Here is a 55,631-nt window from a genome sequence, read left to right as displayed (position 1 = left end):
CACGCTGATGGAGCGCGTCCAGCGCGGCACGCCGTCGTGCCGGCGCAGCCGGATGTCGATCTCCAGCCGAGCCCGCGCCGCATAAGCCCTGGACTGCTCTTCCAGGTAGCGCTGGCGGTCCTGCGGGTGGACGAACTCCAGCCAGCCGCTGCCCAGCAGCATCTCCAGCGAGGCGCCGGTGAATTCCGTGCAGGCACGGTTGACGAACTGCGCCAGCCCGTGGCGGTCCTCCACCCGCAACAGGGCCGGGATGTCGTCGGCCAGGCGGCGGAAGCGCACTTCGCTCTCGATGCGCCGCCGCTCGGTGATGTCGCGTTCGGTGGACAGCAGTGCCGAAGCGATGCCCTGTTCATTGCGCAGCGCCGACATGACCACCGACACATTGATGCGCTGGCCGCTACGGGTGCAGCGCAGAACATCCGCCGGCCCGGCTGCGCCTGCCTCCAGGCCCTGCTTCATCAATCGCCGCGTGCCGTCCTGGCTTTCTGTCGGCACGAGGTCGAAGATGGTCAGCTGCCGCGCCTGCGCTGCCGTGTATCCGTAGATCCGCTCCGCCCCCTGGTTCCAGTTGAGGATGAGCCCCTGCGGGTCCAGCGTGAGCACTGCATCGTTGGAGTGATCCAGCACCGAGGCCAACTGCCGCACCTGCTGCGCGGCGTTGCGAATCACCGTGATGTCGATGTAGGTGACCACCACGCCATCGACTTCCGCAGCCTGCGTCAGGAAGGGCTGCAGACGGCGCAGGTACAACCGCCCGTCCAGACTGCCGACTTCGGCATCCGAGCTCTGGCGCAGGTCGAAGGTCCGGCGCGCCTCCTCGGCGAACTGAGGGTCCTGGACCCGGCTTGCGATGTCGCTGAGCAGCCGGCCCTCGTCGCCAGCCCGCAGACTGAACAGCAGCATGGCTGCCGGGGTGAAGCGCCGGATGCGCATGTCGCGGTCCAGGAGGATGGCCGCCAGGGCGGTGCTCTCCAGCAAGTTGGCCAGGTCGTCGGCATGACGCGCGATCTCGACCATGCGCTCCTCGAGCTGCGCATTGACGGTAGCCAATTCCTCGTTGAGCGACTGCAGCTCTTCCTTGGAACTCTCCAGCTCCTCGGTCGACGACTGGAGCTCCTCGTTGAGCGACGACGCCTCCTCGCTGGCCAGGCGCAGCTCCTCGTTGCTGCGCTCCGCATCTTCCAAGGCCTGCGCCAGCTCGCGCCGACTCTCTTCCAGCTCGCTCATCCCCTCGGCCGATGGCGGGGGCGTCGCGGCGGCGGCAGGCGTCCGGCCCGTGGCGGCGAACGTCACCACGAAGGCCCCGCGGCCAGCCTTGCCCTGCACAGGTTCCGCCTGGATGAGCACCTGCTTCGTGAGCAGGCCGTCCTGCAGGGCGATGTGGCGTGAGGTGGCGGCCCCCTCGGAGAAGGCCTGGCGGATCAACAGGCGCATCGCGGGCCTGAGCTCCGACTGCACGGTGCGCAGCAGCTCCTGCGTGGCATCGCCCTGTGGCGCCAGGAAGCTGCCCGTGTCGCCCTGGTAGTGCAGGGCACGGCCCTCGCGGTCGATGAGGACCGCCGCGCTGACCTCGCGGCCCGCCAGGTGCAGGCGCAGCACATCGCCTGCAGCCAGGGACCGGTCCGCAGCCCGGTACGCCGAGTCCACAGCGGGGCTCAGCGGCGCGACGAAGCCCCGCGGCAGGTGGGAACGGCCGCCCAGACGCCTGTACAGGCGCACCGGGCGGGAGACCGCTTCAAACAGGCTGCCGTGCCCCGTCAGGGATTCGGCCTTGCCCAGCCACAGCAGCCCGCCGGGCTTGAGCGCGAAATGGAACAGCTGCACGATGCGGTCCTGCAGGCGCTGTTCCAGGTACATCAGCACATTGCGGCACAGCAGCAGGTCCAGGCGCGAGAACGGCGTGTCGCGCGCGAGGTTCTGCGGGGCGAACATGACGCTGTCCCGCAGCGGCTTGCACACGACGAAGTCGTCACCCCGACGGTCGAAAAAGCGCGCCAGCCGCTGGGGCGGCATCGAGGCGTCGATCGAGGCGGGATAGACGCCGCGCCGGGCCACGGCCAGCGCTTCCAGGTCGATGTCGGTCCCGAAGACCTGCACCGCAGGCGGCAGCCCGCGCTGCTCCAGGGCCTCGATCAGCAGCATGGCGATGGAATAGCTCTCCTCGCCCGACGAGCAGCCGGGCGTCCAGACGCGCAGCGGCGGCGCATCGGCCCGGCGCTCGGCCAGCAGGCCGGGCAGGATGTCGTCGGCCAACTCGTCCCAGGCCTCGGAATCACGGAAGAACTCCGTCACGCCGATAAGGAACTCGGCGGCCAGGGCAGCGCTTTCTTCGGCGGAGTTGCGCAGCAGCTGAAGATACTCGCCCAGATGTTGGCACCGGCTTCGCACCATGCGTCGGCGCAGACGCCGCCGCAGCATGCCCGGCCGATAAAGCTGGAAGTCGTGGCCCGTGCGCTCCAGCACCACGGCCAGAGCCTCATGGAGGAGGTCCTCGCTTTCGGCGCTGACGGGCTCGTCGCCTGCCGCGTCGTTGGGCAGTGCAGGTGGCTGACGCTTCAGATAGTCCAGCAGGGCCAGGGCCATGGCGCGCGGCGCCATCACCTCGTCGGCCGCGCCGGAGGCGATCGCGCTTTGCGGCATGCCCGGGAACTCGGCCGTCGCGGGAGTCTGGGCAAAGGTCCAGCCGCCCGCGGCCTTGATGGCCTTGAGCCCTGCGGTGCCGTCGTGGTCGGTGCCGCTGAGCACGATGCCGATCGCGCGGGTGCCGGCGTCCTCCGCCAGGCTGGCCATGAAGTGGTCGATGGGGCGAAGGCCGGCGGCCTTGTCGGCGGGCTTTTCCTCGAAGGACAGCACATCGCCCTGCACGGTCATCCAGCGTCCGGGCGGCATGACGAGGACCCGCCCGCCGCGGATCAGGTCTCCGGCCTGCACCTCATGGGCGGGCAGTTGCCCGGCACGCTGCAGCAACTCGGCCAGATAGCTGATGTGGTGGGGCGGCAGGTGGGTCAGGACCACAAAAGCCAGCCGCTCGTCAGGCACCATGGCGCCGAAGAACTCGCGCATGGCCTCCAGCCCGCCCGCCGAGGCACCGACAGCCACGATGGTCGGGCGGCCCGGCCCCAGAGGGGGGGAGGAATCAGACGGAGGGGCGAGGGGATCGTTCACGGGGTTCCCAGGTGAGGGTTGCACCGCGCGTGTGACGCCGATCGCCGAGCTGGCCACCCCGGCTGGGCGGCGCTCGCACTGTGCCTGTGCGCAGGCAGTCTACTCCCTTCACAGGCCCTGATGGCATGCATCACTTCGCAGCGGGGCCGGGCTCTCTTCTCCGCCGCGGACCAGAAGTACAGCTACGAGGTGAAAGCGCCCATCGGCCAGTGCGGGTCGCCGTACCGGCCTTGCGGGTCCGAGTCGTATCAGATCGCGAAGGCGCTGAGGCAGTTCAACGCACAGGGCGTCGAGCGCCAGCAGGCCCTGCGAACCGACCCCTCATGCCTGGCCCGCTGGCTCCAGGCTCGCGCGCTGTGAATACCAGGGTCGCGACGGGGCGCGCAAGCACTTGCTCCGCAAGTTGAGCACACCGGCCGCATCGACGGCGATCAGCCGGGCTGCGCCCGCCTCACTTCCTGGCGGCAACAGCGCCCGACTCCGGCAGCCCCAGCGAGGGCGTGCCGATGCGGTAGTTGAGCAGCACGCCGGAATAGGTCTTGCCATCCATAACGCCTTCGCTGCGCACGCTGGCGATCTCCAGCCAGTTGTCCGTGCCACCGAATGCGCCGAGCTGGAACTCGGCACCGTAGGCGGTGTGGCGCAGGCTTCGCGTGCGGATATCGCCCAGGCGCACGCGGTTGCGGCCATATTCCAGGAATCCGTGCCAGCTCGTCCTGCCGACGCGCACACGCAGCACGGTGTCGGTGGAATCCTGGCGCAGCAGTTGGCTCGCGTCCTTGGGATCGGGCGCGCGATCGTTCAGGCGGCGGCCGATGTAGAGCTGGCCCAGCACACGCAAGTCGCTCGCCTCGCCCTGCTTGTCCTCGGCAGGCGCCCAGCCAAGGGAGCCGGAGAGCCAGAGTTGCCTGACGTCAGGCGCGCGGTCAGTGAGCGCGCCGGTCTTGGAGTACCAGGACTGGCCGTAACCCGCATACAGCGAAGGCTTGGCCCAGAGGTTGTCAGCCGCATCCTTGGTGGGATCGCACTTGCTGTAGTCCACCTCGATGGGCTCTGCGGGCTTTCCTGGCTTCGTAGGTCCCGGTGGAATGACACCCTCGATCTGGCTCACGCAGTTGACCACCTTGGACCAGTACAGCCCCGGGTCGCCGGAGTCGTAGAGGCCCACGCGGAGGCCCAGGGCGCTGCGCGCCGCGCCCGTGGCATCGGGGTTGGTCGTGCCGAAGGACAGCGTGGTGCGCGCCAGCATGCGGCGCACGCGTTGCTGCCAGCCGCCATCGCTGTCGCTCGTGGCGTTGGCGGGCGCATAGACGTCGCCGGCCCCGATGAACTTGGGGAAGAAGACGAAGGCAGGTGCGAGGTCCAGGGCTACGGCGGACTGGATCTTGCCGTCGGGGCCGATGCCGCGCACCAGAGAGGCCGTGAGCTCGCGGACGGAGCCGGGGCGCTGCACCTTGTCGGCGCTTATGCCCAGCAGGGCTGCGGCCGGGCTGGCGGGGATGGAGAGGTCGGCCTGGAGCAGGTTGCCAATGGCCTCGTCTGCTGTCTTGGCCACCACGGCCTTGCCGACCGCATCAGCCGGCGACACAAGCTTGGGTGGGGTGGACGCCGTGGCGGCACTGGCTGCCGCAGCGGCTGGCGACACCGCAGCGACCTTGGCGCCTGGTGCAGTGCCGGCAGCAGCCACAGGAGCCTCGGCCACCAGCTTGTGCTGACAGGTGAAATTGCCCTGGGCATCTGCGGGGCCGCAGCTGACGGTGTAGGACTTGCCAGGCTGGAAGCCGCCGGGGGCCTCCGCGGCTCCCGCAAGACCCACGATCAGGAGGGCGGCCATGCCGGCGATGAGCGAGGACTTCATGGCGGCCTTCCTCAGGCGTTGATAAAGACACCGTCCGGCTGGGCGGGATCATTGAAGCTCTTGAGCTCGCCCCTGAACCAGCTGGTGGCCACCACCTCGCCGCTGGTGTTGATCACGGTCACCTGGGCCTTGTAGGCACTGGCATTGGCCACCGGCGCGAAGGCAACGACCGCCCATGCCAATGAATGAGCGCCTTCCGGTACCGTGAAGGGCCAGCTCACATGGCGGCCGGACGAGGTGATCAGCGCGTGCTGGCTCTTGTCAACACCACCGGTCACCAGGACCTTGCCGTCCTTGTCCCGGATGGCCGTCGTGAGCCGGCCCATCACGCCGCCTTCGATCATGTCCAGCGCCACACTGCAGACGCCGGACAGGTTGAGGTTCTTCGTGAAGTTGATGAGCCCCGCAGGGTCGGTGATGGGCATGGTAGACCTCCCAGGAGGTGTGTGGACAGTGGATGCGCCGAGCTCCCGCCAAGGGGCGCTCAGGGCGCGGGCGGAAGGGTGGCAGGCGGCAGCACCTGCTGCAGGGTCTGCGGGAAGCTCGCCAGCGGACCGGCAGGCACCGTGGCAGCAGGCAGTTCGGCCGGCGCTGCCGGCTGGGTCTGCGGCGGTGCGAATCCTGCCGGAGGCCCGGCAGGCACCGTGGCCTGAGGCAGGGGCTCCGTCTGCACGACGGTCTCGGCCGGACCTTCCACCGCCTGCTTACCGACAAGCTGCGCCGCATTGCTGAGCCCCAGCATGGCCAGCCAGGTCGGGTCCCAGATCGGGTAGCCCAGGTGCTTGCTGACGTACCACCCCGTGGACACCAGCAGCAGCAGGTTGACCGCCAGCGCCTGGAAGCGGTGGGCCTGGGCGGTGGCATCCGTGCTGCCGCTCAGCAGGTCCTGCCACAGATTGGTGGCCTTCACCGGCACGGAGGGCTTGCTGGCGTCCATGAAGAAGGAGGTGGTCGCGGCCAGGGTGCTCACACCCATCAGCGACAGCATCTGCTCCGACAAGGGCATGAACACCCCGTACACCGCCCACAGGAAGACGGCCGATGCCAGGGCGAAGGTCGTCCAAACGCCCCACTGGACACGCGCGAAGCTGTAGGCCTGGCGCTCGCCGGTATCGAGCTGGGCACCGATACGAAAGACGTCCGACTTCAACAACGCCGCAACATAGCCACCGATGATCAGCAGCCCCAGCAGCGTGGCAGCGATCAAGCGCGTGCGGCTGGTGATGAACAGGCCGTCCGGTATGCCGTCGCTGGTGTCAGGCTGGAAGTAGTTGGGGTTGTCCGGCCAGCCCAGGGTGACGTACAGCGGTGTCAGCTGGCTGAAGCCCACGCGCTGGAAGGTCGTAGACCAGAAGACCCGGGCGTCTGCCGTATCCACCTGGGTGACGCTAAAGCCGAGCCTGACGGAATCACCGCTCTGGGACACGCTCGTCAGCCTCGCACTGCCGGCCATGCTCACGCCATTCACGGACAGCTGGGGCGGCTTGTTGTCCATGGCCTTGCGAGCGGCCAGGTACAGGGGCGCCTTCAGCACCACGACGATGTCACCGTTCTCGGGCGTCAGCGCCCGGCCCTCGCGCTCCTTGGCGGGGCACAGGCCCTCGAAGGCCAGGGCTTCACCCTTGGGATGAGCATAGACGCACTGATATTTCGCGCTGTCGCCCCTGAGAATGGCGGCCTTGAGCGCCTCCAAGTTCGCCTGCTGGGGTGCGCTGGCGGCGCTTTCCGGCGCCTGCGCCTGCGCCTGGGCCTGGATCACAGGCAAGAGCGTGAGCAGCAGCGCCGCCAGCATGCGCCGGCAGCGGCCGAACATTCTGCGGTCCCGGTAGGACATATTCCTCTCCCTTGGCCAGTCACCATGGTCTGGAGGGTCTCCCATGCCATTGCCGGACCCGCCTCACGTTCGAGGTGCGAATCTACCGTTCCCATCGCCGGGCGCATCAGCAAGACTAATGAGGCTCTCTGCGGCCCGGCTGGCGCCGCACCGGCATCAACGGGTCAACAACCGGGGCAAAACCTGGCTCCGGGGCCCACCCTCCTTCTGCGTCATGTCGACTCCATTCAATACCTCCGTCCCCCGGAACTGCGAAACTGATGTGGCCATCATCGTCACAGTCCACCATGCCTCCCATCGTTCTCAAGCATGTCCAGAAGACCTACCGCATGGATGCCGTCAGCGTGCCTGCGTTGCGCGACGTCAGCCTTGAACTCTCGCCCGGGCGCTTCAGCGTGATTGCCGGGGCCTCGGGCAGCGGCAAGACCACCCTGCTCAACATCATCGGCTGTCTGGACCAGGCCGATGCGGGCGAGGTGCAGGTGCTGGGCGAGTCCGTGCAGCAGCTCAGCGACAACCAGTTGGCCGACCTGCGGGCGCGGCGCATGGGCTTCGTGTTCCAGAACTTCAACCTGCTGCCTGTGCTGGACGCCTACGAGAACGTCGAGTACCCCACACTGCGTCTGGGCCTCTCGGCGGCGCAGCGCCGAGAGCAGGTGGGCAGCCTGCTGGAGGCCGTGGGCCTGACAGATTTCGCCCGGCACCGCCCGGGGCAGCTGTCCGGCGGGCAGCGCCAGCGGGTGGCCATCGCCCGCGCCCTGGCCAACGAGCCCGAGCTGGTGCTGGCCGACGAGCCCACGGCCAACCTGGACAGCAGCACCGGCGCCACCATCATCGCCCTGATGCGCCGCCTGCAGCGCGAGCGCGGCGTGAGCTTCGTGTTCTCCTCGCATGACCAGCAATTGCTGGCCGAGGCCGACGAGATCTTCCACATCCGGGATGGCGTCATCGACCGCCATGAGGATCGCCACCAGCACCGCGCCACCGGCCCGGAGGTGCGTGCATGAACGCCACGACCTTCAAGCTGGCCCTGCGCAACCTGCTGCGCAACCGCCGCCGCTCCCTGACCACCCTGCTGGCCATGGTGGTGGGCCTGGGCGCCATCCTCATCTTCGGCGGCTACAGCCGCAATGCCATCCTGGGCATGGAAACGGGATTCATCCAGCTCCACGGCCATCTGCAGGTGCAGCGCCAGGGCTATTTCCTCTACGGCAGCGGCAATCCGGCGAGCTACGGCATCAAGGACTACCAGGCCCTGATGCAGCGCATCCGCCAGGACGCCGTCCTGGGGCCCATGGTCAGCGTGGTGACGTCCAAGCTGGAGCTGGGCGGCCTGGCCGGGCACTTCGCGGCCAACCAGTCCACGCCGGTGGCCGCCGCCGGCATTGAGCCCGAGGGCCAGGCTGCGCTGCGCCGCTGGGACGAATACGGCGCTGCCATGTACTCCGCCCCGCGCGACCTGCGGGGCAGCCCGCCCCATGCGGCCATCATCGGCCTGGGCGTGGCCCGCAAGCTGCAGCTCTGCGCGGAGCTGCAGGTGGCGGACTGTCCGCCGCCGCCCGAGGCCGAGGCCGAAGGAGCGCAGGAAGGCGTCCCTGCGGACATCGCCGCTCTCAGCAGCGAGCAGGCGCAGGCCCGCCCGGCCGGCGCGCAAGGCCCGGTCCAGATCGAGATGCTGGCGTCCAGCCTGCGCGGAGCACCCAATGTGGTCGCCCTGCAAGTGCTGCGGGCCGAGAACTTCGGCCTCAAGGAGTTCGACGACCGCGCCACCGTCATGCATCTGGCGCAGGCGCAGAAGCTGGTCTACGGCGGGCAGCCGCCGCAGGTGACGGCCCTGCAGATCCAGCTGCACCACACGGCCCAGTTGCCGGCCGCGCAGGCGCGGCTCAACACCCTGCTCAAGGAGCCGGGCGCCAGCACGCAGGCCCTGGAGGTGCTGGACTTCATGACCCTGGCGCCCATGTACCGCCAGAGCCTGGAGTTCTTCGACTCCATGTTCGGCTTCATCGCCGTGCTGATCGGCGTCATCGTGCTCTTCACCGTGGGCAATACCATGAGCACCGCAGTGATGGAACGCACCGTCGAGATCGGCACCCTGCGTGCCATCGGCGACCGCCGCAGCGGCATCCGCAGCCTCTTCCTCACCGAGGGCCTGCTGCTGGGGCTGATCGGCGTGGTGCTGGGCGTGCTGGTGGCGCTGGTGGTGGCAGCCCTGATCAACCGGGCTGGCCTGAGCTGGACGCCGCCGGGCTATGTCTATGCCTACCCCATCCGCGTGCGCCTGCTGGGCGACTGGGGCCTGCTGCTGGGCAGCGCCGCCGGCCTGCTGAGCGTGGCCCTGCTCTCGGCCTGGTGGCCGGCACAGCGGGCTGCGCGGCTGCAGATCGTCGAGGCACTGCGCCATGTCTGAGGAGAAGCCTGTGCCACGCCCTTCACAACGCCGCTGCTGCTTGCTTGCCATGTCCTTGCTTGCCCTGCTACCCATCCTGGGCGTCGGCCTCCCCGCAAGGGCCGCCACCGACCCCCAGGCCCTGCTGGCCGCCAGCGACGCCGTGCGCAACCCCGACCACGGCTTCGGCCTGACCAACACCCTGCTGGAATACCGCCAGGGCAAGCAGACGGACAGCAGCGTGCTGGCCGTCTACTCCAAGGCCGATGCCAGTGGGCAGTTCCGCAGCCTGGTGCGCTTCATGGCGCCGGCCCGGGACAGCGGCAAGCTGATGCTCTACAGCGGCAAGGACCTCTGGTTCTACGACCCGGCCAACCGCGCCAGCATCCGCCTCTCGCCCCAGCAGCGCCTGCTGGGCCAGGCCTCCAACGGCGACGTGGTCACCGTCAACCTGGCGCGGGACTACCAGGCCACCGAGGCCATCGAGGAAGAGGTCAGCGACGGCGACCGCCAGAAGCGGCGCAGCTACCGCCTGAGCCTCGCCGCGCGCAATGCCGACGCCAGCTACCACCGCATCCTGCTGTGGATCAGCGTGGAGGGCCTGCGGCCGCTGAAGGCGCAGTTCATGGCAGAGAGCGGCGCGCTGCTCAAGACCGCCTTCTACCGCCGCTACCAGCCGCAGCTGGGCGCCGAGCGACCCACCGAAACCGTCATCATCGACGGCCTGGACCCGAGCTGGGTCACCGTCATGCGCCTGAGCGACTGGACGCGCCGCGACGTGCCCGAGGCCTGGCTGCAGCGCGACTACCTGCCGCGCTTCAAGCCGGAATGAGGCCTGTGCAGCGCGCCCGGCTCGCCGCGCTGGTGCTGGCCCTGCTGTGCGGGGCGGCAGGCGCCCAGGGCACAGCCCCACAGGACGAGGACCAGGCCCTGCGCCTGGCCGACCTGGCCCCCGAGCTGCCCATGCCATCCACTGGCAAGACCTGGCACGGCCACGCCGAGCTGGCCTGGGGTCGCAGCCTCCAGCGCAGCCTCCTGGGCCCCGAAACCTGGATGGCGCAGCAGCGCCAGTCGGTGGTGCTGCAGGGCGAGGTCGCCTCCAGCGCGGACCTGCGCTGGCTGGGCAGTGCCCGCCTGGACCACAGCGATCCTGCGCAAGCGCCCTACCCGCAAGCCCTGCTGAGTCTGCAGGAGGCCTACGTTTCCTGGCGCGTCCATGAGCAGTTGCTGCTGGACGCTGGCCGCATCAACGCCCGCCAGGGCCTGGGCACGGGCTACAACCCCAGCGACTTCCTGCGGGCCGGGGCCCTGCGCTCGCAAATCTCGGCGGATCCGGCCAGCCTCAAGACCAACCGCCTGGGCACGGTGATGCTGCGCGCCCAGCGCCTGTGGGAAGACGGCGCGCTCACGGCCCTCCTGGCCCCCAAGCTGGCCGAGGCGCCCAGCCAGGCCGGGCTCAGCGCCGACCTGGGCGCCACCAATGACCGCAGCCGCTGGCTGTTGGGCTGGAGCCAGCGCTGGAGTGAGAACCTGCAGCCGCAGTGGACGCTCTACGGCGCCGACGGCCAGGCGCCCCAGCTGGGCTTCAACCTCAGCAGCCTCGTGGGGCAGGCCACCGTCGTCTATCTCGAATGGGCCGGCGGGCGCACGCCGAACGCCATCGCCCAGGCCCTGGCCCTGCCGGACGCCCCGCGCCCCTGGCAGCAACGCCTGGCCACGGGCCTGCGCTACACGGCGGCCAACAAACTCTCGCTGACCCTGGAATGGGCCCATGACAGCGCCGCACCGGACCGTGAGGCCTGGCAGCAGCTGCAGGCCCAGCCCGCGGCCTACCTGGCCTACCGCCGCTGGGCGCATGCGGCCCAGGCGCTCAACACCCGCGGGCAATGGGGCCTCTACGCCAACTGGCCGGACCTGCTGGGCTGGCAGCGCCTGGACCTCAATGCCCTGCTGCGCCTCAACCCCGAGGACCACAGCCGCATGCAGTGGCTGGAGCTGCGCTACCGCTGGCCGGGGCTGGACCTGGCCCTGCAGTGGCAGGCCCAGACCGGCCGGCGTGGCAGCGAGTACGGCAGCCTGCCCCAGGCCCGGGCCTGGCAGCTGAGCGTGCGCGGCTATTTCTGAAGGGCTCAGTAGCCCAGGGTGAAGCGCTGGCGCACGAACTGCGGCTGCTCGGCCTCGGCCACCAGTGCAGCCGCCAGATCGGCCACGGTGACGCGGGAGTGGCCCTCGGCATCGAAGACCGGCTCCTCGCGGCCCAGGCGGTAGACGCCCGTGCGCTCGCCCGGCTCCAGGTGCATGGCGGGGGACAGGAAGGTCCAGTCCAGGCCCGCGCCCTCCTCGCCCTTCAGCCGGTTCAGGGCCTCGCGGGCCGCCAGGGCGCCCGCCTTCCATTCGGCAGGGAATTCCGGCGTGTCCACCAGCTGCACGCCCGGCGCGATGTAGAGGCTGCCGGCGCCGCCGACCACCAGCAGGCGCCTGACGCCCGCCGCCTTGACGCCGGCATTGATGGCAGCCGAGCCGCGCAGGAACTCGTCGTGCAGGTCGGCATGGCCCCAGCCGGGGTTGTAGGCGCTCATCACGGCGTCCACGCCGCGCACGGCATCGGCCACGGCGGTGGCGTCGGTGACGTCCGCCTTCACGGCCTGCAGGCCGGGCTGGGCGGCCAGCTTGGCGGGGTCACGCACCAGGGCGCGCACCTCATGGCCGCGGGCCAGCAGTTCCTTCAGCAGGGCGCTGCCCACAAAGCCGGTGGCGCCAATCAGAGCGATCTTCATGCGATGTCCTTTCAGTGGGCGACCGCCTTCTGGGACTTCGGCGGTCGCGGTGTTGCGATGGGATGAACTTTAAAAACTTCACAGTCCCGCGATAAGCCGGCAGAATTCACCAGCACTGTTTAGAAAAACTTCATGCCCGACCCGTTGAAACGCATGGGAAGACGCCATGCTTGATCAGTTGAAGCGCATGGCCGTGCTGGCCACCGTCATCGAGCAGGGCAGCTTTGCCGGCGCCGCCCGGCAGCTGCGCACCAGCACCTCGGCCGTCAGCCAGCAGGTGCGGGCCTTGGAGCGGGACATGGGCGTGACCCTGCTGCACCGCTCCACCCGCAAGCTGAGCCTCACCCCCGCCGGCAGCCGCTTCCACGAGGGCTGCGCCGCCATGCTGGCCGCCGCGCGCGAGGCCCAGACCCAACTCCACCAGCTGCGCGACGCCCCCGAGGGCGAGCTGCGCGTGGCCGCGCCGGTAGGCTTTGCCCGCCAGCTGGGGCCGGCCCTGGCGCCGCTGCTGGCCGCCCACCCGGGCCTGCGCCTGCACCTGGAGGTGGATGACGGCTTCACCGACCTCGTCGAGAAGCGCATCGACCTCGCCATCCGCTTCGGCCGCCTGCCCGACAGCGCCTGGGTGGGCACGCGCATCGGCGAGAAGGGCATCTCGCTCTACGCCGCGCCGGCCTACCTCGCCCGCCATGGCGTGCCCACGCTGGAGACCCTGCCCGACCACGACTGGCTGCTGCTGCGCGCCGAGGCCAGCGGCCGCCACCGCCTGCCCCTGCCCGGGCCGGGCAGCCGGGTGCTGGAAGTCCAGGCTCGCGCAACCAGCAACAACCAGCTGAGCCTGCAGCAGCTCTGCGAGGCCGGCCTGGGCCTGGCCCTGCTGAGCCCGGGCGACGTGGGCGAGGCCGCGCAGTCGGGCCGCCTGCTGGCCCTGTTGCCCGAGCTGTCCTGGCCCGCCCTGCCCATCCACGCCCTCAGCCCGCAGCGCGACGCCCAGCCCGCCAAGGTGCGGCATGCCATCGCGGCGCTGCGCCAGTTCTTCCAGACCGCCGGCAGGCCTGCCGACCCGCCCCCCGCTCCCCACCCGGAAAGCCCATGAACACCGACGCCCCCCTGCACGACGGTCCTCTGTCCGGACTCAAGGTCCTGGAACTGGGCCAGCTCATCGCCGGCCCCTTCGCCGGCAAGACCCTGGCCGACTTCGGGGCCACGGTGATCAAGGTGGAGCCTCCGGGCAGTGGCGACCCCTTGCGCCAGTGGCGCCTGCTGCACGAGGGCGAGAGCGTCTGGTGGCAGGTGCAGAGCCGCAACAAGCAGAGCATCACCCTGGACCTGCGCGAGCCCGCGGACCGTGCCCTCGCCCGCCGCCTGGCGGCCGGCTGCGACGTGCTGATCGAGAACTTCCGGCCCGGTCTCATGGAGGAATGGGACATGGGCTACGAGCAGCTGGCGGCCGACAACCCCGGCCTGATCATGCTGCGCATCAGCGGCTTCGGGCAGACCGGCCCCTACCGCGACCTGCCCGGCTTCGCCGTGGTGGCCGAGGCCATGGGCGGCCTGCGCCACCTGATGGGCGAGCCGGGGCGGCCGCCGGTGCGCGCGGGCGTGAGCCTGGGCGACACCCTGGCGGCGCTGCACGGCGTGATCGGCGTGCTGCTGGCCCTGCAGGCACGCCAGCGCACGGGGCGCGGGCAGGTAGTGGACGTGGCGCTGTACGAGTCCGTCTTCAACTGCATGGAGTCGCTGCTGCCCGAGTACAGCGCCTTCGGAGCCGTGCGCGAGCCCGCCGGCTCCGCCCTGCCCGGCATCGCGCCCAGCAATGCCTACCGCTGTGCCGACGGGCAGGTGGTGATAGGCGGCAACGGCGATTCCATCTTCAAGCGCCTGATGAGCGCCATCGGCCGCGAGGACCTGGGCCAGGACCCCGGCCTGGCCGGCAATGCGGGCCGCGCGGCGCGCGCGGACGAGCTGGACGCCGCCATCACCGCCTGGACGGTGCAGCGCCCGGTGGACGAGGTGCTGCGCCTGCTGCAGGCCGTGCGCGTGCCGGTGGGCCGCATCTACACCGCGCGGGACATCGCCGAGGACCCGCACTACCGCGCCCGCGGCATGATCGAGACCATCACCACCGCCAAGGGGCTGGCGCTGGAGGTGCCGGGCGTCGTCCCCAAGCTCAGCGACACGCCGGGCCGCCTGCGCAGCCTCGCCCCCGGGCTGGGTGAGCACAATGCCGCCGTGCTGGGCGCCTTGACCCGGCCGTCCGCCGATTCAAGCAAGACCTGACCCTCTCGGTGCCTTCATGAACCTCAGCCCCGCGGCCTGGGCCCGCATCCTGCCCTTCCTGCTCTTCCTGGGCCTGCTGGCCCTGCGCGGCCTCATCGCCGACCTGGGCTGGCTGGACGCCCGCTGGATCTACGCCCTGAACCTGCTGCTGGTGGGCGGCCTGCTGGCCTGGAGCTGGCGCAGCTTCGGCGAGCTTCACCGGCAGAACCGGCCCCAGGGCCGCGAGTGGCTGTGGAGCGTGGGACTGGGCCTGGCGGTCTTCCTGGCCTGGATCCACCTGGATGCACCCTGGATGCAGATCGGCGAGCCCACCGCCCCCTTCGTGCCCACCCAGCCCGACGGGCGCCTGGACTGGCCACTGATCATCGTGCGCTGGCTGGGTGCCACGGCCCTGGTGCCGGTGATGGAGGAGCTGTTCTGGCGCAGCTTCGTGATGCGCTGGCTGGAGCATCCGCAGTTCGAGTCCGTGCCGCCGCAACGGGTGACGATCAAGCCCGTGCTGATGGCCACTTTCGCCTTCATGCTGGTGCACCCGCTGTGGCTGGCCGCCATCGTGGCCGGCCTGGCCTATGCCTGGCTCTACGTCCGCACCGGCCGGCTGTGGAACGCGGTGATCGCCCACGCCGTCACCAACGGCGCCCTGGGCCTGTGGGTGGTGGCAACGGGGAACTGGCAGTTCTGGTGAGCGCCGGGCGGCGGCGCGTGCCACTCAGTGGGCGGCATCGTGCGGCCCCTGGAGGGCGCGCTCGATGCGCCGGTCTGGCACCAGCCACACGACGGCCACGCCCACGAAGACGGCCTGGGCCAGCGCCGGCATCACAAAGGCCAGCGGCAGGGCCAGGGCATAGGCCACGGCGGACCAGGTCCCCTTGCGGTCACGCCCCAGGGCACGGGCCACCACAGAGTCCGGCCCCTCGACGGACAGGATGCAGTGCGCGAGCAGCCAGTAGGCAATGGCCGCCATCAGCAGCACGAAGCCATAGACGGCCGTGGGCAGGGCGCCGAAATGGTTCTCGCCCATCCAGCCGGTGACGAAGGGCATCAGGGACAGCCAGAACAGCAGGTGCAGATTGGCCCACAGCACGCCGCCGCTGACCTTGCGCACCGCATGCAGCAGGTGGTGGTGGTTGTTCCAGTAGATGCCCACGTAGACGAAGCTCAGCACATAGCTCAGCAGCACGGGCAGCAGGGGCCACAGGGCCGCCAGGGTGTCGCCATGCGGCACCTTCAGCTCCAGGACCATGATGGTGATGATGATGGCGATGACGCCGTCGCTGAAGGCTTCGAGCCGGGACTTGTGCATGAGGTGCATCCTCTCAGGTCTGGATGTTCGGGCGGCGTTGCAGATGGCGGAAGCGCTCGAAGAGCCAGCCGCGCATGCCCATCAGCAGGGTGTACTGGCGCTTCTCGGCGTCCGGCAGCCGCTGGTCCAGCAGGTGCTGGCGGGCGAAGTCCTCGGCCACGCGCTGCAGGCGCTCGTTGAGCTCGCGGGCCTTGGCAGGCGCCAGCTGGCCATGCACCAGCATCAGCAGCTCGCCTTCGCCGTCGAAGCCGCCGGCGTAGAAGTCCTGCATCACCTCCTCGCGGAAGTACTGCATCACCGGGCCCTGCGGCCGCCAGCGGAAGGTCTTGGCCACCTGCAGCTTGTAACGGTTGAGCGGGCGCAGCTCGATGATGCCCAGACGGTCCAGCTGGACCAGGTAGCGCGTGACATCGGCCTCGTCCAGGCGGTAGTGGGCGCTGATCTGCTCGGGCGTCCACTGGCTGAGGCAGCAGATGGCCATCAGCAGCAGCTTGTCGTCCGCCACCACGGCGCGCTCCTGGGCCAGGCTCAGCTCGCTGCGCAGCGGCCGAGCCTCGACCAGCTTGCGCGAGAGCTCGGCGAAGTCGCAGTGCAGCACGCGGCAGATCTCGTCCACGCGTGACAGCGGCATCTCGCCGCCGGCTGCGAACATGCGCTTGACGCTGGACTCCGAGAGCCCCAGCGCCTGCGCCAGCTGGCCGTAGCTGATGGACCGGGCCTTGAGTTCGGCCTTGATGAGGGTGAGCAGGGCGTGGGTGCTGGACATGGCGCAACGGTAGCAGCAGAAGCTACCGCCGGTGCCTCGGGATGGCCCGCCCCAGCAATTGCGAGGGCGCCCGCCGCCCGGTCAGACCAGCATGCCGGCATGAGAACGCCTTCCCATGCCGCCCACCGCCAGGCCCCTCCCGGCCGGGCCCTGAACCCAGGGGTTTTCGCCAGCGCCCGCCACGTCGAGGGCCGCGTGCCATAAGGCGATACTTCGCCGGCCGGCCAGCCGTACTTGCCAACATCAAGGAGGCCCGGGCCCTGCGGCCGGCAGATCATGGGCCCAGCGACCTCCGGGAGGATCACATGCAACACACCCCGTCCATCGTCCGTCGCGACACGTCCGCCTGGCGCCTGCAGGTCTGGATCTCCTTCGGCCTGAGCGTCAGCCTCTGCGCCATCGGCCTGGCCTGGCTGCCGGGCGAGGACCTGGACCGCGCCTTCATGGTGATGGGCTACATCTTCTGCCTCTCCACCGCCTTCGTGCTGGCCAAGTTCATCCGCGACAACCAGGACAAATCCGTCGACACGCCCATGTGGAAGGTGGTGGTCTGGAGCGCCTTCTTCCTGGCCATGGGCCTGACGGGCTGGGGCCTGTGGCGCATGGAGATACAGCCGGTCTGGAAGGCCTACCTGCTGGTCTGCTGGTTCTACCTGATCTCCAACGTCTTCACCCTGGCCAAGATGCTGCGCGACGCTCATGACGCCGACATCGCCGAGGCCCGCTACCACGGCCGGCGCCAGGCAATGCACGAGGACACCACGCCCGCGGCCTGATCTGCGGCCGGACCGCGACCGCCCCTTTCCTGAAAGGACACGCCATGACGCCCCTGCGCCACCGACTGACTGCCTGTGCCCTGATCGCCGCCCTGTGCGCGCCGCTGCCCGGCCAGGCCCATGACCCCTCGGCCGACCTCAGCCTGGTCTCCATGCTGCCCGTGGCCGTCTCGGTGGCGGCGCCCGTGGCGCTGCTGTCGGCCGGCGCAGTGCTGACGGTGGTGGCCGTCGAGGCCAGCGCCCAGGGCACGGTCTGGATTCTGGAGCGGGCCTCGGACGGCGCACGGATCAGCATCCGTTTCACCGGCAAGGTGCTCAAGGGCGCGGCGCTGTCGGCCGGCACGGCGGTGACGGTCTCGGTGATTGCCACCGGCACGGTTCTGTCCATCGCAGGCGAGGCCATCTGCTTCATCCCCAACGAGATAGGCGCCTCCCTGCTCTACAACGAGAAGGTCAGCAAGTGAGGACCGCTGCCACCGCCCTGCTGCTGGCTGCGGTGGTGAGCCCGGCCCAGGCAGGCCGCCCCTGCGAGGAGAAGCCGCTCACCCGGGCGCAGATCGAGCAAGGCATGGCCCTGGCGCAGCGCACGGCCCAGCAGCTGGACGCCAGCGGCGCGCAGGTGCTGGTGCTGGCCCGTGCGGGGCAGGACCTCTCCAAGTACGGCCTGCAGTGGTCCCATCTGGGCCTGGCCTACAAGACCGAGCAGGCCGGCAAGCCCGTGTGGCGCGTGCTGCACAAGCTCAACCACTGCGGCGCGGCCGACGCGGCCCTCTATCGCCAGGGCCTGGGCGAGTTCTTCCTGGACCGGCCGCACCGCTACGAGGCGGCCTATGCCGTGCTCAAGCCCGCGCTGCAGCAGGCCCTGCTCCCGCTGCTGCACCAGCCCCAGCGCCTGCTGACGGTGCACGAGCATCGCTACTCCATGGTCGCCTACCCCTGGGCGACCCGCTACCAGCAGAGCAACCAGTGGGTGCTCGAGTCCATCGCCCTGGCCGCCCAGCCCGGCCTGCAGGGCCGCGCCCAGGCCCAGGCCTGGCTGAAGGACCAGGGCTACCAGCCCAGCGAACTGCACATCTCCACCCTCTCGCGCCTCGGGGCGCGCGTCGGCATGGCCAATGTGGCCTTTGACGACCACCCCAACGCCAAGCGCTTTGCCGGTCATATCGAGACCGTCACCGTCGATTCCATGTTCGCCTGGCTGCCCCGCGCGGGCCTGGGCGAAGCCGCCGTCCCCATCAAGCCCTGAAGAAGACCTCCATGTCAGACGCTCACGCCACGGACCACGCCCACGGCAACCAGTTCAGCCTGCTCGCCCAGCGCCGCTTCGCGCCCTTCTTCTGGACGCAGTTCCTGGGCGCGGGCAATGACAATCTCTTCAAGTTCGCCTTCACGGTCCTGATCACCTACCAGCTGCAGCTCTCCTGGCTGCCGCCGGCGCAGGCCGGGCTGGCCATCGGGGCGCTGTTCATCCTGCCCTTCGTGCTCTTCTCGGCCACCAGCGGGCAGCTGGCCGACAAGCTCGAGAAGGCCGGCCTGATGCGCCGCATCAAGGAGCTGGAGATCGCCATCATGGCCCTGGCAGCCTGGGGCTTCTGGACGGCCAACGTGCCCGTGCTGCTGGCCTGCGTGCTGCTGATGGGCCTGCACTCCACGCTCTTCGGGCCGGTCAAGTTCGCCTACATGCCCCAGCACCTGGACGAGCGCGAGATCACCGGCGGCAACGGCATGGTGGAGATGGGCACCTTCGTGGCCATCCTGTTGGGCAATGTGGCGGGCGGCCTGCTGATCGCCACGCCCGAGGTGGGCCGCCATCACGTGGCCATCGCCGCCCTGGGCCTGGCCGTGCTGGGCCGGCTCACGGCGCAGATGATTCCCCACAGCCCGTCCACGGACCCGGGCCTGAAGATCAACTGGAACCCCTTCACCGAGACCTGGCGCAACCTGACGCTGGCGCGCGAGCAGCTGGCGGTGTTCCGCTCGCTGCTGGGCATCTCGTGGATGTGGTTCTTCGGCGCCGTCTTCCTGGCCAACTTCCCGGCCTTCGCCAAGGAGGTGCTGCACGGCAACGAGCAGGTGGCCTCGCTGCTGCTGGTGGTGTTCTCCATCGGCATCGGCACGGGCTCGCTGCTGTGCGAGATGCTCTCGCGCCGCCATGTGGAGATCGGCCTGGTGCCGCTGGGCGCCATCGGCATGAGCGTCTTCGCGCTGGACCTGAGCGCGGCCTCGCAGGGCCTGCCGGCGGTCGCGCAAGCCCTGACCCTCTCGGAGTTCCTGGGCCAGCATGCGCACTGGCGCATCCTCATCGACCTGTGCCTGCTGGCGCTCTTCGCCGGCCTGTACAGCGTGCCCATGTACGCCCTGATCCAGATGCGCTCGCAGCCCAGCCATCGCGCGCGCATCATCGCGGCCAACAACATCCTCAACGCGCTCTTCATGATCGCCAGCTCCCTGATCTGCGGCGTGCTGCTGGGCGCGGGCCTGAGCCTGCCGCAGCTCTTCGGCCTGCTGGGCCTGGCGAATGCGGTGGTAGCGCTGTACATCTTCCTCGTGGTGCCGGAATACCTGCTGCGCTTCTTCGCCTTCTGCCTCTCGCGCCTGATCTACCGCTTCAAGCTCAAGGGTGACGAGCACATCCCGCTCAAGGGCGCGGCCGTGCTGGTGTGCAACCACGTCAGCTTCATCGACGCCGTGCTGGTGATGGCCGCCAGCCCCCGCCCCATCCGCTTCCTGATGGACCACCGCATCTTCCGCATGCCGGTGCTGGGCTGGCTGTTCCGACTGGCCAAGTGCATCCCCATCGCCCCGCAGAAGGAGCATCCGGCCATCTACGAAGCCGCCTTCAAGGAGGCGCAGGCCGTGCTGGCCGATGGCGAGCTGCTGGGCATCTTCCCCGAGGGCGGCATCACCCGCGACGGCCAGTTGCAGCCCTTCAAGGGCGGCATCATGAAGATCCTCGAAACCCACCCCGTGCCCGTGGTGCCCCTGGCGCTGCAGAACCTCTGGGGCTCCTACTTCTCGCGCATCGAGCAGGGGCAGGCCATGGTGCGCCCCTTCCGCCGCGGAATCTTCAGCCGGGTCGGCCTGGTAGCCGGACCGGCGCTGGCGCCGCAGGACGTGACGCCGGAAGGGCTGCAGGCGCAGGTGGGGCAGCTGCTGATCACCTGAGCCGCCTGGCCCGTGAACCGGCTGCGCGCTGTTGCCCTGGCCTCACAGGCCACCCATGTCCGCGCAAGCCGCCCCCCGCCCCGGTCAGAAAAGTCGCGCTTTTGAGGGGCCATGCCCCTGCGGCCGCGCCGCTTTGACGCATCATGGCCCTCTCAAGAGCCGCCACCGAGGTGATGCATGCCCCGCGCCACGCTTCCTGATGCCGCCCGCCGCACCGTGCTGCGCCAGCTGGGATCCACCCTGGGCCTCGCCGCCCTGGGCACGCCCGCCCTGGCCCAGGACAAGGTCTACAACTTCTCCCCCGTCAACCAGGCCGGCATCCCGCTGATGGCCACCTACTGGAACCCCATCATTGCCTACGTGTCGGAGAAGAGCGGGGTGAAGTTGGCGCTGAAGCTGGGCCGCACCTCGGCGGACACCACCAGCTATGTGCTGGCCCAGGAGGTGGACTTCGTCTTCAGCAACCACCTCTTCAGCCCGGAGCGCGAGCAGCTGGGCTGGCGGGTCTTCGGCCGGCGCATGACGCCGCCCATCCACGCCCAGATCGTCGTGCCGGCCGATTCGCCCATCAAGGATCTCGCCCAGCTGGAGGGCAAGGACGTCAGCTTCCCCGGCCCCGAGGCGCTGGTGGCCTATAAGTTCAACTATGCGCAGCTGCTCAACCGCAAGATCAATGTGCGCGTGGTCTTCGGCGGCAACATGGACGGCGCGCTGACCCAGCTCTACAGCGGCAAGGTGGCCGCATGCGGCGCCAATTCCCAGCTGGCGGAGAGCCACGCCCGGCGTGAAGGCAAGGCCTATCGCGTGCTGTGGAGCTCCGATGCCCTGCATGACCTGGCCCTGATGGCATCGGCCCGGGTGCCCGACAAGGACATGCAGGCCGTGGCCCGCGCCTTCGTGAACATGCACAAGGACCCGCGCGGCCTGGCCATCCTGGAGCAGGGCTCGCAGGCCCTGGGCCTGACGGGCGAGGCGCATTTCATTGCCTCCGATGGCAGCGAGTACGCCGCCTACCGCCGCTTCTACCAGACCGCCCCGGCCCAACTGCGCTGAGCCATGGCGTTTCGCCTCGGCGCCCTGCTGCCCCAGAGCCTGGTGGCTCGGGTCTTCCTGCTGCACTCGGCCGCCATGTTGCTGTTCGTGGGGCTGGGCTTTGGCGGCTTCGTCTGGTACACCGCGCGCAGCAGCATGGACCAGGCCATCATCGAAGTCGACGCCCTGGCCGCCGTGATCAGCCCGGCCGTCGGCGAGTCCGCGGTGATCGGGGACTACGACACCATCAAGCGCCAGCTGGAGCGCGCCATCGACCACCCGGCCCTGGACCGGGCCAAGTTCATCGACATGAAGGGCGCCCTCATCGACGTGCGTCGCCAGGAACACCCGGGGCTGGGCGCCCCGGCCTGGCTGATGCGGCGGGTGAACGAGGAGCTGGTGGATGCCAACCTGCCCATCAACGTGGGCGGGCGGGACTACGGCGTGCTGCGCCTGAGCTTCCACACCCAGCACGTGGCCGGCGAGATCTGGCGTCAGGGCCTGCTCGCCCTGGCCCTGGCCCTCAGCGCCCTGGCCAGCGGCGTGGTGCTGGTGTGGTTTCCGCTCAAGCGCTGGCTGGGAAACCTGGGCCGCATCCAGGCCTTTGGCCAGCAGCTGCAGACCCAGGGCGGCGCGCTCGCCAGCATGGCGGACGACGCCGCCGCGCCCCTGGAGTTCCGCCAGACCTTCGAGATCCTCAACAAGGCCGCCGCCTCCCTGCAGGCCGAGCGCGCGCAGGCGGCGGTGACGCTGTCTGCCATTGCCGACGGCATCGCCACCACCAATGCGCAAGGCGAGCTGGTGCTCGTGAACCCGGTGCTGGCGGACTGGCTGGGCAGCAGCCCGCAGGCACTGCTGGGCCGCAGCCTGCGTAGCCTCATGCCTCACCTGCACGTCGAAAGTGACGAAGGAGACGAAGCCGGTGGCCTGATGGTCCTGCAGCGGCCGCGGGGCGAGCCGCTCATCGTGTCGGTCAGCCGCTCCTCGGTGCGGGCGGGCGACGGGCAGGTGGCCGGCTGGGTCTATGCCCTGCGCGACGTCAGCGCGGAGCAGCGTCTGGCCGCACAGCTGCAGGAGGAACTGTCGGCCCGCGCAGCGGCCATGCGCTCGATGCGGGAGCTGCTGGAGCAGCACCGCAGCCGCGGCAACCTCTCCCACCTGCTGCAGCTGCATGACGAGGCGCCGTCCGAGATCGAGCACCTCTCACGCCTGGTGGCCGACCTGGTCCAGCAGCTCAGCAGCCAGTCCGCCCAGCTGGAGGCCATCTTCGCGCTGAGCCCGGATGCCTTCGTGGCCTTCGACACGGACGGCACGGTGCACTACGCCAGCCCCGCCTTCGAGACGCTCACCGGCTGCGAGATCGCCGACATCCTCGGCCTGGACAAGGCCGGGCTGTCCCGCACGCTGCAGGCGCGCTGCGTGGACTCGCAAAGCGCGCTGGCCATAGACCAGCTCGCCGACCGCCGCCAGTCCATCGAACTGGCCCAGCCGCGCGACCGGGTGCTGGAGCTGGCCCTTCATCGCGGCAGCAGCAGCACCATACGCCAGGTGCTGCACATCCGCGACCTCAGCCATCAGGTCGCGCTGGACCGCCTCAAGAGCGAGTTCGTGACCACGGCTGCACATGAACTGCGCACCCCCATGACCAGCATCTACGGCTTCTCCGAGCTGCTGATGATGCGCACCCCCTCGCCGGAGCGCCTGAAGGACGTGCTGGGCCGCATCCACCGCCAGAGCGAGGCGATGATGCACATCCTCAACGAGCTGCTGGACCTCTCCCGCATGGAGGCACGCCGCGGCAAGGACTTCCAGTACGAGCAACTGGCCCTGGCGCCGGTGCTGACCGAGCTGGTGCAGGACTTCCAGCCCGCCGACGGCCGCGAGCCGCCGCGGCTGGAGCTCGCTCCGGACGTCGGCGGCGCGCAGGTCCGCATCGACCGCGCCAAGCTGCTGCAAGCCCTGCGCAATGTGCTGTCCAACGCCTACAAGTACTCGCCGGCGGGCGGCGAGGTGCGGGTGACGGTCTCGCGCGCCCGGCGCGAGGGCGGCGGGGCCCAGCTGGAAGTCGCTGTCCAGGACCGGGGCATCGGCATGACGGCCGAGGAACTGGCCCACGTCAGCGAGCGCTTCTACCGCGCCGACAAGTCCGGTGCCATCCCCGGTACCGGCCTGGGCATGGCCATCGTCAAGGAGATCATCGAGCTGATGGAAGGCCGTCTCACGCTGAGCAGTGAGCCGGGCGTAGGCACCTGCGTCACGCTGGCCCTGCCGGAGCGCTCGCTCATCGCATGAGCCAGGCGGGCGGACCGGGAGGGCGAGCACCGGGCTGCTACCAGCCCTCCCCGGCGCCCCTCAGGACGAGGCTCCGCCGTGCATCAGGGCCCGCCACTGCTGGCGCCAGCGCTTGAAGCGCTGCTTCAGCTGGCGCTTGATCGCCCGCGCCTGCCGCCACAGCAGGGTGGCGTGCAGCCAGTCCAGCACGCCCTGCTTCCAGGCGGTCCAGCGCCCGTAGAGTCGGGCGAACCAGGGCAGAGCCATCAGCGTGGGCTGGGTCAGGAGGAAGAGGCGGGCCAGCAGGGCCGTGCCACCGAACTTGACCGTCAGAATAAGGAGCAGGCCCAGCAGCGCGCGGCCCGAGGCCATGAGCCAGACCGCCAGCAGCTTGACGGGGATGGCCAGCAGGAAAGGCAGCACCAGCACCGCCAGCGCCGGCCCGGGCGGCAGGGCCCGGATGCGGTCCTCCAGCCCTTTCAGCGGCGGCCACTGGGCCAGCCAGGCCATCAGCCGCTGCAGGGGCACCCAGCCCCATTCCTCGAAGAGGATGAACAGGGCCATCAGCAGGCGGCCCAGCCAGCGCAGCGGGGCGATCAGCAGCTTGAGCATGAACCCATGATGCGCCGCAGGGCGCACTCTGCCAAAAGCCATGCGCGCGTCGGGTGCATGGCGGCGCGGGCGCTCATGGCGGCAGGCCTGGCGAACTCAGACGCCGCGTGCGCGGTCCGCCGCGAAGCGGGCGCGGAAGCCTTCGAAGTCGCCGGCGTCCAGGGCGTCGCGCACTTCCTGCATGAGGTTGAGGTAGTAGTGGAGGTTGTGGATGCTGGTGAGCATGGGGCCCAGCATCTCACCGCAGCGGTCCAGGTGGTGCAGATAGGCACGGCTGAAGCCGCCGCTGACGCTGCCGTCGGCGTTCGTCACGCCCTTGCAGGTATAGCAGCTGCAGGTTTCGTCCACCGGGCGCTCATCGCTCTTGTAGCGGCTGTTGCGCAGGCGAAGGTCACCGAAGCGGGTGAAAAGATGCCCGTTGCGTGCGTTGCGGGTGGGCATCACGCAGTCGAACATGTCGATGCCCTGGCGCACGCCTTCCACGAGGTCCTCGGGCGTGCCCACGCCCATCAGGTAGCGCGGCTTGTTCGCGGGCAGCTGGTGGCCGGTGTGCTCGAGCACGCGCAGCATGTCGGCCTTGGGCTCGCCCACCGAGAGGCCGCCGATGGCGTAGCCCGGCAGGTCCAGCTCGACGAGGCCGGCCAGGGAGTGGTCCCGCAGGTTCTCGTACATGCCGCCCTGCACGATGCCGAACAGGGCGTTGGGGTTCTGCAGGCGGCTGAACTCGTCCTGGCAGCGCTTGGCCCAGCGCAGGCTCATCTCCATGGACTTGCGCGCTTCCGCCTCGGTGGTGATGTGGCCCTTGGTTTCGTAGGGCGTGCACTCGTCGAACTGCATGACGATGTCGGAGTTCAGCACCGTCTGGATCTGCATGGAGATCTCGGGGGTCAGGAAGAGCTTGTCGCCATTCACGGGCGAGGCGAACTTGACGCCTTCTTCGCTGATCTTGCGCATCTCGCCCAGGCTCCAGACCTGGAAGCCACCGGAGTCGGTGAGGATGGGCTTGTCCCAGCGCTCGAAGCGGTGCAGACCGCCGAACTGCTTCATGATGTCCAGGCCCGGCCGCATCCAGAGGTGGAAGGTGTTGCCCAGGATGATCTGGGCGCCCATCTCCTCGAGGGAGCGCGGCATCACGCCCTTGACAGTGCCGTAGGTGCCCACGGGCATGAAGATGGGGGTCTGCACCACGCCGTGGTTGAGCGTCATGCGGCCGCGGCGGGCGCGGCCCTCGGTCTTGAGGAGTTCGAACTTCAGCATGCGGCAATTGTCGCAGGGGTGATCCGCGGCGGGGCAAGCCGGGCGCCCCCCGCGAAGAGATGCCGGTGCCTTTCCTCATCCGCCACAGACTCCTACACTGGGGAAAAACAGGGAGACACCGGCCAGCGGCCGTCCTGCCCGAGCGCGTCCATGTCTCTCCTTCCCCTGCCTTCCCTGCTGCTCGCTGGCCTGCTGGCCTTGCTGCCGCCTGCCGCAAGAGCGGCGCCGCCCTGCGGCCCCTACACCTTGGCCTTCTACGAGCTGGGCCTGCTCTACCACCGCGATGACGGCGGCTTCTCGGGCATCGACAAGGACGTGGTCCAGGCCCTGCAGCAACGCAGCCAGTGCGAGTTCAGGCCTCAGCTGGAGTCACGGGTGCGCATCTGGGACCGCCTGGCCACGGGCAGCCTGGACCTCAGCGTGTCCGGCATCGCCACGCCCGAGCGCGAGCGCTTCGCCGACTTCGTGCCCTACTTCCAGACCCGCAACTTCGCCCTCATGCGCAAGGAACTGGCCCAGCGCCTGCCGACGCCCGCGGCCTTCCTGGCGGACCCCAGCCGCCGCGTCGTGGTGGTCAAGGCCTTCCGCCATGGCCCGGGCTTTGACAGCTTCATCAGCCAGCTGCGAGAGCAGGGGCGCCTGGTGGAGGCGGCGGATTTCGACACCGTCCTGCGCCTCTTCCTGGCCGGCCGGGCCGACCTGATGCTGGCCCTGCCCACCTCCTGGAGCCCCATGCTGCAGAAGCCCGATTTGATGAACCAACTGGCCGTGCTGGACTGGGCGCCGCAGGACCGCGTCGTCCATGGCCTGATCATGTCGCGGGCGCGGCTGTCAGAGACCGAGCGCCAGCGCCTGCGCCAGGCCCTGGAATCGCTGGTGGCCGATGGCAGCATCGAGGCCATCTTCCGCAGGCATGTGGGCGAGCGCATGGCGCGCGAGATGCGTCCGGACTTGAGACCGGATCTGCGGCCGGACCTGCCGCCCCCCGCTGCGGGCCTGCGCAAGAGCCGAAGCACCGAGCCCGCAGGAGGGACAATGCCCTGATGCCCTTCAGCCTGGCCTCCCCCGTCCACAGCGAACTGCTGATCAAGAAAAGCCGCTTCATCGGCTGCGTCGAACCCTGTGCCGACCGCAGCCTGGCCCAGGCCCGCGTGGCCGAGCTCAAGCAGCAGCATCCCGGCGCCGCCCATGTCTGCTGGGCCCTGTTGGCAGGCGGCCAGTCGGCGGCCAATGACGACGGCGAGCCCGGCGGCACCGCCGGCCGGCCCATGCTGGACGTGCTGCGCCACCAGGACCTGGACGGCGTGCTGGCCACCGTGGTGCGCTATTTCGGCGGGGTCAAGCTGGGCGCGGGCGGCCTGGTGCGGGCCTACACCGACAGCATCGCCCAGGCCCTGCTGCAGGCGCAGAAGATTCCCCGCGTGCGCCAGGCCCTGCTGCGCTGCACCCTGCCCTACTCCTTGGAAGGGCTGCTGCGCCGCGAGATCGAGCTGGCGCAGGCGCGGCTGCTGGACGTGCAGCACGGGGCCATGGTCGAGATGAACCTGGCCCTGCCCGAGCCGCAGGCCGCCGCCTTCCAGGCCCGGCTCAACGAAGCCTGCCAGGGGCGGCTGGGCTGGCTGGCGCCGGACGAGGGCTGATCAGCCCTCCCGACGCTCCAGCAGCATCGCGTCGCCATAGCTGAAGAAACGGTAGCCGCCGCTGATGGCATGGCGGTACAGGGCCATCACGTGCTCGTAGCCCGCGAAGGCCGAGACCAGCATCATCAGCGTGCTCTTGGGCAGGTGGAAGTTGGTGACCAGGCGGTCCACGACGCGGAACTGGAAGCCTGGCGTGATGAAGATGCTCGTCTCGCTGGCGCCCGCCTGCAGCGTGCCGCCGCGTGCCGCCGACTCCAGGGCGCGCAGCGTGGTCGTGCCCACCGCGACGACCCGGCCGCCGCGGGCGCGGGTCGCGGCGATGGCCTCCACCGTGGCCGCCGGCACCTCGAAGCACTCTCTGTGCATCTGGTGCTCGGTGAGCTTCTCCACGCGCACCGGCTGGAAGGTGCCGGCGCCCACGTGCAGGGTCACATGGGCCGTGTCGATGCCGCGGGCGGCCAGCGCGGCCAGCACGCCTTCGTCGAAATGCAGGGCCGCCGTCGGCGCGGCCACGGCGCCGGGCGCGCGGGCGAACACGGTCTGGTAGCGGCGCACGTCGTCGGCGCTGTCGTCATGGGTGATGTAGGGCGGCAGCGGCACATGGCCATGCCGTTCCAGCAGCTCGAAGGGATCGCCCGAGAGGCGCAGATGGAAGAGCCCGTTGTCGGGGCCGCAGCGGCCCAGCACCTCGGCGTCGAAGGCGTCGGCGAAGCGCACCACCGCGCCGGGCTTGGGGCTCTTGCTCGCGCGCATGTGTGCCCAGACCTCCTGCGTGCCGGGCAGCACGCGCTCGATCAGCGCCTCCACTGCGCCGCCACTGGCCTTGGCGCCGTAGAGGCGGGCCTTGATGACCTTGGTGTCGTTGAAGACCAGCAAGTCGCCCGGGTTCAGCAGCCCCGGCAGCTCGCGAAAGACGCGATCCACCGGAGGCAGGCTGCGGCCGTCCAGCAGGCGCGAGGCACTGCGTTCAGCCGCCGGGTGCTGGGCGATGAGTGCGGGAGGAAGTTCGAAATCGAAGTCGCTGACGCTGAATTCGCGGGTCGCGGCAGAGGAAGTGCTGCTCATGGTTTTGAGGGCCGGACGGACCCGTGCCAAAAAGGGGTTGCAAGGACGTGGCGCGCCACAAGAAGGGCCGCAAGGCTGCATGCACGACTGCGCATGCCGCGCCAACGGCGGATTGTTCCATGCCCACAGGAGGCTTGACGCGGATCAACGTGACCCGGCCGCCGCAGTGCCACCATGAAGTCAAGGAGCTTCCCATGAGCACATCCCTGACCCCAGGCCAGAAGAGCCTTCTCGAGACCGCCCTGCAGGCCCAGCGCAGCCGCCTGGAAGGCGAGCTGAAGCTGCAGCTGGGCGGCACGGATCGCGTCACCCATGCCCGCGAGCAGCTGCTGCAAGACACCGACGGCGAGACCGCCCATGAGGCCGATCGCGAGGTGGACCTCGCCCGCAGCGATGCCACCCTGCAGGCCCTGCGGGACATCGACGCCGCCCTGCAGCGCCTGCAGGACCCCGACTTCGGCCAATGCGCCGATTGCGGTGCGGCGATTGCCTTCGACCGACTGCGGCTGAGCCCCCAGGTCACCCGCTGCATCGACTGCCAGTCCGCCGCGGAAGCCCGCGGCGGCGGCGCCCACCACGCCACGCTTTGAGCCTGGCCCCGTTTTCCACCCCTTTCTTTCACAGGAGCCCCGCATGAGCCTTTTCCACGCCGTCGTCTGGCTGGACCATCACAGCGCCAACATCCTGCAGTTCGACGCCGAGCATGTGCAGGCCGAGAAGGTCAAGGCGCACACCCACCACACCAAGCAGCACGGCAGCACGGTGCGCAGCGAGCATGAGTTCTACGCCGATGTCTGCGACGCCCTCGCCGGCATCCAGGAAGTCCTGGTCGTGGGCTCATCCACGGCGCAAAAGGACTTCAAGCACTACGTGGAGAAGCACCGCGCCGCGCTGCAGCCGTCCATCGTGGGCTATGAATCCGTCGATCATCCCAGCGACAAGCAGCTGGTCGCCCTGGCCCGCCAGTACTTCCTGAAGCATGACCGCATGGCCGGCGTACCCACACCGACCTGATCGCTCCGGCATCCCCCCATGACGCCCTGGCCCGCCAGGGCGTCATGCCTTGTGCGCCGCGGGTCAGGAGCGCGGCGCGGAGAGCATCTCCATGCGCTGACGCTGACGCAGGCGCTGCTGCTCGATGTCCAGCTCGCGCAGCAGGCTGCGCAGGCGCTTGCGCTCCTCGTCGGTCTTGGCGTCGGCGAGGTCGCGCTCCAGGCGCTGCATCTCGCGGTAGTTGCGATCCAGCTGCTGGCCGATGTCATGGACGCGCTTGCCGGCCTGGTAGTTGTTCTCGAAGTCTTCGCCATCGGCCTGGTCAGCGCAGACGCCGCGGTAGTACTCACCCTTGAGTCCCAGCTGCCAGCCGTTGGCGGGGCGGCAGTAGCGGCGCAGGCCCTCGGCCCAGCCCGCCTGCCAGCGGGTCTCGTCCGGGCTGATGCCCACCTTGGCACAGGCCTTGGCATGGTCCTCCACGCGGTCGCGCGCCTGGCCGTCGCGGCCGTCCTGCACGCCCTTCTGGTACCAGTCGGCACGCTGGCATTCGCCCTCGCTCATGCTGGCGCAGCCGCCCAGCAAGGCCACCATGGCCGTCGCCATGCCCCATCCCCATGCGCGCTTGCTGATCATTCCCAGGCTCCTTGATCATTTGTCAGGTCTTGCACCAACGCATCTTCGCCGATTCCAGACGACAGCCGCCGGCAGCCGCCCCCCGGCTTAGGCAGAATGCCGCCCATGTCCGCCGACCCCGACCCGTCCACCCGGCCTCCTGCGTCCCGTGAGGCCCCAGCCCCGGCTGCCGCCACGGCCAAGTCCGGCCCGAAGAAGGCCATGGAGAAGCTCGGCCTCAAGCGCGACATCGACCTGGCCCTGCACCTGCCCCTGCGTTACGAGGACGAGACGCGCCTGACGCCCGTCACCGAGGCCCACGAGGGCGAGACGGTGCAGTGCGAGGGCGTGGTGCGCGAATGCCGGGTGGAGCTGCGCGGCCGCCGCCAGCTGATCGTGCGCCTCCAGGACGAGGCCCCCGAGGCCGCGGGCCGTGGCCGCGCGGCCGAGCTGACACTGCGCTTCCTGCACTTCTACCCCTCGCACCAGAAGAGCCTGGCCGTGGGCACGCGAGTGCGGGTGCGGGGCGAGGTCCGGGGTGGCTTCTTCGGCCGCGAGATGGTCCACCCCAGCTTCAAGACGGTGGACGAGGACACCCCGCTGGCCACCGCCCTGACGCCGGTCTACCCCACCAGCGCCGGCCTGCCCCAGGCCTATCTGCGCAAGGCCATCGCCGCGGCGATGAAGCGCGCACCGCTGGACGAGGTCCTGCCCGCCGGCACCGTACCCAAGCCCCTGCCCTCGCTGCGCGAGGCGCTGAACTACCTGCACCATCCGCCGCCCCTGGCCCGTCTGGGCAGCCTGGAGGACCACAGCCACCCGGCTTGGCAGCGCCTCAAGTTCGAGGAGCTGCTGGCTCAGCAGCTGAGCCAGATGAAGGCCCAGCGCGAGCGAGCCCAGCTGCGAGCACCCATGCTGCCCACGCGCCCGGGCGGCCTGCAGGAACGGCTGCTGGCCGCCCTGCCCTTTGTGCTGACCGGGGCGCAGCGCCGCGTCTGCGAGGAGATCGCGCATGACCTGGCCCGCCCCCAGCCCATGCACCGCCTGCTGCAGGGCGATGTGGGCTCGGGCAAGACCGTGGTCGCGGCCATGTCCGCGGCCATCTGCATCGCCGCGGGCTGGCAGTGCGCGCTGATGGCGCCCACCGAGATCCTGGCCGAGCAGCATTTCCGCAAGCTGATCGGCTGGCTGGAGCCTCTGGGCATCCAGGTGGCCTGGCTCACTGGCTCGGTCAAGGGCAAGGCACGCCAGAAGATGCTGGACGCGGTCGCCGACGGCAGCGCGCAACTGGTGGTGGGCACGCATGCGGTGATCGAGGACAAGGTGCAGTTCCGCTTCCTGGGCCTGGCCATCGTGGACGAGCAGCACCGCTTCGGCGTGGCCCAGCGCCTGGCCCTGCGCAAGAAGCTGGAGTCCTCCACCGGCGAGATGCCTCCCGGCTATGGCGACCATGTCCCCCATCTCCCGGCTCAGCGTTCCGGCATCGAGCCGCACATGCTGATGATGAGCGCCACGCCCATCCCGCGCACCCTGGCCATGACCTACTTCGCCGACCTGGACGTGTCGACCATCGACGAGCTGCCGCCGGGCCGCAGCCCCATCGTGACCCGCGTCTTCGCCGACGGCCGGCGCGACGAAGTCATCGCCAAGATCGCCGACGCCGTGGCCGAGGGGCGGCAGGTCTACTGGGTCTGCCCGCTGATCGAGGAGTCCGAGGCCCTGGACCTGAAGAACGCCACCGAGACCCACGCCGAGCTCAGCGCCGCGCTGCCCGGCCGCATGATCGGCCTTCTGCACGGCCGCATGCCCCCGGCCGAGAAGGCGGCGGTGATGTCACTGTTCTCCGCGGGCGAGATGCAGGTTCTGGTGGCCACCACCGTGATCGAGGTGGGCGTGGATGTGCCCAATGCCAGCCTCATGGTGATCGAGCATGCCGAGCGCTTCGGGCTCTCGCAGCTGCACCAGCTGCGCGGGCGCGTCGGCCGCGGCTCGGTGGCCAGCGTCTGCGTGCTGATCTATACCGGGCCGCTCTCGCAGACCGGCAAGGAGCGCCTGCGCGCCATGGCCGAGACCACCGACGGCTTCGAGATCGCCCGCCGCGACCTGGACATCCGCGGTCCCGGCGAGTTCATGGGCGCACGCCAGAGTGGCGCCGAGTTGCTGCGTTTCGCCGATCTCCAGGAGGACGCCCCGCTGCTGCAGGCCGCACGGCGCCTGGCGCCCCAGCTGCTGGATGCCCACCCGGGTGCCGCCGCGAAGCATGTGGACCGCTGGCTGGGCAGCAAGGCCGAGTTCCTCAAGGCCTGAGGCCTGCGGCCGCTGTCAAGACCTGACCCTCAAACCGCCCCGGCCTCGTGTCTCAGCGGCAGCCCTCCCTCGGTGGTGTGCCGATCTGGTGGCCGTCGTTGAGGGTTTCCAGGAAGCACTGCAGGTCCGCCAGGTCCGCCGCACTCATGCGAGGCGTGGCGCTGCCGAAGGGGGCCTGGGTGTTGACGTTGCCGCGCAGGGCTTCGGGCAGGTCGTCGAAGCGCTGAACCACGCCATTGACGGTGGGATACCAGCGGGTGGGGTCGCTGTCCCGCGTGTTGTAGAACGCCAGCACCTGCGCCAGCGAGTTGAAGCGGCCATTGTGGAAAAAGACCGGACGGCGCGCCACATTGCGCAGATTGGGTGTGCGGAAGGCACCGCAGTAGGCCGGCCGCTGCAGGTCCTGGCGCTGCGGGCCGCACAGGCCGAGGTCGAAATACGCGGCGTCGCGATTGGCCGGCACCGCCGGATTGCGCGGCACGCCCAGGACCGCGTAGCCGAAGTTCGTGAAGCGCGGCTGCTGGCCCGAGTTCGTCACGATCTCGTGGCAGCTCATGCAGTTGCCCTTCTCGGGATCGCGGAAGAGCTGCAGGCCGCGCTGCTCGGGCGCGCTGAGCTGCTCCAGGCTCTGCAGCGTGCGGTCGTACTTGCTGTCAAAGGGATGGAACTGGGCGCTGTCGCGCTGGAAGGCGGCCAGGGCCTGGGTGGCCTGCGTCACCTTGAGCTCATCGTCCGCCGTCTCGCCGAAGACCTGCACGAACAGCGGCGCATAAGCCGCCCGGCGCAGCTTGCCCGCCAGGATGGCGACGCTGCCGTTGTCCATCTCCAGGGGATTGAGCAAAGGCAGCCGGGCCTGCGCCTCCAGGCTGGCGGCGCGCCCGTCGCTCATGAGGCCGCCGCGCAGGCTGGCCAGGCTGCCATCGCCCGGGCTGAAGGCCGGCACGCTGTCCAGGTAGCGCAGGCTGGGCGCGGCGCGCAGGCCGAACTCGGTCTCGAAGGCGCCGCCCACCTGCACCGCCTGGGCATTCGAGGGCCCGTGCGCGAAAGCAGGATCATGGCAGGTGGCGCAGGACATGCGGCCCGAGCCGCTCAGGTTGCGGTCGTTGAAGAGTCGCTCGCCCAGCTGAAGACGCGCCGCAGCCGCCATGTCCGGCAGGCTGCTGCTGCCTGCTCCGCCTCCTCCGCCCCCTCCGCCACCACAGGCCATCAGGGCAGCCAGCCCGGCGACCGAGACGACCGAGGCGGCGGTCAGGACGAAAGGCCGGATGGAAGAGCGGACGAAAGACAGGGCAGCAGCAAGCATGGCGCGCATTGTGGTGCGTGCCATGCTGGGCGTGTCAGAGTCCTAGGGAAATTACTCAGCGTCTTGCCGGGCCCGGCCGCGTCCAATGCGCGGAACCTGTCTGCCCAAGCGAGAGGATCCCATGCCACAACAAGAACAGCGCCGCCGCCTGCTCCTGGGCGCCGGCATGGCCGGCCTGCTGCAGGCCTGCGGCGGCGGAGGCGGAACCACACCGACACCATCGCCCACGCCCACGCCCACTCCAGCGCCCACTCCAACGCCCGCGCCCACGCCCACACCGACACCCTCCAGCGGTCCAGCCTGGGCCTTCTACGGCGGCAACGCGCAGCACACCGCGCAGGCCGGCGTCGCCACGCAGCCCTTGCAGCGCGTGCTCTGGACGCTGCCGGTGGACCGTCAGCCACCGTACCGCTCGGGCGGCTTTCTTCTGATCCACTACGGCACGCCGGTGATCAGCGCCGCCAACACCGTCATGGTGCCGGTCAAGACCAGCAGCAGCGGTGACTTCATCGTCGACGCTCGCAAGGGCAGTGACGGCAGCACACTGTGGACGCTGGCCACCGACTATGTGCTGCCCACCAGCAGCTGGACGCCGGCATTCAACATCGCCCTGGACCGCCTGGGCCGGCTGTACGTCCCGGCCAAGGGCGGGCGGCTGCTGCAACGGGAGCAGGTGGACCAGGCTGCCGGCACCGTGCGCACCCTGGCCTTCTACGGGAACGCCGCCTACGACGGCACGCCGGCCAGCTTCGACAGCACGGTGCTGATCAACACACCGCTGACCGTGGGTGCGGATGATGCGGTCTACTTCGGCTTCATCGCGCGCGAGGGCGCCCCGCTAGGCCTGCGCGGAGGCATTGCCCGGATCGCTGCCGACGGCACTGGCCGCTGGCAGGCGGTGGCCGATCTGGCGGCTGATCCCTTGGTCGTGCAGCCGGCGATGAACGCCGCACCGGCGCTCTCTGCGGATGGCAAGACGCTCTACGTGGTCGCCAACACCGATCCGGCCCTGGGCATGCAACGGGGCTGCCTGCTGGCGCTGGATGCCTCCACACTGGCCTTGAAGGCACGTCAGTCCCTGATCAATCCAGCCACCAGCCAGCCGGCACGCGTCAGCGACAGCAGCACCGCCTCGCCCACCATAGGTCCTGATGGCGACGTCTACTACGGCGTGCTGGAGAGCAGCCGCATGGACCACAACGGCCGCGGCTGGCTGCTGCATTTCGATGCCTCGCTGGCCCAGCGCAAGACGCCCGGTTCCTTTGGCTGGGACGACACCCCGTCCGTGGTGCCGGCCGAGGCCGTGCCCGGCTACACAGGGGCGGCGTCCTATCTGCTGCTGGTCAAGTACAACAACTACTACGGCATTGGCTCTGGCGATGGCCAGAACCGCATGGCCCTGCTGGACCCGGCCAGCTCGCAGCCCGACCCTGTCTCGCCGAGGGTGAACGTCATGCAGGAAGTGCTCACCATCATCGGCCCCACAGCCGACCCCGAGACGCCCGGCGGCGTGCGCGAGTGGTGCGTCAACTCAGCGGCCGTCGACGTGGCGGGCCGCGCCGCACTGGTCAACTGCGAGGATGGATTCCTCTACCGCTGGGACTTCCGCAGCAACACCCTCATCGAATCAGTACGGATGAATGCCGGCGTGGGGCAGGCCTACACGCCCACCGTCGTCGGGCCGGACGGCCGGGTCTACTCGATCAACAACGCGCAGCTGCACGCCGTCGGCCGCTGAACGGCCGCCTTGCGGCCGGCCCCAGCAGCGGCCTCAGCGCACCCGCTGCACCCAGTAGACCAGCACCTCCTGCTGAGGCTTGATGTCGGAGGCGTTGTAGTAGTAGGTCGGCTGGCCGTTGATGGCATAGACCGTGCTCATGCCGGAAATGACACGTCCGAAGACGGTGTAGCCCGGCTTGCTGGCGCTCTCATAGTCCAGGGTCCTGCTGTTGTCGACCACGTTGATGAAAAACTGCGAGGTGGCGCTGTTGGGATCGCTGCGGCGTGCCATGGCCACCGTACCCACCAGATTGCTCAGGCCATTGTTGGACTCGGACACGATGGGCGCGTAGGTCGGGGACTTGACCCGCATGCCGCTGGTGTAGCCACCGCCCTGGATGACGAAGTCGCGATCCACGTGGTGGAACAGCGTATTGCTGTAGAAGCCGTCGGACACATAGCGCAGGAAGTTGTTGACCGTGATCGGCGCATAGCCCGGGTAGAGCTCAATCACCATTTCGCCGCTGCTGGTGAGCATGCAGACGGTGGGATAGCTGCTTTGGGCAGCCGCGGCCAGGCCGGTGCTGCTGCAGCTCATGGTGGGCGGATAGGGCTGGGGATTGGGCCGCGGATAGGACCCGCCACCGCCCCCACCGCCGCCGTGGTACTCCGCGCCGCCGCCGCCGCAGGCGCTCAGGATCAGGGCGGCAGCCGCCACCAAGGTGCGCAGAAACAGGGTGCTCATCGATTCTTCCTCCTGGATGGGGAACTCAACGCGGCAGGTGCCGCTCCCGATGACCGCCAGCGGCTGCGGCTCGCACACCTGTCAGCTCTTGCAGCAAGGCATTCCTGCGGACCCTGTCTACACTGCGCCGCGCCGGCCTGGCCACTGGCGTTTTCCTCGCCCAGCGCTCCCACCCGCGCCTGAACATCTCCGCTTCTCTCGATCTCATGAGCAAGACCTCACTTCGCCGCGCCCTGCTGATTGGCTCCCTGGTCGTCACGAGCAGCCTCGGCGCCTGCGGTGGCGGCAGTGGCAACAGCGTCTTCAACGACACCTCGGGCTCCTCGGCCATCACCAGCCTGCAGACTATCGACACCGTCGTGGGCACAGGCATCGCCGCCGCCACTGGCAAGACCGTGACCGTGCATTACACGGGCTGGCTCTACGACGTCAAGGCGACCGGCAGCAAGGGCAGCAAGTTCGACAGCTCCATGGACCGCGGCCAGCCCTTCACCTTCCCGCTTGGCGCTGGCGAGGTCATTGCGGGTTGGGACCAGGGCGTGCCGGGCATGAAGATCGGCGGCAAGCGCACCCTGGTCATCCCTGCCAGCCTGGCCTATGGCAGCTCCGGCAGCAGGAATGGCGTGGTTCCGCCGAATGCTGCGCTGGTGTTCGAGGTGGAGCTGCTGGGCGTGAGGTGAGGCTGGCGTCGCCGTCCGGCTGGGATCAGCCGGCCTCAGCTCCCCGCGCGATCCGCAGGCCCGCCTCTCAGGCTTCGATGTTGTCGATCAGGCGGGTGCTGCCGAGGCGGGCGGCGGCCAGGGCCACCAGGGGCTGGCCGTCCTCGGGCGCGCCCAGGTCATGCTGGCGACGCAGCACCACGTAGTCGGGCTCCCAGCCGGCCTCGCGCAGGGACTGCAGCGCCGCGGCTTCCATCGTCGCCAGTTCGCGCTCGCCGGCCTGCCAGCGAGCGATCAGGGCCTTCAGGGTGCGCGACAGCAGCAGGGCCTCGGCCTTCTGCGCCTCGCTGAGGTAGCCATTGCGCGAGGACAGGGCCAGACCGGCCTCGCTGCGGCAGGTCTCGCCGCCCAGGATGCGGATGGGCAGGGCCATCTGCTGCACCATGCGGCGGATCACCATCAGCTGCTGGTAGTCCTTCTTGCCGAAGACGGCCACCTGCGGCTGCACGATGTTGAAGAGCTTGGCCACCACCGTGCAGACGCCGGTGAAGAAGCCGGGGCGGAAATGGCCTTCAAGAATGTCCGCCAGCTCGGTGGGCGGCTGGACCTTGTAGCCCTGGGGCTCGGGATAGAGCTCCTTCTCGGAGGGCGCGAACACCAGGTCGCAGCCCACGCCGGCCAGCAGTTCGCAATCGCGCTCCAGGGTGCGGGGGTATTGGTCGAAGTCCTCGTGCGGCGCGAACTGCAGCCGGTTGACGAAGATGCTGGCCACCACCACGCCCTGCGGCCCCACGGCCTCGCGGGCCTGGCGCACCAGGGACAGATGCCCCTCGTGCAGATTGCCCATGGTGGGCACGAAGGCGACGGGGCTGCGGCCCTGCAGGGCGGCCCGCAGGCCGGCGATGTCGTGGTGGGTCTGCATGATCGAAAACGTTTCGGGGTCGGAACCGGTTCAGAAGCCGTGCACGGCGTCTTCGGGGAAGGTGCTGGCCTTCACCTCTGCGACGTAGCGCTGCACGGCCTCCTGCACCGAGGCCACGCCCTGCATGAAGTTCTTGACGAAGCGGGGCTTGCGGCCTGGCGTGATGTTGAGCATGTCATGCAGCACCAGGACCTGGCCCGAGCAGCCCACACCGGCCCCGATGCCGATCACAGGGATGGGCAGGCTACGGGTGAGCTCGGCGGCCAGGGCCGCAGGCACCATCTCCAACACCAGCATCTGCGCGCCGGCCTCGACCAGTTCCTGCGCATGCGCGCGCAGGCGCGCAGCCGAAGCCTCGTCCCGGCCCTGCACCTTGAAGCCGCCCAAGGCGGTGACGGTCTGCGGCGTGAAACCCAGATGGGCGCAGACCGGGATGCCGCGCTCGACGAGGTATCGCACCGCCGGGGCCGTCCAGCCACCGCCTTCAAGCTTGACCATGTGGGCGCCCGCCTTCACGAGAGCCGCCGCGCTGTGCCAGGTTTCAGCCAGGGTACCCTGATAGCTGCCGAAGGGCAGGTCGCCGACGATGAAGGCCGTCTTGCGGCCGCGGGCGACGCAGCGCGTGTGGTAGACCATCTCCTCCAGCTCGACCGGGGCGGTGGTAGGCTGGCCCTGGAGCACATTGCCCAGGGAGTCCCCCACCAGCATGACGTCCACGCCGGCCTCATCCTGCAGATGGGCGAAAGCGGCGTCATAGCAGGTCAGCATGGCGATCTTTTCGCCGCTGGCGTGCATGTCCAGCAGGCGCTGCAAGCTGACGGGTTTGCGCTCGGTCGTCATGGCGTGAAGCCCTCACGGTTGAAAAAGGCTGCGGCAGTGTAGCGGGGCGCTGCGGGTTTGCACCGAGCCCGGCAGAATGTAGGGCTCATACCCTAAGGCCTTCAGGAGATCGATAGCATGACCCTCACCGAGCTCCGCTACATCGTCGCCGTGGCCCGGGAGCGCCATTTCGGCCGCGCAGCCGAGGCCTGCTTCGTGTCCCAGCCCACCCTCTCGGTGGCCATCAAGAAGCTGGAAGAGGAGCTGGACGTCAAGATCTTCGAGCGCGGCGCCAGCGAGGTGACGGTCACGCCCCTGGGCGAGGACATCGTCCGGCAGGCGCAGTCGGTGATCGAGCAGGCCAGCGCCATCAAGGAGATCGCCAAGCGCGGCAAGGACCCGCTGGCCGGCGCCCTGCGCCTGGGCCTGATCTACACCATCGGCCCCTACCTGCTGCCCGAGCTGGTGCGCCACACCATTGAGCACTACCCGCAGATGCCCCTGATGCTGCAGGAGAACTTCACGGTGAAGCTGCTGGAGATGCTGCGCACCGGCGAGCTGGACTGCGCCATCATGGCCGAGCCCTTCCCCGACACCGGCCTGGCCCTGGCCCCGCTTTATGCCGAGCCCTTCGTCATCGCCGTGCCCGCCAGCCACCCGCTGGCGCAGCGCGAGTCCATCAGCGCCGAGGAGCTGAAGGCCGAGACCATGCTGCTGCTGGGCACCGGCCACTGCTTTCGCGACCACGTGCTGGAGGTCTGCCCCGAGTTCGCGCGCTTCTCCAGCGACGCCGAGGGCATACGCAAGAGCTTCGAGGGCAGTTCGCTGGAGACCATCAAGCACATGGTGGCCTCGGGCATGGGCATCACCGTCGTACCCCTGCTGAGCGTGCCCAAGGAACCCAGCCCGCACCTGCGCTACGTCCCCTTCAGCGCGCCGGTGCCCAGTCGCCGCGTGGTGCTGGCCTGGCGCCGCACCTTCACCCGCTACGAAGCCATCGCCGCGCTGCGCAATGCCGTCTATGCCTGCCAGCTGGAGGGCGTGACGCGCCTGTCCTGAGGTGCCCCCGCACAGCGCAAGAAGCGGGTCGCCACCCGTCGGGTCGCTGGCCAGAATGGGCCCAACGACTGCCAGACCCGAAAGCCATGGACACCCCCACGCCGATCGCACCGTCCGACCCCACCGCGACGGAGACCGACCCCCTGCGCTACGCCCGCATTCGCCGGGCGATAGAGACCATCGCCGCTGGCCCGCAGGCGCCCAGCCTCGAAGACCTGGCACAGGCAGCGGGCCTGAGCCCCTTTCATTTCCAGCGCAGCTTCGTGCAGCTGGCGGGCATCAGCCCCAAGGAGCTGAGCCAGGCCCTGAGCCTGGCTCGCGCCAAGAGCGCCCTGCAGCAGGCTGCGCCGGTGCTGACGGCGGCGCTGGAGGCCGGGCTGTCGGGGCCCTCGCGCCTGCATGACCTGTTTCTGAGCCTGGAGGGCATGACGCCCGGGGAGTTCAAGACGGCAGGCTCCGGGCTCGAAGTCCAGTGGACCTGCTTCGACAGCCTGCTGGGGCCCGTCTTCCTGGCCGCCACCGCCCGCGGCGTGCTGCGCATGGCCTTTCTGCAGGATGAGGCGCCCGGGCAGGCCCTGGCCAGCGCGCAGGCCGAGCTACCGCAGGCCCGCTGGGCGCGTGACGACCCTGGACTGGCCAAGCTGGCAGCCGAGGTGCAGCGCCGGCTGTCCGGCGCCGCGCCGCGCCAGACCATTGGCCTGCTGATGAGCGGCAGCCCGCTGCGCCTGCAGGTCTGGCGGGCCCTGCTGGCCATCCCGCCCGGCCAGGTCCGCTCCTACACCCAACTGGCCGAGGCGGCAGGCGCCCCTCGCGCGGTGCGCGCGGTGGCCAGCTGCGTGGCAGCCAATGCCATCGCCTACCTGATTCCCTGTCACCGGGTGATCCGCGCCAACGCCCAGTTCGGCGAGTACCGCTGGGGGCCGCTGACCAAGCGGGCGCTGCTGGGCCTGGAGCTGGCGCGCCACGCCGGCTGAGCCCGGCCGCCCCCTGCCCGGCCAGGTGCCGGTCCACCCGCTCCCCGCCATTTGAAAACGGCCGCTACAGCGGCGCTCCGCTGGGCTAAGCTTCACGCCATGACAAGCCACTGTGGGGAGCGCGGGGCAGTTCGGCGGTGCGGACCAGCGCCGCATGGGTCGGTGCAGCCGCAACGCCGCCTGTGCATGCTGGCCCTGCCATGCCTGCTGATGCCCAGCCTGGGGTGTGCGGCAGGGGCGCAGGGCCGCGAGCTGCGCATGGCCTTCGGAGAGCGCATCCCGCCCTTCTGCTTTCCGCAGACGGAATCCGGCATCGAGGTCGATGTCTTCCGCGAGGCCCTGGCCTACAAGGGCTACCGCCTGAAGCCCCTGTTCTATCCCTTCGCCCGGGTACCCCGAGCCTTCAAGACGGGTGATGTCGACGCCACCATGACCGACCTGGGTGAAGACCTGAGCAAGGCAGGAGGCCACTACGGCGACAGCGCGGTCCTGTACGACAACGTGCTGATCAGCCTGCAGTCACGCCGATTGCAAATCCAGAAGCCGGAGGATCTGGCGGGGCTCAGCGTCATCTCTTTCCAGGGTGCCCTGCGCCGTTTTCCGGCCTGGCTGGAGCCTGTGCACAAGGCGGGCCGCCTGGTGGAGATCAACGACCAGGCCCTGCAGGTACGGACACTCATGCGCGGCCGCTATGACCTGGTGCTGTCCGATCGCAGCATCTTCCGCTACTTCAGCCTGCAGTTGCGGCGCGAGGGCGAGACGCTGCTCCCGGTGACGGAGCATGTCTTCACCGTGGCCAACCCCCACGACTACCGCCCTGTGTTTCGGGACGCCCAGGTGCGCGACGACTTCAACGAGGGCTTGCGCTGGCTGCGCAGCTCGGGGCGCTACAAGGCCATCTACGAGCGCTACCTCGCTGGGTGAAGGGATCCAACATTGGTATGCGCCCACCTCCGCCACAGCCTTTGACAGGCATGACGAGTGGCTGAACCTGGCCGCAGGCCCGCGCGGCCAGGCGCTCAGAGCACCGGCAGGGAGCCGGCGCGGACACGGGCGTCGAACTGGACCTGCACGGCCTCCCATTCCTCGTAGGTGGAGTCCGAGACCTCCAGGCCGGCAATGCCCTGGCCCTGGCGCAGCAAGGGACGCCCCAACAAGGCCAGGGCCTCACACCCCACGCGGGCCCAGCGCCACGCCTCACCAAAGCCGCCCTTGGCAGCCTGGCCTTGTTGCGAAGCGGTAGCGACGGTGGAAGCAGTGGCGTGGAACATGGCGACCTCTCGTGATGCAGTGCACGAAGTGTCCGCGCTCAGAGCTGTCATCCCCCATCCCACTGAAGGAGCCCCCACCCTCCCCCCATTGGTGGGAGATGCCTAAACGGGCGCTATCGCGTTCAAACGCTGCCAGCTGTTGCAATCAGAACAGAATGCTGTACATTCATACAGTACTTAAAAAGTCTAGGCCTAGGAGCCCTGCCATGCATCTGGATCTCAACAATCCCCGCAGCATCGTCGCCTGGTGGCAGGTCTATCCGGAGCGCCATGGGCCGCAACTCAGCGCCCTGGCTCGTCTGCAGCCCCAGTTCGCCGCCAGCATCCGCGAAGCCCGCCGGCTGATCGACGACGACCCTCTGCTCGCCGAGCGCCATGCAGCGGCCCGACGCCAGCAGGCCCTGGCCCGGGGCTGGGTGCCCAGCGCGGAAGACCGGGAGCTGGACCAAATGGCTGACCACGCCCTGGACGAGCAGCCGGCGTCCGCCGAGCTGCCCGAGGGCGATGAGCCGGCTGCGGGCAGCGCCTGGCACTGAGCCGCCGCGCAGCAGCGGGGCGCCAGCCCTAGCCAGACGCCTGGGGCGCTCAGGCCAGGTCAAAGCGGTCCAGGTGCATCACCTTGGACCATGCCGCCGCGAAATCCCGTACGAAGACGGCTTGCGCGTCGCTGCTGGCATAGACCTCGGCCAAGGCACGCAACTGGGCATTGGAGCCGAAGACCAGGTCCACGGTGGTGGCGGTCCAGCGGCGCTCGCCGCTCTGGCGATCTCGGCCCTCCAGCACCGGGGAATCGGGGGCCGAGCGCGACCATTGCGTGCGCATGTCCAGCAGGTTGACGAAGAAGTCGTTGCTGAGCGCGCCAGGCCTCTGGGTCAGCACGCCATGTGCGCTTTGGCCGTGATTGACCCCCAGCACCCGCAGCCCGCCCAGCAGCACAGTCATCTCCGGCGCACTGAGCGTCAGCAGTTGGGCCTTGTCGATCAGCAGCGCGGCGGCGGCCGCCTCCAGGCCCGGCTTGACGTAATTGCGGAAGCCGTCGGCACGAGGCTCCAGCACGGCAAAGGAAGCGGCATCGGTCTGTGCCGCGCTGGCATCCGTGCGGCCGGGCCGGAAGGGCAGGCTCAGGGCCTGGCCCGCCTCGGCGGCAGCCTTCTCCACAGCGGCGTCACCTGCGAGCACGATCAGATCGGCCAGCGAGACCCGCTTGCCGCCGGCCTGCCGGGCATTGAAGCTTTCCTGGATGGCGCCCAGCGTGGACAGCACCCGCTCCAACTGCTCAGGCTGGTTGACGGCCCAGTCCTTCTGCGGTGCGAGTCGAATGCGAGCGCCGTTGGCCCCGCCGCGCTTGTCGCTGCCTCGGAAGGTAGAGGCTGAGGCCCAGGCCGTGCCCACCAGGTCCGCAGTAGACAGGCCGCAGCCCAGGACCTGGGCCTTGAGCGCCGCCACGTCCTGGGCGTCGATGAGGGCATGGTCCACCTCGGGCACCGGGTCCTGCCAGATCAGCGTTTCCTGCGGAACCAGCTTGCCCAGGTAGCGGGCGCGGGGGCCCATGTCGCGATGGGTCAGCTTGAACCAGGCGCGGGCGAAGGCGTTGGCAAAGGCCTGCGGATCCTGGTGGAAGCGGCGGGCGATCTTCTCGTAGGCCGGGTCGAAGCGCAGGGCCAGGTCCGCCGTGGTCATCATGGGCGGATGCTTGCGGGAGGGATCGTGGGCATCGGGGATCAGATGCTCGGGCCTGACGTTCTGGGCCACCCACTGATGGGCCCCGGCCGGGCTCTTGGTGAGCGCCCATTCGTAGCCGAAGAGCATGTCGAAGTAGCCCATGTCCCAGGTAGTGGGGTTGGGCTTCCAGGCGCCCTCGATGCCGCTGGTGGTGGTGTGCACGCCCTTGCCCGAACCGAAGGCGTTCTTCCAGCCCAGGCCCATCTCTTCCAGCGCCGCGCCCTCGGGCTCCTTGCCCACCAGGGACGGATCACCCGCGCCGTGTGCCTTTCCGAAGGTGTGGCCGCCAGCCACCAGGGCCACGGTCTCCTCGTCGTCCATGGCCATGCGGGCGAAGGTCTCGCGCACATCGCGACCTGAGGCGACCGGATCGGGATTGCCGTTGGGGCCTTCGGGGTTCACATAGATCAGACCCATCTGCACGGCGGCCAGGGGTTTGGCGAGTTCGCGATCGCCGCTGTAGCGCTGGTCACCCAGCCAGGTGGTCTCAGGCCCCCAGTCGATGTCCTGCTCGGGCTCCCAGATGTCGGCACGGCCGCCACCAAAGCCCAGGGTCTTGAAGCCCATGGACTCCAGCGCCACGTTGCCGGTCAGCACCAGCAGGTCGGCCCAGGACAACTTGCGGCCGTACTTCTGCTTGACGGGCCACAACAGGCGCCGGGCCTTGTCCAGATTGCCGTTGTCCGGCCAGCTGTTGAGCGGGGCGAAGCGCTGGGCGCCGGTGCCGGCGCCACCGCGCCCGTCGGCAATGCGGTAGGTGCCGGCGGCATGCCAGGCCATGCGCACGAACAGAGGGCCGTAGTGCCCCCAGTCGGCGGGCCACCAGTCCTGGGAATCGGTCATCAGGGCCTTGAGGTCCGCCACGACGGCATCGAGGTCCAGGGTCTGGAACTCGGCAGCGTAGTCGAAGGCCTCTCCCATGGGGCTGGACTTGGGTGACTGCTGGTGCAGGATGCCCAGCTGCAGCTGGTTCGGCCACCATTCACGGTTGCCCTTGGCGCCGGCCAGGGACTGGGTGGCACCGGCGCGGGCGGCGGCCGCCGCCATTGCAGAAAACGGGCACTTCATTTCGGCGGACATACGCATCTCCTCGGTCGTTCAATCGGTGCTGGCAGTCTAGGAGCGCCGCCTGGCCCCGGCCATTGAAGGATGGCAATCGCACCGATAGCGAGAATCGCACGCAGGCCTTCGCAACCGGGGCTGGTCGCTCAGAGCACAAGCGCTTGCCCCTCGCTTTGCGCTCAATAACTGCGGGCGTCTATGACCTCGCGCACCAAGCCCAGGGCCCGGCGCAGCTGGGGCAAGGCCACCGAACCCAGGGCCAGGCGGATGGCGTGGGGCACGACGGGACCCGTCGCGTAGGGCTCGGCCGTCGACACCGAGACGCCCTGGCGCAGCAAGTCCATGGCCACTTGATCGGCGCGCACCTCCTCGCCCAGCGGCAGCCAGACGAAATAGGAGCAGGCATGCCCTCGGGGCTTCAGCGGCCCCAGCAGCTCAGCCGCCAGGGCCTGGCGTTCGCGGGCATCCTGGCGCTTGCGGGCCTCCAGGCGGGAGACGGTGCCATCCTCCAGCCAGGCGCAGGCCAGGGCGCTGGTCAGGCCCGGCGTGCTCCAGCTGCTGGCACGCAGGGCGCGCTCCAGGCGTGGAACCAGCGCAGCAGGCAGCGCCACGAAGCCGGTTCGCAGCCCCGCAGCCACGCTCTTGGACAGGCCGGTGACATAGACCGTCAACTCCGGTGCCAGCGCGGCCAGCGGCGGCGGGGCTTCGTCGGCCAGGTAGGCGTAGGCGCCATCCTCGATCAGCAGCAGCCCCTCGCGACGAGCCAGGGCGACCAGCTCGCGGCGGCGCCTCAGACTCATCACCCAGCCCAGCGGGTTGTGCATCGTGGGCATGGTGTAGACGGCCCGCACGCGACGGCGACGGCAAGCGGCGGCCAGGGCGTCCAGGTCCGGCCCCATGCCGGCGACCGGGATGGGCAGGAGCTCCAGGCACAGTGCCTCGGCGACCAGCTTGAAGCCCGGATAGCTGAGGCTGTCCACGGCCACGACCTCGCCGGGCTGCAGCAGGGCCAGGCCCGTGAGCATCAGCCCGTGCTGGGCGCCCTCCACCCACAGCAGCTCGGCCCCTGCGACCGAGAGCCCGCGGTCGCTCAGGTGGCGGGCGGCGATCTCGCGCTCATGAGGCCGCCCGCCCAGGGGCTGGTAGCGCAGCAGGGCCTCCAGGTCACCCCCCTGGGCCAGCTGGCGCAGGGCGCCGCGCAGCATCTCGGCCTGCCCCGGCAGCGAGGGATAGTTGAAGCTCAGGTCGACCATGTCGGCCGCCGAGGCCAGCAGATCCACGCCCTGGCCCGGCGGCAGGGCCGTTTCCTTGACGAAAGTGCCTCGCCCCGTCTCCCCGCTGACCAGGCCCATGGCCTCCAGCTCGGCATAGACGCGGCTGGCCGTCACCAGGGCCAGTCCTTCGCGGGCGGCCAGTTGCCGGTGCGTGGCCAGGCGGCTGCCCGGCGGCAGGCGGCCTTCGCGGATGTCGGCCGCCAGCCGGTCGACCAACTGCTTGTATCGGGTGGGAGGCATGCGGCAGTGTATCCATGACAATTTTTTGATTGTATTGATTGCCCTGCCTAGCATGCGCTGCACACCCCGCCGGGAACGCCGGCGGATCCAGGACATCAGGCGCCAGCGCGGCAAGGAGTGATCAATGGCAGCACAGCGTACACAGGCCAGCCGTGGCAGCGGATGGGTCCATGGCTTCATCGGCATGCTGATCTTCAGCGGCTCCATGCCTGCCACACGCGTGGCCGTGGCGGACTTCGACCCCCTCTTCCTCACCGTCGCGAGAGCCAGCCTGGCTGGCGCGCTCGCGCTGCTGGCCCTGGTCTTGACGCGGTCCGCCTGGCCCGCGCGCCCGCAGTGGCGGCCGCTGGGCGTGGTGTCCGGCGGTGTGGTGTTGGGCTTTCCCCTGCTGACCGCGGTGGCTCTGCAGCAGCTCAGCGCGGCCCACGCCCTGCTCTTCCTGGGCCTGCTGCCGCTGTCCACGGCTGGCTTTGCCGTGCTGCGCGGCGGCGAGCGGCCGCGGCCTGCCTTCTGGCTTTGCGCTGTGCTGGGCAGCAGTCTGGTCGTGGGCCATGCGCTGAGCCGCGGCCCGAACCTGCAGGGCTCGCTGCTGGCAGACGGGCTGATGCTGCTGGCCGTGCTGGTTTGCGGTCTGGGCTACGCCGAGGGCGCGCGGCTGGCGCGAACCCTGGGCGGCTGGCAGGTGATCTGCTGGGCCCTGGTGCTGGCGCTGCCGCTGAGCGTCCTGGGCGTCTGGCTGATGCTGCCAGCGAGCTTCAGCGGCATCCATGGGAGTGCCTGGATGGGGCTGGCCTACGTAAGCCTGTTCAGCATGCTGATCGGCTTTGTGTTCTGGTATCGCGGCCTGGCCCTGGGCGGCATCGCAGCCGTGGGCCAGCTGCAGTTGCTGCAGCCACTCTTCGGCCTGGCGCTGGCGGCCGGCTTGCTGCACGAAGCCGTCAGCGCAGGCATGCTGGGCGTGACGGTGGGCGTGCTGGCATGCGTGGCGGTGGCGCGCCGGCTCACGCCTTGAGCCTTGCGCTCAGCGCGGGGGCAAGGCAGCGTTGAGCAGCGTGCCTGCTGCCAAGGCGACCAGGCACAGACCCATCACCCCCGACAGCAGCACCGTGCCTCGGCCGCCCTCCCGCTGCCAGCGCCGCGAGCCCAGGCAGGCCAGCAGCACGGTGCCATACACGGCAATCTGGTTGCCCGCAATGATGCTGCCCAGCAGCAGGCCCTGGGCGGCCAGACCCCGCTCACTGCTGCGCAGGAAGCCCGGGAAGACTGCCAGCATGAAGGCATAGGCCTTGGGATTGAGCAGGCAGTTGGCCATGCCGCTGAGGAAGATGCGCCCGGGGGACTGAGGCGCCATCGGCACCGCCACGGATGCCGAGGCCGGGGCTGCACGCCAGCCCTGCCATGCGCCCAGCAGCATCTGCAGGCCGATCCAGGCCAGATAGAGCGAACCTGCCCACAGCAGGATCTCGAAGGCCCCGGGCAAGAGCATCAGCAGCGCGGACAGGCCGCTGAGATTCAGCAGCACATGGACGCCCCCGCCCGCCACGATGCCGCCCAGGGCCAGCAGCCCGGCCCGCGCGCCGGACTGCAGGGTATGACCGGCGATATAGGCCATGTCCATGCCGGGCAGCACGATGATGCCCAGGGTCAGCAGGAAGAAAAGCCAGAGGCTGTGCGAGGCATCCATGTGGGGTACTCCGGGAATTCTGCGATTCGGTGATGTAGGGGATGGGCGCCACTGTAGAGTTCATACAGGACAGAATTCGCCCTGAATCAAACCCATGCCGTCGACCAAGCGCCGCGCTGCCCCCCCCTCCTCACAGGACAGCCCTCCCGCCGGCCGCCTGCTGAGCCTGCTGGAGCTGCTGCAATCCCAGCGCCAGCGTAGCGGCCCCGAGCTGGCCGCCCTGCTGGGCGTGGATGCGCGCACCCTGCGGCGCTACATCGCCCAGCTTCAGGCCCTGGGCATCCCGGTCCACAGCCAGCGGGGCTGCGATGGCGGCTATGGCCTACGGCCCGGCTACAAGCTGCCGCCGCTGACCTTCAGCGCAGATGAAGCCCTGGCCCTGGCCATAGGCCTGCGCGCCGCCCGCGAGCTGGGCCTGCAGGGCGCCCTTCCGGCCATCGCCAGCACACAGGCCAAGCTGGACCGCGTGATGCCAGAGGCCCAGCGCCAGCGCATCCAGGCCGTCAACACCAGCGTGGCCCTGGACCTGGGTCGCAGCGGCAGCCAGGGATCCGCCGGCCATGAGCTGCTGACACTCAGCGCCGCCGCGGCCTCGGGCCAGCGCGTGGCCCTGCGCTACCGGGATCGCTCGGGCCAGGGCAGCGAGCGCGAGCTGCATCCCTACGGCATTGCCTGGCGCAGCGGTACCTGGTACCTCGTGGCCTGGTGCCGGCTGCGCGAGGGTCTGCGCAGCTTCCGCCTGGACCGCATCGAGGAGGTCCGCGCCCTGCCCGCCAGCTTTGCGCGGCCGGAGGGCTTCGACGTCCTGGCCTATCTGGACAAGACCCTGGCGCGCCTGCCCCGCCGCCATGCGGTGGACGTGCTTCTGGGCGGCCCCGGCGAGCCGCCGCCCACCATCGACCCCAGCCTGGGCGAGCCCGAGTCGCAGGCCGAAGGCTGGCGCCTGCGCGCACAGGTTGACGACCTGGACTGGATGGCGCGCGAACTGGCCCGCCAGCCCTGCCGGGTGCGCGTGCTGGCACCGCGCGAGCTGCGTGACCGCCTGGCCGCGCAGGCCCGCCGCCTGCTGATCGATTGCACCGACTAGGGTCTCGTCCCCCCCCTCGGGCCCCCCATTTTTGGGCTGGCATTCGTGACATTCGACGCGCGCCCTGTCAGCCCCTGCGATTGACGCTGCCCTTGGCCCGGACCTAACTTGTTTGGCACGCAACGGCCGCCCCGGAGCCGTGCCCAAGGGAGTTCTACATGTTCCAAATGGCCCAACTGCAGATCGGCACCCGGCTGAGCATTGCCTTTGCCCTGGTGATCTCCTTGCTGCTGCTCATCCTCGGTGTCGCCAACCAGGTGCTGTCCCGCACGGGGCTGACCATGGAGCGACTGGTCGACGATCGCTATGCCCAGATCGCCCTGAGCAACGAGATCAAGGACGTTGGCGACAAGGGCATCATCACCGTCGGCCGACTGCTGCTGACCGAGGAGCCCGAGCGCACCCGCCAGTACATGAGCGAATACGCCGCCCTGCGCAGCCGCAACACCGAGAACTTCAAGAAGCTCGAGAGCCTGCTGAACACCGACACCAGCAAGGCCATCTTCAAGGAACAGACGGAGGCCCGCCAAGCCTATGGTGCGGCGCTGCGCAAGGTCTTTGAGCTGCTCGCCGCCCAGCAGCGCGAGGCGGCGCTGAGTCTCTACCAGGGCGATCTCGTGGGCCTGCAGGTGCGCTACTACGCACTGATCGACAAGATGGTCGAGCACCAGGCCCGCAGCATGGTGGCCGACGTGACAGAGGCCAAGGACGACGCCACCCGCGCCCGCTTGGAGATGTCCGCCATCACCCTGCTGGCCGTGCTCTTCGCTGGCGCAACGGCGGTGCTGATCACCCGCTCCATCACGCGGCCCATCCGCCATGCCATCGAGCTGGCCGAGTCCGTGGCCGCGGGCAACCTGACCTACCACCTGCGCGTGGAACGCAAGGATGAGGTCGGCCGACTGATCGCTGCGCTGCAGCGCATGGTGGACAGCCTGCATCGCATCGTCTCCGAGGTGCGCTGCGGCGCCGACACCATCGCCAGCGCCGCCCTGCAGGTGGCCGACGGCAACCAGGACCTGTCTGCGCGCACCGAGCAGCAGGCCAGCGCGCTGGAGCAGACTGCCTCGGCCATGGAGCAGCTCACCTCGGCCGTCAAGCTCAGCGCCGATTCCGCCAGCCAGGCCGACCGCTCGGCCCACGACGCCTCGGCCGTTGCCGTGCAGGGCGGGCAGGTGGTGGGCGAAGTCATCAGCACCATGAACCAGATCGCCGGCGCGTCGCGCCGCATCGTCGAAATCATCGGGGTGATCGACGGCATTGCCTTCCAGACCAACATCCTCGCCCTCAACGCCGCCGTGGAAGCGGCCCGCGCTGGCGACCATGGCCGCGGCTTCGCGGTGGTCGCAGCAGAAGTGCGCAGCCTCGCGCAGCGCAGTGCCGTGGCAGCCCGCGAGATCAAAGGGCTGATCGACAACTCGGTCCAGCAGGTCGACCAGGGCAGCCGCATGGTCGAGCAGGCCGGCCAGACCATGCAGCAGGTCGTGGACAGCATCCAGCAGGTCAGCCGCATCGTCGCGGACATCAGCCGCAGCAGCCGCGAGCAGAGCCTGGGCATCGAGCAGGTCAACGAGGCCATCCTGCAGATGGACGACAACACCCAGAAGAACGCAGCCATGGTCGAGCAGAGCACGGCCTCGGCCCGTTCTCTTCAAGACCAGGCCCATCAGCTCAACGACGTGGTACGGACCTTCGCCCTGTGAAGGCCAGCTCAAGAGGGAGAAGACATCATGACCAGCACCCTGCCACTGCCGCATCCCGACTGGGCGCGGCGCTGCCGATTCCACCTCGCGGGCGAAGCCCTGCAGGCCCGCGGCCTGCAGGGCGGGCCTGCAGCTGAGGCTGATGCGCTGCGCGTCCAGGCCTATGTCGAGCAGGTCCGGCGCGAAGGCCATCGCCATGCCCAGCTGGACCCGCTGCAGGCCAGCCCGCCCCTGTCCACCGAGACCCTGCAGGCTTCCGCCTTCGGGCTGGAAGGCTGGCAAGACCTGCCCCCCACGCTGGCCGCGCAGTGGGGATGCACGCAGGTATCCGGCCTGCAGCGCCGCCTGCTGGCCCTCTACACCGGCGCGCTGAGCCTGGACTGCTCGGCGCTGCGGGACGACACCCGGCGCCGCTGGCTGCAGTCCCGCTTCGAGGGCGCCAGCGTGCCCATCGATCGTCACCAGGGCCTGCAATGGCTGGAGCGCCTGATCGAAGCCCAGGCCTGGGAACAGTTTCTGGAGCAGCGCCTGCCTCTCGAAAAGCGCTTTTCCCTGACCGGTTGCGAGGGCCTGATCCTGCTGCTCGACGCCTTGTGCGAACAGGCCGCGGCCCATGGCGTGCAGACCCTGGAGATGGGCATGCCGCACCGCGGTCGCCTGGCCGTGCTGGCACTGCTGCTGAATCACCCAGTGGCTGACATCCTGGAGGCCCTGGATTCCGACAGCCGCCGCCCCCGGACCGATCTGGCCTACCACCACGGTGCCGAGGCCCGCCGCGACACGGCCCATGGCACCCTGGCCCTGCGCCTGGCGCCCAATCCCTCTCACCTGCAGAGCATCCAGCCGGTGGTGCTGGGCCGCACGCGGGCCTGCCAGGATGCATCACGGGAGCTGCCCCGCGCGCAGGCCGCCATGGCCCTGCTGCTGCATGGCGATGCCGCCTTCGATGGGCAGGGCATCGTGGGCGAGACCCTGCTGCTGTCGCGCCATCCGGCCTACGAGGTGGGGGGCTGCGTGCATGTGCTGATCAACAACCAGATCGGCTTCACCACCGCGCATGCTGCCGACCCGCTGCGCCAACGCTACGCCAGCGATGCCAGCCGCGTGATCGACGCCCCGGTGCTGCGCGTGCGGGCCGACGCCCCCGAACAGCTGGCGCGCGCCGCCGAGCTGGCGCTGGCCTACCGCATGGCCTTCGCGGCGGACATCGTGATCGACCTCGTGGGTTTCCGCCGCCCTGGCCATTCCGAGCACGACCTGCCCATGCTGACCCGCCCGCAGCTGCAGCGCCTGGCCGAAGCCCACCCCAGCGCTGCCGAGCAGTACGGCGCCGAACTGGTCGCCCGTGGCCGCTGCGAACCCCAACAGTGGCTGGCACTGCGCTCGCAGGCCCCGCTGCGCGCCCTGGCCCGCTTCGGGCGGCTTGCACGCGAGTCGGCCCGCCCCTTGCCCGAGGCCCTGCCGCCAGCCACCCCTTCACCGGCCCTGCCGCCCCTGGACCTCGCCCAGCTCCAGGTCATGCTGGCGAGGCTGTGCGCGGTGCCCGAGGGCTTCATCCTGCACGAGCAACTGGTGCGGCTGCACCAACGTTGGTGCCTGCTCGCGCGCCGGGGCGGCGGCGCCGTGGACTGGTGCCTGGCCGAGAACCTGGCCCATGCCACGGTGCTGGCAGGCGGCCAGTCCGTGCGCCTGACCGGCATGGACGTTGAACGGGGCACCTTCATGCATCGCCATGCCGTGTGGCATGCCCAGGGCGAGCGCATGGACCGGCATGTGCCGCTGCAGTCGCCCATCCGCGGCGCAGCGCGCTTCGAGGTCATCAACTCGCCACTCAGCGAGGCGGCGGCACTGGGCTTCGAGTACGGCTACAGCCTGCAACGCCCCGAGGTCATGACGGTGTGGGAGGCCCAGTTCGGCGACTTCGTCAACGGGGCCCAGGTCTACCTGGACCAGTACATCGCCTCGGGCGAGGCCAAGTGGGGCCTGGCATCCAGTCTGACCGTGCTCCTGCCGCATGGGCACGAGGGCGTGGGGCCCGAGCATTCCAATGCGCATCTGGGTCGGCTGCTGCAGCTGTGCGCCGAGCAGAACCTGCGCGTGGCCTGCCCCTCAGACAGCGCGCAGTGGTTCCACCTGCTTCGCGAGCAGGCACGCGCGCAGCCGCGCAGACCGCTGATCGTGTTCACCCCCAAGAGCCAGCTGCTTCAGGACCCGCTGAGCCATGCACCGCTGGAGCGCCTGATGGAAGGCGGCTTCCGGCCGCTGCAGCGCGTGCTGGCAGCTTCAGCGCCCTGCAAGCGGGTCTGGCTCTGCAGCGGCAAGCTGCGACACGAACTGGCCCGCGCGCTGCGCGACGCGGGCGAGCCGCACACGGCGCTGTGGAGCCTGGAGCAGCTCTATCCCCTGCCCGGCGAGGCGCTGCGCAGCGCCCTCGCCCAGTTGCCGGACCTGGAGGAGCTGCTGTGGATCCAAGAGGAACAGCGGGCCCAGGGCGCCTGGCCCCTGTTGCGCGAAGCGCTGGAAGAAGTCTGCCCTGCAGGCGTGGCATTGCGCTGCATCAGCCGGCCGGACCGCGCCGCAGGGCCCAGCCCCTCCCCCCGCCAGCACCGGGCCGAACAGCAGCGGCTCTGGATGCAGGCTCTCGCCCGTTGAGCGTCGCCACGGCGGGCAGGCAAGACCTGACCCGCCCTGAGCGGGCCCTGTCGTTAGCCGGCATGGCTTCTGGCTATGACCGCCATCAAGCCGCCCAACTGGCCGTGCCGCGCCGGCTGCGTTAGATTGCGACATCCACCCGACGACAGACCCCGCTCACGAGCTCACCAGGAGGCCCCATGGCCAAGAAATCCGCATCTGCACCCAGCGTCAACATCGGCATCGCCGACAAGGACCGCGCCACCATCGCTGCCGGCCTGTCCAAGCTGCTGGCCGACACCTACACCCTCTACCTGACCACGCACAACTTCCACTGGAACGTCACCGGCCCCATGTTCAATTCGCTGCATGCGATGTTCATGGGCCAGTACACGGAGCTGTGGAATGCCGTGGACCCGATTGCCGAGCGCATCCGCTCCCTGGGCCACGTGGCGCCGGGCAGCTACGCCCAGTTCGCCAAGCTCAGCAGCCTCAAGGACGCCCCCGCCACGCCACCCAAGGCGCTGGAGATGGTGCGCATACTGCAGGAAGGCCACGAGGCCGTGGCCCGCACGGCGCGCAGTCTCTTCCCGGCCGTGGACAAGGCATCCGACGAGCCGACGGCCGACCTGCTGACGCAGCGCATCACCGTGCATGAACAAACGGCCTGGATGCTCAGGAGCCTGCTGGAGTCCTGATCGTCAAGCGGCCTGCAGGCCGCAGGAGGGGGCGCCACAGTGCGGCCACGGTGCGGCCGGCGGCGGCCCCTATCATGCCGCCTGACATGGAACACGCTGCACACGACGTCCCCCCTGCCGCCACGGCCACTGCAACTCCGGATGCAGCCTCCGGGCGCGCAGACGCCAGCCTTCGCTGCCCAAACTGCCACACCCCCTTTCCGCCCGTCCTGCCCCCGTTCTGTGGCGGCTGCGGGCAGGAGACGGTCCTGCGCATCCCGACAGTCGCCGACTTCGTCCGCGAGTTCGGCGGCCACTACCTCAGCAGCCAGGGCGCCCTGTGGCGCACGCTTCGCCTGCTCTTCGTCCCCGCCGCCCTCACCCGCGAGTACATGGCCGGGCGCCGACGTCATTACCTGCTGCCGCTGCGCCTGTTCCTGAGTCTTGTCGTGACCAGCGTGGTCGTCGGGCATCTCACCGAGCCTGCAGCCAAGCGGATCCAGACCTTCGGCGACGTCGTCGAGGGCGCGAACTACATGGTCAGAATCTTCAATCTGCAGGTCGGCCAGCAGGATGGCCGCTTCGTCTGCGAAGGCTTGCCCGAGGAGCGTTGCGCGCCGCTGCGCCAGCGCTGGGAGCGCGATCCGCAGGTCCTCAAGGAACTCCGCCGCCAGCAATATGACGCCTGGGACCGCCAGGAGTCCTGGCTGCTGCTGGCCATGACCCCCCTGCTGGCCGTTCTGATGGCGGGCGTGTACCGCGCGCGGCGCCAGGCCTTCGGCTTCCACATGGTGTGCTCACTGCACCTGAGCGGTGCCTGGCTGGCCCTGGCCACCCTGCATCAGCTGGCCCATGGATCAGCGCTCAGCGCCCCGCTCGGAAAGCTGCTGCTGGGCCTGGGCGCTCTGCTGGGCGTCGCCACGCTGCAGCGCCTGCACGGCGGCCGGTGGTGGGTCACCGGGCTGCGAGTCCTGGCGCTGTACAGCGGCTATGTGGTGACGCTGGGCCTGGTGATGGCCGGCGGGCTCTGGTGGGCGACGCGCAGCAGCTTCTACTGAGCGGCGGCAGACGCTCCTGCGCATGGCAAAGGGGCCGGGCAGCTTCACCGCATCCAGCCCGTGCCCAAGCCCAGGCACCAGGTGGCGGAGCTGGCCTGCCCAGGCTCGGGTCATCGGCTCGTGACAATCCCCGAAGCAGCGTGCAGTTTGGCCTGCAGTCGGAACGCTGCTAGGCTTTGGAGCCCTTTCCAGGGATTCAGGTTCATAGGGAGATTGGCATGCTTACTACGAGAATCTTCGGTGCCGTCACGCTGGCGTTCGCTTTCGCCTGTGGCACGGCCCAAGCAGCCTCATTGGGCTCGGCCCCGGGCTTCGGCACTGCGCAACCCAGCGCAGTGAATCAATCGCTGGACAGCAGGTTCAGCATCTATCGCTGGGATGTCGGCGGCTCCAAGCTGTTCCAGGTCAATGACGCCCATGGCCAGGTATTGCTGACATTCATTGAGACGGAGGGTCAGGTGTCTCGCCTTTCCGTCGGTGCCTTGTCTGGCCAGGTGCGCATCAATGGCGCGAAACCTTCGGCGGGAAATCAGGCCTTGGACGCAGCGTCCGGCACCTGCCCCTGCGCGAGCAGCATGACCTACGACGATGGTCACGCCCGCATCATCATGACCACGGATTCACAGGGCCGCGTGCTTGACCTGACGGTGTCCACGACAAGCCGCGCGTCATCCGGCAGTAACCGCCAAGCGCGGAGGGGTTCTGCGCCCGCATGAAAAAGGCTCTTTGCGCATTGCTTCGTGATGGCTCATCTGGTGAGCCACGCGAAGGAGATATTGGCTCGTAAGCCCCTGCGTTGGGGCGCAAGGAGCCAGAGATGCGCAGCCGGGAACTCAAGAAGATGCTGGCCCAGGCGGCCAAGTTGACGTGGCCGCAAAGGCGGGAGCTGATGCAGGCCTTGAGCGGGGTCGACGAGGTGG

General features: G+C 69.5%; 50 protein-coding genes and 1 pseudogene (1 of these 51 running past the window's edge). 32 read left to right on the top strand and 19 right to left on the bottom strand.

The window, feature by feature from the left end:
* The 4 genes from ACS5PK_RS21025 to ACS5PK_RS21010 all read right to left on the bottom strand — a co-directional run.
* Positions 1-3,165, bottom strand: the 5' portion of a protein-coding gene (locus ACS5PK_RS21025; RefSeq protein WP_439442227.1) for a chemotaxis protein CheB. Its footprint begins 1,215 nt before the window's first position; the window shows 3,165 of its 4,380 coding nt (coding positions 1-3,165); its start codon is at positions 3,163-3,165; its stop codon lies off the left edge, out of view.
* A gap of 451 nt (positions 3,166-3,616) precedes the next feature.
* On the bottom strand, positions 3,617-5,023 hold the full coding sequence (locus ACS5PK_RS21020) for a hypothetical protein (protein WP_439442226.1): 1,407 nt from the start codon (positions 5,021-5,023) through the stop codon (positions 3,617-3,619).
* An 11-nt stretch (positions 5,024-5,034) separates the two neighbouring features.
* Positions 5,035-5,448, bottom strand: coding sequence for a hypothetical protein (locus ACS5PK_RS21015; RefSeq protein WP_439442225.1), 414 nt, complete (start codon positions 5,446-5,448; stop codon positions 5,035-5,037).
* Positions 5,449-5,507: 59 nt separating this feature from the next.
* The gene (locus ACS5PK_RS21010) at positions 5,508-6,857 is read right to left on the bottom strand and encodes a hypothetical protein (RefSeq protein WP_439442224.1); all 1,350 of its coding nucleotides are present in this window, start codon (positions 6,855-6,857) and stop codon (positions 5,508-5,510) included.
* 287 nt (positions 6,858-7,144) lie between these two features.
* Between ACS5PK_RS21010 and ACS5PK_RS21005 the strand changes: the two genes are divergently transcribed.
* From ACS5PK_RS21005 to ACS5PK_RS20990, 4 genes are read left to right on the top strand one after another with little or no spacing between them, the layout of a single operon-like run.
* Positions 7,145-7,864 carry an ABC transporter ATP-binding protein gene (locus ACS5PK_RS21005; RefSeq protein ID WP_439442223.1) on the top strand — a complete coding sequence of 240 codons (720 nt, stop codon included), beginning with the start codon at positions 7,145-7,147 and terminating at the stop codon, positions 7,862-7,864.
* Complete coding sequence (locus ACS5PK_RS21000) at positions 7,861-9,267, top strand: ABC transporter permease (protein WP_439442222.1); 1,407 nt, start codon at positions 7,861-7,863, stop codon at positions 9,265-9,267. The genes ACS5PK_RS21005 and ACS5PK_RS21000 overlap by 4 nt, the downstream gene beginning before the upstream one ends.
* A gap of 49 nt (positions 9,268-9,316) precedes the next feature.
* Positions 9,317-10,078 (top strand): outer membrane lipoprotein-sorting protein, encoded by a 762-nt coding sequence (locus ACS5PK_RS20995; protein WP_439442221.1) that lies wholly within the window; start codon positions 9,317-9,319, stop codon positions 10,076-10,078.
* A complete protein-coding gene (locus tag ACS5PK_RS20990; protein ID WP_439442220.1) occupies positions 10,075-11,370 on the top strand; it encodes a hypothetical protein in 1,296 nt (431 codons plus the stop codon). The genes ACS5PK_RS20995 and ACS5PK_RS20990 overlap by 4 nt, the downstream gene beginning before the upstream one ends.
* A 5-nt stretch (positions 11,371-11,375) precedes the next feature.
* Here the strand turns inward: ACS5PK_RS20990 and ACS5PK_RS20985 are convergent, their stop codons facing one another.
* A complete protein-coding gene (locus ACS5PK_RS20985) occupies positions 11,376-12,023 on the bottom strand; it encodes an NAD(P)-dependent oxidoreductase (RefSeq protein WP_439442219.1) in 648 nt (215 codons plus the stop codon).
* A gap of 166 nt (positions 12,024-12,189) precedes the next feature.
* On the opposite strand from ACS5PK_RS20985, the gene ACS5PK_RS20980 reads away from it, so the two are divergent.
* The 3 genes from ACS5PK_RS20980 to ACS5PK_RS20970 are packed head-to-tail and all read left to right on the top strand — an operon-like array spanning position 12,190 to position 14,988.
* Positions 12,190-13,119: a LysR family transcriptional regulator gene (locus ACS5PK_RS20980; protein ID WP_439442218.1), complete on the top strand. Its 930-nt coding sequence runs from the start codon at positions 12,190-12,192 to the stop codon at positions 13,117-13,119.
* Positions 13,116-14,303 (top strand): CaiB/BaiF CoA transferase family protein, encoded by a 1,188-nt coding sequence (locus ACS5PK_RS20975; protein ID WP_439442217.1) that lies wholly within the window; start codon positions 13,116-13,118, stop codon positions 14,301-14,303. The genes ACS5PK_RS20980 and ACS5PK_RS20975 overlap by 4 nt, the downstream gene beginning before the upstream one ends.
* Positions 14,304-14,319: 16 nt before the next feature.
* The gene (locus ACS5PK_RS20970) at positions 14,320-14,988 is read left to right on the top strand and encodes a CAAX prenyl protease-related protein (RefSeq protein ID WP_439442216.1); all 669 of its coding nucleotides are present in this window, start codon (positions 14,320-14,322) and stop codon (positions 14,986-14,988) included.
* Positions 14,989-15,012: 24 nt separating this feature from the next.
* On the opposite strand, the gene ACS5PK_RS20965 is transcribed toward ACS5PK_RS20970, so the two are convergent.
* Entirely contained in the window at positions 15,013-15,606 is a 594-nt protein-coding gene (locus tag ACS5PK_RS20965; protein ID WP_439442215.1) for a TMEM175 family protein, read from the bottom strand.
* A 13-nt stretch (positions 15,607-15,619) separates the two neighbouring features.
* On the bottom strand, positions 15,620-16,372 hold the full coding sequence (locus ACS5PK_RS20960; RefSeq protein WP_439442214.1) for a helix-turn-helix domain-containing protein: 753 nt from the start codon (positions 16,370-16,372) through the stop codon (positions 15,620-15,622).
* 305 nt (positions 16,373-16,677) lie between these two features.
* Here ACS5PK_RS20960 and ACS5PK_RS20955 point away from each other — a divergent pair, with 305 nt between their 5' ends.
* From ACS5PK_RS20955 to ACS5PK_RS20930, 6 genes are all read left to right on the top strand, one after another.
* Entirely contained in the window at positions 16,678-17,148 is a 471-nt protein-coding gene (locus tag ACS5PK_RS20955) for a YiaA/YiaB family inner membrane protein (protein ID WP_439442213.1), read from the top strand.
* Positions 17,149-17,192: 44 nt separating this feature from the next.
* Complete coding sequence (locus ACS5PK_RS20950) at positions 17,193-17,612, top strand: hypothetical protein (protein WP_439442212.1); 420 nt, start codon at positions 17,193-17,195, stop codon at positions 17,610-17,612.
* Positions 17,609-18,394, top strand: coding sequence for a DUF2145 domain-containing protein (locus ACS5PK_RS20945; RefSeq protein WP_439442211.1), 786 nt, complete (start codon positions 17,609-17,611; stop codon positions 18,392-18,394). The genes ACS5PK_RS20950 and ACS5PK_RS20945 overlap by 4 nt, the downstream gene beginning before the upstream one ends.
* An 11-nt stretch (positions 18,395-18,405) precedes the next feature.
* On the top strand, positions 18,406-20,313 hold the full coding sequence (locus ACS5PK_RS20940) for an MFS transporter (protein WP_439442210.1): 1,908 nt from the start codon (positions 18,406-18,408) through the stop codon (positions 20,311-20,313).
* A 177-nt stretch (positions 20,314-20,490) separates the two neighbouring features.
* On the top strand, positions 20,491-21,366 hold the full coding sequence (locus tag ACS5PK_RS20935) for a phosphate/phosphite/phosphonate ABC transporter substrate-binding protein (protein ID WP_439442209.1): 876 nt from the start codon (positions 20,491-20,493) through the stop codon (positions 21,364-21,366).
* Between the two features lie 3 nt (positions 21,367-21,369).
* Positions 21,370-23,637, top strand: a complete 2,268-nt coding sequence (locus ACS5PK_RS20930; RefSeq protein ID WP_439442208.1) for a PAS domain-containing sensor histidine kinase — start codon at positions 21,370-21,372, stop codon at positions 23,635-23,637.
* Between the two features lie 60 nt (positions 23,638-23,697).
* On the opposite strand, the gene ACS5PK_RS20925 is transcribed toward ACS5PK_RS20930, so the two are convergent.
* Positions 23,698-24,228, bottom strand: a complete 531-nt coding sequence (locus ACS5PK_RS20925) for a hypothetical protein (protein WP_439442207.1) — start codon at positions 24,226-24,228, stop codon at positions 23,698-23,700.
* 96 nt (positions 24,229-24,324) lie between these two features.
* Positions 24,325-25,485: a tRNA guanosine(34) transglycosylase Tgt gene (gene tgt / locus ACS5PK_RS20920; protein ID WP_439442206.1), complete on the bottom strand. Its 1,161-nt coding sequence runs from the start codon at positions 25,483-25,485 to the stop codon at positions 24,325-24,327.
* Positions 25,486-25,635: 150 nt separating this feature from the next.
* Here tgt and ACS5PK_RS20915 point away from each other — a divergent pair, with 150 nt between their 5' ends.
* Both ACS5PK_RS20915 and ACS5PK_RS20910 read left to right on the top strand, forming a co-directional pair.
* The gene (locus ACS5PK_RS20915; protein WP_439442205.1) at positions 25,636-26,529 is read left to right on the top strand and encodes a substrate-binding periplasmic protein; all 894 of its coding nucleotides are present in this window, start codon (positions 25,636-25,638) and stop codon (positions 26,527-26,529) included.
* Entirely contained in the window at positions 26,529-27,125 is a 597-nt protein-coding gene (locus ACS5PK_RS20910; protein ID WP_439442204.1) for an IMPACT family protein, read from the top strand. Before ACS5PK_RS20915 ends, ACS5PK_RS20910 begins: the two co-directional genes overlap by 1 nt.
* Here ACS5PK_RS20910 and queA read toward each other — a convergent pair whose 3' ends face one another.
* A complete protein-coding gene (gene queA, locus ACS5PK_RS20905) occupies positions 27,126-28,190 on the bottom strand; it encodes a tRNA preQ1(34) S-adenosylmethionine ribosyltransferase-isomerase QueA (RefSeq protein ID WP_439442203.1) in 1,065 nt (354 codons plus the stop codon). It abuts the gene before it with no gap.
* A 194-nt stretch (positions 28,191-28,384) separates the two neighbouring features.
* On the opposite strand from queA, the gene ACS5PK_RS20900 reads away from it, so the two are divergent.
* Positions 28,385-28,780 (top strand): TraR/DksA family transcriptional regulator, encoded by a 396-nt coding sequence (locus ACS5PK_RS20900; RefSeq protein ID WP_439442202.1) that lies wholly within the window; start codon positions 28,385-28,387, stop codon positions 28,778-28,780.
* Positions 28,781-28,823: 43 nt separating this feature from the next.
* Positions 28,824-29,204: a hypothetical protein gene (locus ACS5PK_RS20895; protein WP_439442201.1), complete on the top strand. Its 381-nt coding sequence runs from the start codon at positions 28,824-28,826 to the stop codon at positions 29,202-29,204.
* A gap of 63 nt (positions 29,205-29,267) precedes the next feature.
* On the opposite strand, the gene ACS5PK_RS20890 is transcribed toward ACS5PK_RS20895, so the two are convergent.
* A complete protein-coding gene (locus ACS5PK_RS20890; RefSeq protein ID WP_439442200.1) occupies positions 29,268-29,816 on the bottom strand; it encodes a DUF2799 domain-containing protein in 549 nt (182 codons plus the stop codon).
* A 96-nt stretch (positions 29,817-29,912) separates the two neighbouring features.
* On the opposite strand from ACS5PK_RS20890, the gene recG reads away from it, so the two are divergent.
* Entirely contained in the window at positions 29,913-32,102 is a 2,190-nt protein-coding gene (gene recG, locus ACS5PK_RS20885; RefSeq protein ID WP_439442199.1) for an ATP-dependent DNA helicase RecG, read from the top strand.
* Positions 32,103-32,154: 52 nt separating this feature from the next.
* On the opposite strand, the gene ACS5PK_RS20880 is transcribed toward recG, so the two are convergent.
* Positions 32,155-33,405 (bottom strand): cytochrome-c peroxidase, encoded by a 1,251-nt coding sequence (locus ACS5PK_RS20880; RefSeq protein ID WP_439442198.1) that lies wholly within the window; start codon positions 33,403-33,405, stop codon positions 32,155-32,157.
* Between the two features lie 121 nt (positions 33,406-33,526).
* Between ACS5PK_RS20880 and ACS5PK_RS20875 the strand changes: the two genes are divergently transcribed.
* Positions 33,527-35,143 carry a hypothetical protein gene (locus ACS5PK_RS20875; RefSeq protein WP_439442197.1) on the top strand — a complete coding sequence of 539 codons (1,617 nt, stop codon included), beginning with the start codon at positions 33,527-33,529 and terminating at the stop codon, positions 35,141-35,143.
* Positions 35,144-35,176: 33 nt separating this feature from the next.
* On the opposite strand, the gene ACS5PK_RS20870 is transcribed toward ACS5PK_RS20875, so the two are convergent.
* On the bottom strand, positions 35,177-35,869 hold the full coding sequence (locus tag ACS5PK_RS20870) for a peptidylprolyl isomerase (RefSeq protein ID WP_439442196.1): 693 nt from the start codon (positions 35,867-35,869) through the stop codon (positions 35,177-35,179).
* Positions 35,870-36,075: 206 nt separating this feature from the next.
* Here ACS5PK_RS20870 and ACS5PK_RS20865 point away from each other — a divergent pair, with 206 nt between their 5' ends.
* Positions 36,076-36,549, top strand: a complete 474-nt coding sequence (locus ACS5PK_RS20865; RefSeq protein WP_439442195.1) for an FKBP-type peptidyl-prolyl cis-trans isomerase — start codon at positions 36,076-36,078, stop codon at positions 36,547-36,549.
* Between the two features lie 67 nt (positions 36,550-36,616).
* Here ACS5PK_RS20865 and panC read toward each other — a convergent pair whose 3' ends face one another.
* Together panC and panB are read right to left on the bottom strand one after the other, a co-directional pair.
* Positions 36,617-37,450, bottom strand: coding sequence for a pantoate--beta-alanine ligase (gene panC, locus ACS5PK_RS20860; RefSeq protein WP_439442194.1), 834 nt, complete (start codon positions 37,448-37,450; stop codon positions 36,617-36,619).
* Positions 37,451-37,480: 30 nt separating this feature from the next.
* The gene (gene panB / locus ACS5PK_RS20855) at positions 37,481-38,290 is read right to left on the bottom strand and encodes a 3-methyl-2-oxobutanoate hydroxymethyltransferase (RefSeq protein ID WP_439442193.1); all 810 of its coding nucleotides are present in this window, start codon (positions 38,288-38,290) and stop codon (positions 37,481-37,483) included.
* 117 nt (positions 38,291-38,407) lie between these two features.
* Between panB and ACS5PK_RS20850 the strand changes: the two genes are divergently transcribed.
* From ACS5PK_RS20850 to ACS5PK_RS20840, 3 genes are all read left to right on the top strand, one after another.
* The gene (locus ACS5PK_RS20850; protein ID WP_439442192.1) at positions 38,408-39,328 is read left to right on the top strand and encodes a LysR substrate-binding domain-containing protein; all 921 of its coding nucleotides are present in this window, start codon (positions 38,408-38,410) and stop codon (positions 39,326-39,328) included.
* A gap of 86 nt (positions 39,329-39,414) precedes the next feature.
* The gene (locus ACS5PK_RS20845; RefSeq protein WP_439442191.1) at positions 39,415-40,302 is read left to right on the top strand and encodes a bifunctional transcriptional activator/DNA repair enzyme AdaA; all 888 of its coding nucleotides are present in this window, start codon (positions 39,415-39,417) and stop codon (positions 40,300-40,302) included.
* Positions 40,303-40,464: 162 nt separating this feature from the next.
* Positions 40,465-41,226 carry a substrate-binding periplasmic protein gene (locus ACS5PK_RS20840; protein WP_439442190.1) on the top strand — a complete coding sequence of 254 codons (762 nt, stop codon included), beginning with the start codon at positions 40,465-40,467 and terminating at the stop codon, positions 41,224-41,226.
* Positions 41,227-41,321: 95 nt separating this feature from the next.
* Here ACS5PK_RS20840 and ACS5PK_RS20835 read toward each other — a convergent pair whose 3' ends face one another.
* The gene (locus ACS5PK_RS20835; RefSeq protein WP_439442189.1) at positions 41,322-41,573 is read right to left on the bottom strand and encodes a hypothetical protein; all 252 of its coding nucleotides are present in this window, start codon (positions 41,571-41,573) and stop codon (positions 41,322-41,324) included.
* Between the two features lie 206 nt (positions 41,574-41,779).
* Between ACS5PK_RS20835 and ACS5PK_RS20830 the strand changes: the two genes are divergently transcribed.
* Positions 41,780-42,109, top strand: coding sequence for a hypothetical protein (locus tag ACS5PK_RS20830; RefSeq protein ID WP_439442188.1), 330 nt, complete (start codon positions 41,780-41,782; stop codon positions 42,107-42,109).
* Between the two features lie 49 nt (positions 42,110-42,158).
* Here the strand turns inward: ACS5PK_RS20830 and katG are convergent, their stop codons facing one another.
* Positions 42,159-44,375 carry a catalase/peroxidase HPI gene (gene katG, locus ACS5PK_RS20825; RefSeq protein ID WP_439442187.1) on the bottom strand — a complete coding sequence of 739 codons (2,217 nt, stop codon included), beginning with the start codon at positions 44,373-44,375 and terminating at the stop codon, positions 42,159-42,161.
* 161 nt (positions 44,376-44,536) lie between these two features.
* Positions 44,537-45,871, bottom strand: a complete 1,335-nt coding sequence (locus ACS5PK_RS20820; protein WP_439442186.1) for a PLP-dependent aminotransferase family protein — start codon at positions 45,869-45,871, stop codon at positions 44,537-44,539.
* 124 nt (positions 45,872-45,995) lie between these two features.
* On the opposite strand from ACS5PK_RS20820, the gene ACS5PK_RS20815 reads away from it, so the two are divergent.
* Positions 45,996-46,883 carry a DMT family transporter gene (locus ACS5PK_RS20815; protein ID WP_439442185.1) on the top strand — a complete coding sequence of 296 codons (888 nt, stop codon included), beginning with the start codon at positions 45,996-45,998 and terminating at the stop codon, positions 46,881-46,883.
* A 9-nt stretch (positions 46,884-46,892) separates the two neighbouring features.
* Here the strand turns inward: ACS5PK_RS20815 and ACS5PK_RS20810 are convergent, their stop codons facing one another.
* Positions 46,893-47,555 carry a LysE family translocator gene (locus ACS5PK_RS20810; protein ID WP_439442184.1) on the bottom strand — a complete coding sequence of 221 codons (663 nt, stop codon included), beginning with the start codon at positions 47,553-47,555 and terminating at the stop codon, positions 46,893-46,895.
* 94 nt (positions 47,556-47,649) lie between these two features.
* Between ACS5PK_RS20810 and ACS5PK_RS20805 the strand changes: the two genes are divergently transcribed.
* The 7 genes and pseudogenes from ACS5PK_RS20805 to ACS5PK_RS20775 form a co-directional block, all read left to right on the top strand.
* Complete coding sequence (locus ACS5PK_RS20805; RefSeq protein ID WP_439442183.1) at positions 47,650-48,642, top strand: helix-turn-helix transcriptional regulator; 993 nt, start codon at positions 47,650-47,652, stop codon at positions 48,640-48,642.
* Between the two features lie 158 nt (positions 48,643-48,800).
* The gene (locus ACS5PK_RS20800) at positions 48,801-50,345 is read left to right on the top strand and encodes a methyl-accepting chemotaxis protein (protein WP_439442182.1); all 1,545 of its coding nucleotides are present in this window, start codon (positions 48,801-48,803) and stop codon (positions 50,343-50,345) included.
* 27 nt (positions 50,346-50,372) lie between these two features.
* The gene (locus ACS5PK_RS20795; protein WP_439442181.1) at positions 50,373-52,997 is read left to right on the top strand and encodes a 2-oxoglutarate dehydrogenase E1 component; all 2,625 of its coding nucleotides are present in this window, start codon (positions 50,373-50,375) and stop codon (positions 52,995-52,997) included.
* A gap of 179 nt (positions 52,998-53,176) precedes the next feature.
* Positions 53,177-53,674 (top strand): Dps family protein, encoded by a 498-nt coding sequence (locus ACS5PK_RS20790; RefSeq protein WP_439442180.1) that lies wholly within the window; start codon positions 53,177-53,179, stop codon positions 53,672-53,674.
* Between the two features lie 86 nt (positions 53,675-53,760).
* Entirely contained in the window at positions 53,761-54,711 is a 951-nt protein-coding gene (locus tag ACS5PK_RS20785) for a DUF3667 domain-containing protein (protein ID WP_439442179.1), read from the top strand.
* A gap of 218 nt (positions 54,712-54,929) precedes the next feature.
* On the top strand, positions 54,930-55,427 hold the full coding sequence (locus ACS5PK_RS20780; RefSeq protein ID WP_439442178.1) for a hypothetical protein: 498 nt from the start codon (positions 54,930-54,932) through the stop codon (positions 55,425-55,427).
* Between the two features lie 101 nt (positions 55,428-55,528).
* Positions 55,529-55,631: pseudogene (locus ACS5PK_RS20775) on the top strand (IS1595-like element ISPels1 family transposase); the annotation flags it as partial.

This window comes from Roseateles sp. DB2 (assembly GCF_051857535.1).
GTDB lineage: Bacteria > Pseudomonadota > Gammaproteobacteria > Burkholderiales > Burkholderiaceae_C > Roseateles_B.
Note: the sequence above shows the minus strand (reverse complement) of the source record. Positions and strands in the feature narration are given on the sequence as shown.

Coding starts and splice junctions, on each gene's coding strand:
- ACS5PK_RS20815 (WP_439442185.1), top strand. CDS start 45,996: ATGGCAGCACAGCGTACACAGGCCAGCCGTGGCAGCGGATGGGTCCAT.
- ACS5PK_RS20870 (WP_439442196.1), bottom strand. CDS start 35,869: ATGAGCACCCTGTTTCTGCGCACCTTGGTGGCGGCTGCCGCCCTGATC.
- ACS5PK_RS21005 (WP_439442223.1), top strand. CDS start 7,145: ATGCCTCCCATCGTTCTCAAGCATGTCCAGAAGACCTACCGCATGGAT.
- ACS5PK_RS20965 (WP_439442215.1), bottom strand. CDS start 15,606: ATGCACAAGTCCCGGCTCGAAGCCTTCAGCGACGGCGTCATCGCCATC.
- ACS5PK_RS20935 (WP_439442209.1), top strand. CDS start 20,491: ATGCCCCGCGCCACGCTTCCTGATGCCGCCCGCCGCACCGTGCTGCGC.
- ACS5PK_RS20785 (WP_439442179.1), top strand. CDS start 53,761: ATGGAACACGCTGCACACGACGTCCCCCCTGCCGCCACGGCCACTGCA.
- ACS5PK_RS20985 (WP_439442219.1), bottom strand. CDS start 12,023: ATGAAGATCGCTCTGATTGGCGCCACCGGCTTTGTGGGCAGCGCCCTG.
- ACS5PK_RS20950 (WP_439442212.1), top strand. CDS start 17,193: ATGACGCCCCTGCGCCACCGACTGACTGCCTGTGCCCTGATCGCCGCC.
- ACS5PK_RS20845 (WP_439442191.1), top strand. CDS start 39,415: ATGGACACCCCCACGCCGATCGCACCGTCCGACCCCACCGCGACGGAG.
- ACS5PK_RS20940 (WP_439442210.1), top strand. CDS start 18,406: ATGTCAGACGCTCACGCCACGGACCACGCCCACGGCAACCAGTTCAGC.
- ACS5PK_RS20820 (WP_439442186.1), bottom strand. CDS start 45,871: ATGCCTCCCACCCGATACAAGCAGTTGGTCGACCGGCTGGCGGCCGAC.
- ACS5PK_RS21020 (WP_439442226.1), bottom strand. CDS start 5,023: ATGAAGTCCTCGCTCATCGCCGGCATGGCCGCCCTCCTGATCGTGGGT.
- ACS5PK_RS20795 (WP_439442181.1), top strand. CDS start 50,373: ATGACCAGCACCCTGCCACTGCCGCATCCCGACTGGGCGCGGCGCTGC.
- ACS5PK_RS20970 (WP_439442216.1), top strand. CDS start 14,320: ATGAACCTCAGCCCCGCGGCCTGGGCCCGCATCCTGCCCTTCCTGCTC.
- ACS5PK_RS20780 (WP_439442178.1), top strand. CDS start 54,930: ATGCTTACTACGAGAATCTTCGGTGCCGTCACGCTGGCGTTCGCTTTC.
- ACS5PK_RS20800 (WP_439442182.1), top strand. CDS start 48,801: ATGTTCCAAATGGCCCAACTGCAGATCGGCACCCGGCTGAGCATTGCC.
- panB (WP_439442193.1), bottom strand. CDS start 38,290: ATGACGACCGAGCGCAAACCCGTCAGCTTGCAGCGCCTGCTGGACATG.
- queA (WP_439442203.1), bottom strand. CDS start 28,190: ATGAGCAGCACTTCCTCTGCCGCGACCCGCGAATTCAGCGTCAGCGAC.
- ACS5PK_RS20960 (WP_439442214.1), bottom strand. CDS start 16,372: ATGTCCAGCACCCACGCCCTGCTCACCCTCATCAAGGCCGAACTCAAG.
- ACS5PK_RS20910 (WP_439442204.1), top strand. CDS start 26,529: ATGCCCTTCAGCCTGGCCTCCCCCGTCCACAGCGAACTGCTGATCAAG.
- ACS5PK_RS20955 (WP_439442213.1), top strand. CDS start 16,678: ATGCAACACACCCCGTCCATCGTCCGTCGCGACACGTCCGCCTGGCGC.
- ACS5PK_RS20900 (WP_439442202.1), top strand. CDS start 28,385: ATGAGCACATCCCTGACCCCAGGCCAGAAGAGCCTTCTCGAGACCGCC.
- ACS5PK_RS20880 (WP_439442198.1), bottom strand. CDS start 33,405: ATGCTTGCTGCTGCCCTGTCTTTCGTCCGCTCTTCCATCCGGCCTTTC.
- ACS5PK_RS20850 (WP_439442192.1), top strand. CDS start 38,408: ATGACCCTCACCGAGCTCCGCTACATCGTCGCCGTGGCCCGGGAGCGC.
- ACS5PK_RS20975 (WP_439442217.1), top strand. CDS start 13,116: ATGAACACCGACGCCCCCCTGCACGACGGTCCTCTGTCCGGACTCAAG.
- ACS5PK_RS21010 (WP_439442224.1), bottom strand. CDS start 6,857: ATGTCCTACCGGGACCGCAGAATGTTCGGCCGCTGCCGGCGCATGCTG.
- ACS5PK_RS21015 (WP_439442225.1), bottom strand. CDS start 5,448: ATGCCCATCACCGACCCTGCGGGGCTCATCAACTTCACGAAGAACCTC.
- ACS5PK_RS20915 (WP_439442205.1), top strand. CDS start 25,636: ATGTCTCTCCTTCCCCTGCCTTCCCTGCTGCTCGCTGGCCTGCTGGCC.
- panC (WP_439442194.1), bottom strand. CDS start 37,450: ATGCAGACCCACCACGACATCGCCGGCCTGCGGGCCGCCCTGCAGGGC.
- ACS5PK_RS20990 (WP_439442220.1), top strand. CDS start 10,075: ATGAGGCCTGTGCAGCGCGCCCGGCTCGCCGCGCTGGTGCTGGCCCTG.
- ACS5PK_RS20790 (WP_439442180.1), top strand. CDS start 53,177: ATGGCCAAGAAATCCGCATCTGCACCCAGCGTCAACATCGGCATCGCC.
- ACS5PK_RS20925 (WP_439442207.1), bottom strand. CDS start 24,228: ATGCTCAAGCTGCTGATCGCCCCGCTGCGCTGGCTGGGCCGCCTGCTG.
- katG (WP_439442187.1), bottom strand. CDS start 44,375: ATGTCCGCCGAAATGAAGTGCCCGTTTTCTGCAATGGCGGCGGCCGCC.
- ACS5PK_RS20875 (WP_439442197.1), top strand. CDS start 33,527: ATGCCACAACAAGAACAGCGCCGCCGCCTGCTCCTGGGCGCCGGCATG.
- recG (WP_439442199.1), top strand. CDS start 29,913: ATGCCGCCCATGTCCGCCGACCCCGACCCGTCCACCCGGCCTCCTGCG.
- ACS5PK_RS20890 (WP_439442200.1), bottom strand. CDS start 29,816: ATGATCAGCAAGCGCGCATGGGGATGGGGCATGGCGACGGCCATGGTG.
- ACS5PK_RS20810 (WP_439442184.1), bottom strand. CDS start 47,555: ATGGATGCCTCGCACAGCCTCTGGCTTTTCTTCCTGCTGACCCTGGGC.
- ACS5PK_RS20830 (WP_439442188.1), top strand. CDS start 41,780: ATGCATCTGGATCTCAACAATCCCCGCAGCATCGTCGCCTGGTGGCAG.
- ACS5PK_RS20995 (WP_439442221.1), top strand. CDS start 9,317: ATGTCCTTGCTTGCCCTGCTACCCATCCTGGGCGTCGGCCTCCCCGCA.
- ACS5PK_RS20895 (WP_439442201.1), top strand. CDS start 28,824: ATGAGCCTTTTCCACGCCGTCGTCTGGCTGGACCATCACAGCGCCAAC.
- ACS5PK_RS21000 (WP_439442222.1), top strand. CDS start 7,861: ATGAACGCCACGACCTTCAAGCTGGCCCTGCGCAACCTGCTGCGCAAC.
- ACS5PK_RS20835 (WP_439442189.1), bottom strand. CDS start 41,573: ATGTTCCACGCCACTGCTTCCACCGTCGCTACCGCTTCGCAACAAGGC.
- ACS5PK_RS20805 (WP_439442183.1), top strand. CDS start 47,650: ATGCCGTCGACCAAGCGCCGCGCTGCCCCCCCCTCCTCACAGGACAGC.
- ACS5PK_RS20980 (WP_439442218.1), top strand. CDS start 12,190: ATGCTTGATCAGTTGAAGCGCATGGCCGTGCTGGCCACCGTCATCGAG.
- tgt (WP_439442206.1), bottom strand. CDS start 25,485: ATGCTGAAGTTCGAACTCCTCAAGACCGAGGGCCGCGCCCGCCGCGGC.
- ACS5PK_RS20865 (WP_439442195.1), top strand. CDS start 36,076: ATGAGCAAGACCTCACTTCGCCGCGCCCTGCTGATTGGCTCCCTGGTC.
- ACS5PK_RS20930 (WP_439442208.1), top strand. CDS start 21,370: ATGGCGTTTCGCCTCGGCGCCCTGCTGCCCCAGAGCCTGGTGGCTCGG.